The 56607-nt window shown below is 61.9% G+C and carries 48 protein-coding genes and 2 pseudogenes (1 of these 50 only partly in view); 17 read left to right on the top strand and 33 right to left on the bottom strand.

Annotation, left to right across the window (positions count from 1 at the left end):
• The 7 genes from NJC38_RS23170 to NJC38_RS23140 form a co-directional block, all read right to left on the bottom strand.
• Nucleotides 1–1089, bottom strand: partial view of a VWA domain-containing protein gene (locus NJC38_RS23170; protein ID WP_253117270.1) — the 5' portion only. Its footprint begins 627 nt before the window's first position; the window shows 1089 of its 1716 coding nt (coding positions 1–1089); the start codon lies at nucleotides 1087–1089; its stop codon lies off the left edge, out of view.
• Nucleotides 1086–2150 carry a VWA domain-containing protein gene (locus NJC38_RS23165; protein WP_253117269.1) on the bottom strand — a complete coding sequence of 355 codons (1065 nt, stop codon included), beginning with the start codon at nucleotides 2148–2150 and terminating at the stop codon, nucleotides 1086–1088. The genes NJC38_RS23170 and NJC38_RS23165 overlap by 4 nt, the downstream gene beginning before the upstream one ends.
• Nucleotides 2143–2637, bottom strand: coding sequence for a DUF4381 domain-containing protein (locus NJC38_RS23160; protein WP_253117268.1), 495 nt, complete (start codon nucleotides 2635–2637; stop codon nucleotides 2143–2145). Before NJC38_RS23160 ends, NJC38_RS23165 begins: the two co-directional genes overlap by 8 nt.
• Nucleotides 2634–3578, bottom strand: coding sequence for a DUF58 domain-containing protein (locus NJC38_RS23155; protein ID WP_045493425.1), 945 nt, complete (start codon nucleotides 3576–3578; stop codon nucleotides 2634–2636). The genes NJC38_RS23160 and NJC38_RS23155 overlap by 4 nt, the downstream gene beginning before the upstream one ends.
• Nucleotides 3579–3582: 4 nt before the next feature.
• Nucleotides 3583–4542, bottom strand: coding sequence for a MoxR family ATPase (locus NJC38_RS23150; RefSeq protein WP_045493422.1), 960 nt, complete (start codon nucleotides 4540–4542; stop codon nucleotides 3583–3585).
• A gap of 197 nt (nucleotides 4543–4739) precedes the next feature.
• Nucleotides 4740–5498, bottom strand: coding sequence for an amidohydrolase family protein (locus NJC38_RS23145; RefSeq protein ID WP_253117267.1), 759 nt, complete (start codon nucleotides 5496–5498; stop codon nucleotides 4740–4742).
• Nucleotides 5499–5540: 42 nt separating this feature from the next.
• Complete coding sequence (locus tag NJC38_RS23140) at nucleotides 5541–5903, bottom strand: hypothetical protein (RefSeq protein ID WP_253117266.1); 363 nt, start codon at nucleotides 5901–5903, stop codon at nucleotides 5541–5543.
• Nucleotides 5904–6263: 360 nt separating this feature from the next.
• On the opposite strand from NJC38_RS23140, the gene NJC38_RS23135 reads away from it, so the two are divergent.
• From NJC38_RS23135 to NJC38_RS23125, 3 genes are all read left to right on the top strand, one after another.
• On the top strand, nucleotides 6264–11120 hold the full coding sequence (locus NJC38_RS23135; RefSeq protein ID WP_253117265.1) for an NAD-glutamate dehydrogenase: 4857 nt from the start codon (nucleotides 6264–6266) through the stop codon (nucleotides 11118–11120).
• 188 nt (nucleotides 11121–11308) lie between these two features.
• Complete coding sequence (locus NJC38_RS23130) at nucleotides 11309–11668, top strand: type II toxin-antitoxin system RelE/ParE family toxin (RefSeq protein WP_253117264.1); 360 nt, start codon at nucleotides 11309–11311, stop codon at nucleotides 11666–11668.
• Nucleotides 11668–11988 carry a helix-turn-helix transcriptional regulator gene (locus NJC38_RS23125; protein WP_366856385.1) on the top strand — a complete coding sequence of 107 codons (321 nt, stop codon included), beginning with the start codon at nucleotides 11668–11670 and terminating at the stop codon, nucleotides 11986–11988. Before NJC38_RS23130 ends, NJC38_RS23125 begins: the two co-directional genes overlap by 1 nt.
• Nucleotides 11989–12279: 291 nt before the next feature.
• On the opposite strand, the gene acnB is transcribed toward NJC38_RS23125, so the two are convergent.
• Nucleotides 12280–14889, bottom strand: coding sequence for a bifunctional aconitate hydratase 2/2-methylisocitrate dehydratase (gene acnB / locus NJC38_RS23120; RefSeq protein ID WP_253117262.1), 2610 nt, complete (start codon nucleotides 14887–14889; stop codon nucleotides 12280–12282).
• A 401-nt stretch (nucleotides 14890–15290) separates the two neighbouring features.
• On the opposite strand from acnB, the gene NJC38_RS23115 reads away from it, so the two are divergent.
• Nucleotides 15291–15761 carry a DUF1289 domain-containing protein gene (locus NJC38_RS23115; RefSeq protein ID WP_253117261.1) on the top strand — a complete coding sequence of 157 codons (471 nt, stop codon included), beginning with the start codon at nucleotides 15291–15293 and terminating at the stop codon, nucleotides 15759–15761.
• A 14-nt stretch (nucleotides 15762–15775) separates the two neighbouring features.
• Here the strand turns inward: NJC38_RS23115 and NJC38_RS23110 are convergent, their stop codons facing one another.
• Complete coding sequence (locus NJC38_RS23110) at nucleotides 15776–16639, bottom strand: universal stress protein (protein ID WP_253117260.1); 864 nt, start codon at nucleotides 16637–16639, stop codon at nucleotides 15776–15778.
• Nucleotides 16640–16779: 140 nt separating this feature from the next.
• Here NJC38_RS23110 and miaE point away from each other — a divergent pair, with 140 nt between their 5' ends.
• The 4 genes and pseudogenes from miaE to NJC38_RS23090 all read left to right on the top strand — a co-directional run.
• On the top strand, nucleotides 16780–17391 hold the full coding sequence (gene miaE, locus NJC38_RS23105) for a tRNA isopentenyl-2-thiomethyl-A-37 hydroxylase MiaE (protein ID WP_045493401.1): 612 nt from the start codon (nucleotides 16780–16782) through the stop codon (nucleotides 17389–17391).
• 152 nt (nucleotides 17392–17543) lie between these two features.
• On the top strand, nucleotides 17544–18032 hold the full coding sequence (locus NJC38_RS23100; protein ID WP_253117259.1) for a MarR family transcriptional regulator: 489 nt from the start codon (nucleotides 17544–17546) through the stop codon (nucleotides 18030–18032).
• A gap of 72 nt (nucleotides 18033–18104) precedes the next feature.
• Nucleotides 18105–19310: an HlyD family efflux transporter periplasmic adaptor subunit gene (locus tag NJC38_RS23095; protein WP_253117258.1), complete on the top strand. Its 1206-nt coding sequence runs from the start codon at nucleotides 18105–18107 to the stop codon at nucleotides 19308–19310.
• 51 nt (nucleotides 19311–19361) lie between these two features.
• A pseudogene (locus NJC38_RS23090) lies at nucleotides 19362–20912 on the top strand (DHA2 family efflux MFS transporter permease subunit); the annotation flags it as partial.
• A 579-nt stretch (nucleotides 20913–21491) separates the two neighbouring features.
• Here NJC38_RS23090 and NJC38_RS23085 read toward each other — a convergent pair.
• The gene (locus tag NJC38_RS23085; RefSeq protein WP_045493389.1) at nucleotides 21492–22115 is read right to left on the bottom strand and encodes a TetR/AcrR family transcriptional regulator; all 624 of its coding nucleotides are present in this window, start codon (nucleotides 22113–22115) and stop codon (nucleotides 21492–21494) included.
• Nucleotides 22116–22248: 133 nt separating this feature from the next.
• On the opposite strand from NJC38_RS23085, the gene NJC38_RS23080 reads away from it, so the two are divergent.
• Complete coding sequence (locus tag NJC38_RS23080; protein WP_253117256.1) at nucleotides 22249–23361, top strand: MBL fold metallo-hydrolase; 1113 nt, start codon at nucleotides 22249–22251, stop codon at nucleotides 23359–23361.
• Between the two features lie 24 nt (nucleotides 23362–23385).
• Here NJC38_RS23080 and NJC38_RS23075 read toward each other — a convergent pair whose 3' ends face one another.
• From NJC38_RS23075 to NJC38_RS23065, 3 genes are all read right to left on the bottom strand, one after another.
• The gene (locus tag NJC38_RS23075; protein WP_045493384.1) at nucleotides 23386–24360 is read right to left on the bottom strand and encodes a biotin-dependent carboxyltransferase family protein; all 975 of its coding nucleotides are present in this window, start codon (nucleotides 24358–24360) and stop codon (nucleotides 23386–23388) included.
• The gene (locus tag NJC38_RS23070; protein ID WP_253117255.1) at nucleotides 24357–25229 is read right to left on the bottom strand and encodes an allophanate hydrolase subunit 1; all 873 of its coding nucleotides are present in this window, start codon (nucleotides 25227–25229) and stop codon (nucleotides 24357–24359) included. Before NJC38_RS23070 ends, NJC38_RS23075 begins: the two co-directional genes overlap by 4 nt.
• Nucleotides 25230–25298: 69 nt before the next feature.
• On the bottom strand, nucleotides 25299–26057 hold the full coding sequence (locus tag NJC38_RS23065) for a 5-oxoprolinase subunit PxpA (protein ID WP_045493378.1): 759 nt from the start codon (nucleotides 26055–26057) through the stop codon (nucleotides 25299–25301).
• A gap of 125 nt (nucleotides 26058–26182) precedes the next feature.
• On the opposite strand from NJC38_RS23065, the gene NJC38_RS23060 reads away from it, so the two are divergent.
• Nucleotides 26183–27100 carry a LysR family transcriptional regulator gene (locus NJC38_RS23060; RefSeq protein ID WP_253117254.1) on the top strand — a complete coding sequence of 306 codons (918 nt, stop codon included), beginning with the start codon at nucleotides 26183–26185 and terminating at the stop codon, nucleotides 27098–27100.
• Nucleotides 27101–27284: 184 nt separating this feature from the next.
• On the opposite strand, the gene NJC38_RS23055 is transcribed toward NJC38_RS23060, so the two are convergent.
• A complete protein-coding gene (locus tag NJC38_RS23055; protein ID WP_253117253.1) occupies nucleotides 27285–28154 on the bottom strand; it encodes a CAP domain-containing protein in 870 nt (289 codons plus the stop codon).
• A gap of 110 nt (nucleotides 28155–28264) precedes the next feature.
• Here NJC38_RS23055 and NJC38_RS23050 point away from each other — a divergent pair, with 110 nt between their 5' ends.
• Nucleotides 28265–29218: a LysR family transcriptional regulator gene (locus NJC38_RS23050; RefSeq protein WP_253117252.1), complete on the top strand. Its 954-nt coding sequence runs from the start codon at nucleotides 28265–28267 to the stop codon at nucleotides 29216–29218.
• A gap of 11 nt (nucleotides 29219–29229) precedes the next feature.
• Here NJC38_RS23050 and NJC38_RS23045 read toward each other — a convergent pair whose 3' ends face one another.
• The 13 genes from NJC38_RS23045 to NJC38_RS29070 form a co-directional block, all read right to left on the bottom strand.
• Nucleotides 29230–29412: a hypothetical protein gene (locus NJC38_RS23045; protein WP_253117251.1), complete on the bottom strand. Its 183-nt coding sequence runs from the start codon at nucleotides 29410–29412 to the stop codon at nucleotides 29230–29232.
• Between the two features lie 190 nt (nucleotides 29413–29602).
• Complete coding sequence (locus tag NJC38_RS23040; RefSeq protein ID WP_253117250.1) at nucleotides 29603–31018, bottom strand: lipid II flippase MurJ; 1416 nt, start codon at nucleotides 31016–31018, stop codon at nucleotides 29603–29605.
• A gap of 9 nt (nucleotides 31019–31027) precedes the next feature.
• On the bottom strand, nucleotides 31028–31849 hold the full coding sequence (locus NJC38_RS23035; protein WP_253117249.1) for an acyltransferase: 822 nt from the start codon (nucleotides 31847–31849) through the stop codon (nucleotides 31028–31030).
• Entirely contained in the window at nucleotides 31846–33261 is a 1416-nt protein-coding gene (locus NJC38_RS23030; protein ID WP_045493360.1) for an O-antigen ligase family protein, read from the bottom strand. Before NJC38_RS23030 ends, NJC38_RS23035 begins: the two co-directional genes overlap by 4 nt.
• The gene (locus NJC38_RS23025; RefSeq protein ID WP_253117248.1) at nucleotides 33261–34361 is read right to left on the bottom strand and encodes a glycosyltransferase family 1 protein; all 1101 of its coding nucleotides are present in this window, start codon (nucleotides 34359–34361) and stop codon (nucleotides 33261–33263) included. Before NJC38_RS23025 ends, NJC38_RS23030 begins: the two co-directional genes overlap by 1 nt.
• Entirely contained in the window at nucleotides 34352–35569 is a 1218-nt protein-coding gene (locus NJC38_RS23020; protein WP_253117247.1) for a glycosyltransferase family 4 protein, read from the bottom strand. The genes NJC38_RS23025 and NJC38_RS23020 overlap by 10 nt, the downstream gene beginning before the upstream one ends.
• A gap of 2 nt (nucleotides 35570–35571) precedes the next feature.
• A complete protein-coding gene (locus NJC38_RS23015) occupies nucleotides 35572–36888 on the bottom strand; it encodes a cellulase family glycosylhydrolase (protein WP_253117246.1) in 1317 nt (438 codons plus the stop codon).
• Between the two features lie 3 nt (nucleotides 36889–36891).
• The gene (locus tag NJC38_RS23010; RefSeq protein ID WP_045493354.1) at nucleotides 36892–38070 is read right to left on the bottom strand and encodes a glycosyltransferase; all 1179 of its coding nucleotides are present in this window, start codon (nucleotides 38068–38070) and stop codon (nucleotides 36892–36894) included.
• Complete coding sequence (locus NJC38_RS23005) at nucleotides 38070–40061, bottom strand: LPS biosynthesis protein (protein WP_045493352.1); 1992 nt, start codon at nucleotides 40059–40061, stop codon at nucleotides 38070–38072. The genes NJC38_RS23010 and NJC38_RS23005 overlap by 1 nt, the downstream gene beginning before the upstream one ends.
• A gap of 17 nt (nucleotides 40062–40078) precedes the next feature.
• Entirely contained in the window at nucleotides 40079–40855 is a 777-nt protein-coding gene (locus NJC38_RS23000; RefSeq protein ID WP_045495106.1) for a polysaccharide biosynthesis/export family protein, read from the bottom strand.
• Between the two features lie 191 nt (nucleotides 40856–41046).
• Nucleotides 41047–42504 carry a mannose-1-phosphate guanylyltransferase/mannose-6-phosphate isomerase gene (locus NJC38_RS22995; RefSeq protein ID WP_253117245.1) on the bottom strand — a complete coding sequence of 486 codons (1458 nt, stop codon included), beginning with the start codon at nucleotides 42502–42504 and terminating at the stop codon, nucleotides 41047–41049.
• Complete coding sequence (locus tag NJC38_RS22990; RefSeq protein ID WP_253117244.1) at nucleotides 42504–43940, bottom strand: undecaprenyl-phosphate glucose phosphotransferase; 1437 nt, start codon at nucleotides 43938–43940, stop codon at nucleotides 42504–42506. The genes NJC38_RS22995 and NJC38_RS22990 overlap by 1 nt, the downstream gene beginning before the upstream one ends.
• Before the next feature lie 68 nt (nucleotides 43941–44008).
• Nucleotides 44009–44143: a hypothetical protein gene (locus NJC38_RS29070; protein WP_290447359.1), complete on the bottom strand. Its 135-nt coding sequence runs from the start codon at nucleotides 44141–44143 to the stop codon at nucleotides 44009–44011.
• A 279-nt stretch (nucleotides 44144–44422) separates the two neighbouring features.
• On the opposite strand from NJC38_RS29070, the gene yegS reads away from it, so the two are divergent.
• A complete protein-coding gene (gene yegS / locus NJC38_RS22985; protein WP_253117243.1) occupies nucleotides 44423–45355 on the top strand; it encodes a lipid kinase YegS in 933 nt (310 codons plus the stop codon).
• On the opposite strand, the gene NJC38_RS22980 is transcribed toward yegS, so the two are convergent.
• The 3 genes from NJC38_RS22980 to NJC38_RS22970 all read right to left on the bottom strand — a co-directional run bounded on the left by NJC38_RS22980 (nucleotide 45339) and on the right by NJC38_RS22970 (nucleotide 47517).
• Nucleotides 45339–45998 carry a response regulator transcription factor gene (locus tag NJC38_RS22980; protein WP_253117242.1) on the bottom strand — a complete coding sequence of 220 codons (660 nt, stop codon included), beginning with the start codon at nucleotides 45996–45998 and terminating at the stop codon, nucleotides 45339–45341. The genes yegS and NJC38_RS22980 overlap by 17 nt on opposite strands.
• 2 nt (nucleotides 45999–46000) lie before the next feature.
• On the bottom strand, nucleotides 46001–46900 hold the full coding sequence (locus tag NJC38_RS22975) for a histidine kinase (protein WP_253117241.1): 900 nt from the start codon (nucleotides 46898–46900) through the stop codon (nucleotides 46001–46003).
• A gap of 200 nt (nucleotides 46901–47100) precedes the next feature.
• The gene (locus tag NJC38_RS22970; protein WP_045493335.1) at nucleotides 47101–47517 is read right to left on the bottom strand and encodes a hypothetical protein; all 417 of its coding nucleotides are present in this window, start codon (nucleotides 47515–47517) and stop codon (nucleotides 47101–47103) included.
• Nucleotides 47518–48134: 617 nt separating this feature from the next.
• Between NJC38_RS22970 and NJC38_RS22965 the strand changes: the two genes are divergently transcribed.
• Nucleotides 48135–49064, top strand: coding sequence for a chemotaxis protein CheV (locus tag NJC38_RS22965; protein WP_045493332.1), 930 nt, complete (start codon nucleotides 48135–48137; stop codon nucleotides 49062–49064).
• Between the two features lie 42 nt (nucleotides 49065–49106).
• A complete protein-coding gene (locus NJC38_RS22960) occupies nucleotides 49107–49916 on the top strand; it encodes an MOSC domain-containing protein (RefSeq protein WP_045493329.1) in 810 nt (269 codons plus the stop codon).
• 493 nt (nucleotides 49917–50409) lie between these two features.
• On the opposite strand, the gene NJC38_RS22955 is transcribed toward NJC38_RS22960, so the two are convergent.
• Nucleotides 50410–52338, bottom strand: coding sequence for a transglycosylase SLT domain-containing protein (locus NJC38_RS22955; protein ID WP_253117240.1), 1929 nt, complete (start codon nucleotides 52336–52338; stop codon nucleotides 50410–50412).
• Between the two features lie 192 nt (nucleotides 52339–52530).
• On the opposite strand from NJC38_RS22955, the gene NJC38_RS22950 reads away from it, so the two are divergent.
• Complete coding sequence (locus NJC38_RS22950) at nucleotides 52531–54453, top strand: ATP-binding cassette domain-containing protein (protein ID WP_253117239.1); 1923 nt, start codon at nucleotides 52531–52533, stop codon at nucleotides 54451–54453.
• 62 nt (nucleotides 54454–54515) lie between these two features.
• Here the strand turns inward: NJC38_RS22950 and NJC38_RS22945 are convergent, their stop codons facing one another.
• Nucleotides 54516–54956, bottom strand: coding sequence for a universal stress protein (locus tag NJC38_RS22945; RefSeq protein WP_045493321.1), 441 nt, complete (start codon nucleotides 54954–54956; stop codon nucleotides 54516–54518).
• A gap of 125 nt (nucleotides 54957–55081) precedes the next feature.
• On the opposite strand from NJC38_RS22945, the gene NJC38_RS22940 reads away from it, so the two are divergent.
• Nucleotides 55082–55525, top strand: coding sequence for a hypothetical protein (locus tag NJC38_RS22940; protein WP_253117238.1), 444 nt, complete (start codon nucleotides 55082–55084; stop codon nucleotides 55523–55525).
• Between the two features lie 370 nt (nucleotides 55526–55895).
• Here the strand turns inward: NJC38_RS22940 and NJC38_RS22935 are convergent.
• Nucleotides 55896–55988, bottom strand: a pseudogene (locus tag NJC38_RS22935) (IS200/IS605 family transposase); the annotation flags it as partial.
• A gap of 14 nt (nucleotides 55989–56002) precedes the next feature.
• Here NJC38_RS22935 and NJC38_RS22930 point away from each other — a divergent pair.
• On the top strand, nucleotides 56003–56607 hold a 605-nt coding region (locus NJC38_RS22930), incomplete at its 3' end, for a transposase (RefSeq protein ID WP_253117237.1).

Here is a 56607-nt window from a genome sequence, read left to right as displayed (position 1 = left end):
TTGCATCAGCCGCTGGCCCTGTTGATCGGCGCGCAACCACAGGTCCTGGAATTCAAACGCCATGGCGTTGTGCGGCAGCACACACAGCAGGGCCAGCACGAACAGCCAGCCCCGGCGTGCCGCACAGGCGGCCAGCAGTAGCAGTGGCAGGAGCAGCCAATAGCCTTGGTCAGCGCGGCTGTCCAGGCGCAGAACGCGGCCATCGCGATTGATTTGCTGCGGGCTGTCGAGCAGACCCAGGCTGCGCAGATCGTCAAGGCCAGGACGCGCCTGACGGTAGTTGCCCCCGACCTGTGCTGCGAAATCAGCGAGCCCCTGACTGTCGAGCCGGGCGACCATGATCGCGCCGTGTTCATCGCGTAACAGACCGCCATTCTCCTGGGTCACCGGTACGCCATCATTGCTGCCCAGGCCAAGGATGCTCAGCGACGGGCTCTGGTTGCCCAGCCGCTGGCGGATGCCCTGACGTTCCTGTTCATTGAGCGCAGAGGTCATCAGCAGCACCCGGCCCTGGCCCAGGTCGGCTTGGCGCAGCAGCTCCAGAGCCTTGCCCAGCGCCAGGTCGGCGCGCTGCCCGGCGGCCGGCATGATCGACGGCTTGATGGCGTCGATCAGGTTGTAGCTGGTGGCCAGGTCGTCAGACAGTGGCACCAGCGTGTGGGCGCTGCCGGCGTACACGACGACCGCGGTCTGGGTATCGCTGCGCGCCTGCAACAGGTCGCGCAGTTTGCGCCGGGCCTGCTCCAGACGGCTGGGCGGGGTGTCGGTGGCGAGCATCTGCGGGGTGAGCTCAAGCACCACCACCAATGGATCAACCGGCTTCTGACCATGTTGTTCGATGCGTTGCCAACTGGGACCGATCAGGGCCAGTACGGCAAGCAGCCAGGCCAGACCCAGCACCACCCAGGGTTGTTTGCTGCCCCGGCCGTTACCGCCGTTGAGCAGTGCTGCGTGAAACGCGGGCGGTATCAGCAGTTGCCAGCGCCCGGCGCGTTTCTGGCGGTGCCAGAGCTTGTACAGCAACCAGACCAGCAAGGGGATGACCAGCAGCCACAGCGGGCGCAGCCAGTAAGGCCAGAATGCGCTCATTTGCGGGCTCCGGTCTTTTTAAGGCGCTGGCGCAGGGCGTTCAGTCGCTCGACTGCGGCCTGGCGCAGGCGCTCCAGTGCGTTGTCAGGCCAGAGCTCGACAATCACCCATAGCACACTGAGCAGCAGCGCCAGCGCCAGTGGCCAGGCATAGAGCGGCAGGGCCGGGCGGGCCTGGGTCGGTTGCTGGGCGACCGGCTCCAGAGCATCGAGGATGCTGCGGATGTTCTCCAGTTGGTCGCCGTCGCGGGCACGGAAATACTCGCCGCCGCTGAGCTCGGCGATACGCTTGAGTGTCGGCTCGTCGAGGTCCAGGCTCGGGTTGAGGCCCAAAAGGCTCTGGATGCCGGTGCTGTCCGGGTCCGCACCGATGCCGATCGGGTAGATCTTCACCCCCTCATCGGCCGCCAGTCGGGCAGCGGTCACCGGGTCGATCTGCCCGCCATTGTTGGCGCCATCAGTGACCAGAATCAGTACCCGGCTTTCGGCCGGCCGTTGGCGCAGGCGTTTCAAGGCCAGGCCAATGGCATCACCGATGGCGGTGTTCTTGCCGGCAATGCCGATCCGCGCTTCGTCCAGCCAGACCCGCACGGTTCGCCGGTCGAAGGTCAGGGGGGCCTGCACATAAGCCTGGCTGCCAAACAGGATCAGGCCGACCCGGTCGCCTTCACGGTGTTCAAGAAAGTCGCCGAGCATCTGCTGCACCAGGGCCAGACGGCTGAGCTCTTCACCCTGCCATTGCATGTCGGGGTAGTCCATGGAGCCAGAGACATCCACCGCGACCAGCAGGTCCCGGCCGCTGGCGGCAATCGGCAAGGGCTCGCCGAGCCATTGCGGGCGGGCACTGGCCAGCAACAGCAACAGCCAGATCACCAGCAACGGGCCGCGTTGCCGCCAGGCGGGCAGGTTGGCTCTGGCGCGGCGGCCTTTGAGGCCTTCGAGTTCACTGATGAAGCTGACCTTGAGCGCCGCCTCGCCGTTGTCGGCCACCGGCAGCAGCCAGCGCATCAGCCAGGGCAGCGGCAGCAGGGCGAAGATCCACGGCCAGGCGAACTCAAACATGTTTGCGGATCCAGGTTTCGACCGACTGGGTCAGGCCGTTGATCGCTTTGTCGTCCAGTTTGCATTCGGGTTTGTAGGCGCCTTCGACCAACACCATCCAGCGCGTCAGGCCAGCGGCCGGGCAGCGGTTGTCGAGAAACGCCAGCCATTTACGGCCATTGAGGGTGTGGCTCTGGCTGTACGGATAGTGGTTGCGGCACAGGCGTTTGAGCAAACCGTTGATTTGCTGCAGCCAGGCACCGGCCGGCGCACCGTCATAGGGCTTGGCCAGGCTGGCCAGCTCTGCAAGTGCCGCCACCCGTACCGGGTCCAGCGGTTGCTCGGCGCGTGGCAACGGGTTACGCGCCCGCAGCAGCCGGTAGGCTCGCCATAATCCCCAGCCGGCCAGCGGCAACAGGGCGATCAGCAGCCACCAGCCCGGCGCGGGCGGCCACAGCCCCGGCGGCGCGGGCGCGATCAATGGCTGTAGCTGGTCCAGTGGGTTCATGGCTGCTTCACCGGACGCTGGGCCTTGAGGAACTCACGCAGCTGCTCGACCAGTTCGATCTGGGTACTCAAGGGCATCAGCAACACCCGCAGCTTTTGCGCCAGACGTTCCCAACGTGCGCAGCGGGCTTCGCCCAGCGCCCGGTAGTTTTTGCGCAGTTCGACATTCAAGGTATCGAGCTCGAGCTCGGCGCCTCGTTCGGCAAAGCGCAGCAGGCCGGCGGCGGGCAGGGCACGGTCCAGCGGATCGGAGAGCGGCAGCAGGAGCAGGTCGCAATGTCGTGACAACAGGCTCAGCTGCTGCTCGGCCGCATCGCTGAGCGCGCGCTCGTCACACAGCACGATCACCAGGCTGCCGGGGCGTAGCACTTCGCGGGCGCGGCGCAATGCGGTGCCGAACGCGTCGCGATCGGCGGCGATTTCGGTGTGCAGCGACTGGTTGACCCGCACCAGACGATTGAGCAGTTGCAGCAGGCTCTGCTTGCTGCGTCGCGGTTTGATTTCGTAGTGTTCCCGGTCACCGAACACCAGGCCACCGACCCGGTCGTTGTGTTCCAGGGCGGCCCAGCCGATCAAGGCGGCCGCTTGAGCCGCCAGCACCGATTTGAAGGTCAGCCCTGAGCCGAAGAACAACCGGCGGCTTTGCTCGACCATGATGAAAATCGGCCGTTCACGCTCTTCGTGAAACAGCTTGGTATGTGGTTCCTGGGTGCGGGCGGTGACTCGCCAGTCGATGTTGCGCACATCGTCGCCGGCCTGGTAGACCCGCACCTGATCGAAGTCCACGCCGCGCCCGCGCAGCTTCGAGTGGTGCAGGCCGATCAGCGGGCTGCGCCGGTTTGGCGTGGAGAACAGCTGCACCTCACGAACGCGATGGCGCATCTCGATCAGTTCGCGCAGGCTGACCCGGATGCCCGGTTGAGAAATCAGGTCTGCTGGCATGGCGTCAGGCGACGGCGACGACGTCGAGGATGCGCTGGGTCACCCGGTCCTGATCGATACCGGCCGCTTCGGCTTCGAACGACAGGATGATGCGGTGACGCAACACGTCAAACAGCACCGCCTGGATGTCTTCGGGGCTGACAAAGTCGCGCCCGGCCAGCCACGCGTGCGCCCGTGCGCAGCGGTCCAGGGCAATCGAGCCGCGCGGGCTGGCGCCGTAGCCGATCCACTCGGCCAGTTCCGGGTCGAACTTGGCGGGCGTGCGGGTGGCCATTACCAATTGCACCAGGTACTCCTCCACGGCATCGGCCATGTACAAGCCGAGGATTTCCTTGCGTGCGGCAAAGATCGCTTGCTGGCTGACCCGCCGCTCCGGCTTGGTTTCACCGTTCAAGGCCTCGCCGCGTGCCTGCTGGAGAATCTTGCGTTCTACGGCGGCGTCCGGGAAGCCGATCTTGACGTGCATCAGAAAACGGTCGAGCTGGGCCTCAGGCAGCGGGTAAGTGCCTTCCTGCTCGATAGGGTTCTGGGTGGCCATGACCAGAAACAGCGGCGACAGGTCGTAGGTGCTGCGCCCGACACTGACTTGACGCTCAGCCATGGCTTCGAGCAGGGCTGACTGGACCTTGGCCGGGGCGCGGTTGATTTCGTCGGCCAACACCAGGTTATGGAAGATCGGCCCCTGCTGGAACACGAAGCTGCCGGTTTCAGGGCGGTAGATTTCGGTGCCGGTGATGTCCGCCGGCAGCAGGTCAGGGGTGAACTGGATACGATGAAACTGGGCTTCGACCCCTTCGGCCAGTTCTTTGATGGCCTTGGTCTTGGCCAGCCCCGGCGCACCCTCGACCAGCATGTGGCCATCGGCGAGCAGAGCGATCAGCAGCCGGTCGACCAGCTTTTCCTGACCGAGGATCTGGGTTGAAAGAAAGCTGCGCAGCGCAATCAGCGCTTCACGATGTTCCATCGATGATGGTTCCTGGCAAGGTGGTACCGCTGTGCAATGGCGGCCCCGAGTGTCGCGAGTCAGGCCATGCAAGTAGTCCGGTGAACCGGATACCGGGAGTCGGCCTGCAAAACAGAACCCTGGGCTGGGGGCGCTACTTTAATCTATCCGGACCCCTGACGACTAATGGCGGCGGGTATTTTTCGGCGGCTACCGCCTCAACTGGTTTGCAGTCGATAGAAACTGGCCGCGTTGTTCCATAGCACGCGCTGGGCTGCCGAGTCGCCGAGGGTTTCGAAGAGCATTTCAAGGTCGCGCAGCAGGGCGTCCGGTGTTGCGTTGATCAACGGCAGGCCGGTGCCGAGCATCAGCGTGTTGGGGTTGGCTGCGTGGATGTCCTTGAGCATCCCGACGGAGGTGGCATTGAAGCCGCTCATGCCGCAGATCTTGACGTGCGCGCCCTGTTCGGCAAGGCGCAGCAGGGTCGGCAGACCGTTGCGGCTCAGTACCCGGTGGTCCAGGCACAGCGCTGGCAGCTGCGACAGGCAGTCTTCAAGGTCGGCCAGTTCGCGGGCGTCCACCGCCAGCTCGACATGCCAGCCCACATGGCGATGTACCCGCCGCCCCATCGCCAGGATCTGCTCCTGCAACAGCGGCTCGCCGGTTTTAAGCGCCAGGCGCAGGCCGCGTACCCCGAAGCCGTTCAAGGTGTCGAGTTCGGCGTCGGCGACCGTGGCTGGCAGGCGGGTGACCCCGACGTAGCCAGGACCCAGCCAGCGCAGCGCGTCAAGCAGGTGGCCCTGGTGAAAGCCTTGGGCGGTGCTGGAAATTACCGCACCACCGGTAAAACCCAGTGGCGCGACGCTGGCCTGGTAGTCGGCGACGGTGAAGGGGCCAGGCACCGGCCGGTTACAGACCTTGAGCGAATAGCGCGGGTTGAAGATATGGCAATGAGCGTCGAAACGTGGCGTGGTCATGGCGGCCTCCTGGGCGATGGCGCATGACTTTACCCGCTCGGCTCAGCTGATCTGGCTGACATATGTACCGACATTGTTGCTCAGAATAATGCGCAGGGTCTGGTCGATTTCGGCCAGGTCACTGACCTGACTGTCGTAGTGGATTTCAAAGTGCGCATCGCCTTCAAGGCGCGCCGCATCGGCTGGTTCAAGCTCGATCAGCAGTCGGCCGGTTTCAAGGGTGACCTTCAGGCTGCTGACTTCCAGGCTTTTTTCGTCGCCCAGGCTGATCTCGACCTGATCTTCATCCGGGAAGCGGCCCAGCGAAAACAGATCGCCATTATCGCCATGGCAGCAGAGCATGGCCATGTCGTCGTATTCATCGTCGCAAGGATTGGCGATGAGGCAGAGGGTGTTGATCAGCATGTGAGATTCCTAGTCCGGGCGATTGGCGGGGCGCAATTGTGCCAGCACCTGATGAACTTTGCTGGTGCGGCGGGTTGGCGCCGGTCGGGTGGTTATCGTACCTGTTGGTCGATGACCGAATATGTCGCAGCCCTGTAAGCCGTCGCCGCGCTGCTGTCGTTAAGCTGGAAAAAGGCGATGAACGGTTGTGTGCTGGCGTGTTGCTGGTTCGTGGCTTTTTCTGACGTACTTCTAGAAATGGGCAACCGATTGTGTCGTTGCCCGAGGTTCTGTCTATTTCGCTCTACACTCGATCCTGTCGCCGACCGGATCACGACAAGCTGCTCAGCCCTCTAAAAAAGCCAAAGCGGAGTATCATCGATGGCGTTCTTCACCGCAGCCAGCAAGGCCGACTTCCAGCATCAACTGCAAGCGGCCCTGGCGCAGCACATCAGCGATCAGGCCTTGCCACAAGTGGCCCTGTTCGCCGAGCAATTTTTCGGCATCATTTCTCTGGATGAACTGACTCAGCGCCGCCTGTCCGATCTGGCCGGTTGTACGCTGTCGGCCTGGCGACTGCTGGAACGCTTCGAACACGATACTCCGCAAGTACGCGTCTACAACCCTGACTACGAGCGCCATGGCTGGCAGTCGACCCATACCGTGGTCGAAGTGCTGCACCACGACCTGCCGTTCCTGGTCGACTCGGTACGCACCGAGCTCAATCGCCGCAGCTACAGCATCCACACCTTGCAGACCACCGTTCTGAGCGTACGCCGTGGCCCTCAGGGCGAACTGCTCGAGCTGCTGCCCAAGGGCTCCAGTGGCGAGGGCGTGCTGCAAGAGTCGCTGATGTACCTGGAAATCGACCGCTGCTCCAATGCCAGCGAGTTGAGCGCCCTGGCCCGTGAGCTGGAACAGGTGCTGGGCGAGGTGCGGGTGGCGGTTGAAGACTTCGAGCCGATGAAGGCCCGGGTCAATCAAGTGCTGGCCGCCATCGACGCCAGCCAATATGCCATCGACCCCGAGGAGAAAGCCGAGGTCAAGGTGTTCCTGCAGTGGCTGGTGGACAACCACTTCACCTTCCTGGGCTATGAAGAGTTCACGGTGCGCAGTGAAGCCGATGGCGGTCATATCGAATATGACCCCTCGTCCCTGCTGGGCCTGACCCGTTTGCTGCGTGCCGGGCTCAGTGACGAAGACCTGCATATCGAAGACTATGCGGTGAAATACCTGCAGGAACCGACCCTGCTGTCGTTCGCCAAGGCCGCGCTGCCCAGCCGGGTGCACCGTCCGGCTTACCCGGACTACGTGTCGATCCGTCTGATCGATGCCTCGGGCAGCGTGGTCAAGGAATGCCGCTTCATGGGCCTGTACACCTCGTCGGTGTATGGCGAGAACGTGCATCGCATTCCTTACATTCGCCGTAAGGTCGCGGAAGTCGAGCGTCGCTCCGGCTTCGACGCCAAGGCGCACCTGGGCAAGGAGCTGGCCCAGGTCATCGAAGTGTTGCCGCGTGACGACCTGTTCCAGACCCCGGTGGACGAACTGTTCGGCACCGTGATGTCGATCGTCCAGATCCAGGAGCGCAACAAGATTCGGGTGTTCCTGCGCAAGGACCCGTACGGGCGTTTCTGCTACTGCCTGGCCTACGTGCCGCGTGATGTGTATTCCACAGAGGTGCGGCAGAAGATCCAGCAGGTGCTCATGGAGCGCCTGAAGGCCAGCGATTGCGAGTTCTGGACGTTCTTCTCCGAGTCGGTCCTGGCCCGCGTGCAACTGATCCTGCGGGTTGACCCGAAAGTCACGCTGGATATCGACCCGGTCCAACTGGAAAACGAAGTCATCCAGGCCTGTCGCTCGTGGAAAGACGACTATGCCAGCCTGGTCATCGAGAGCTTCGGCGAGGCCCACGGCACCAACGTTCTGGAAGACTTCCCGAAAGGCTTCCCCGCCGGCTATCGCGAGCGCTTTGCCGCGCACTCGGCAGTGGTCGACATGCAGCATGTGCTGAGCCTGTCGCAAGACAATCCGCTGGTGATGAGTTTCTATCAGCCACTGGCCGGGCGTCGTCAGCAATTGCATTGCAAGCTGTACCACGCCGATACCCCGCTGGCGCTGTCCGATGTCTTGCCGATCCTGGAGAACCTCGGCCTGCGTGTGCTGGGCGAGTTCCCTTATCGTTTGCAGCATGTCGATGGCCGTGAATTCTGGATTCATGACTTCGCGTTCACTTACGCTGAAGGTCTGGACCTGGATATCCAGCAGCTTAACGACGTGTTGCAGGATGCCTTCGTGCATATCGTGCGCGGCGACGCCGAGAACGATGCGTTCAACCGCCTGGTGCTGACGGCCGGCCTGCCATGGCGCGATGTGGCGCTGCTGCGGGCCTATGCCCGCTACCTGAAACAGATCCGCCTGGGCTTCGACCTGGGTTATATCGCCAGCACCCTGAACAACCACACCGATATCGCCCGTGAACTGACCCGGTTGTTCAAGACCCGCTTCTACCTGGCGCGCAAGCTAGGCTCGGACGATCTGGACGACAAGCAACTGCGCCTGGAGCAGGCGATTCTCACCGCGCTCGATGATGTTCAGGTTCTCAACGAAGACCGGATCCTGCGTCGTTACCTGGACCTGATCAAGGCCACGCTGCGTACCAACTTCTACCAGACCGACGCCAATGGTCAGAACAAGGGCTACTTCAGCTTCAAGTTCAACCCGCGCCTGATCCCCGAGCTGCCCAAGCCGGTGCCGAAGTTTGAGATCTTCGTTTACTCGCCGCGTGTCGAAGGCGTGCATCTGCGCTTCGGCAACGTGGCGCGTGGCGGCCTGCGCTGGTCGGACCGCGAAGAAGACTTCCGCACTGAAGTGCTGGGCCTGGTAAAAGCCCAGCAGGTGAAGAACTCGGTGATCGTGCCGGTCGGAGCCAAGGGCGGCTTCGTACCACGTCGGCTGCCGACTTCCGGGGGGCGTGATGAAGTCCAGGCCGAGGCGATTGCCTGCTACCGGATCTTCATTTCCGGCCTGCTGGACATCACCGACAACCTCAAGGAAGGCGTGCTGGTGCCGCCGACCAATGTGGTGCGTCACGATGATGACGATCCGTACCTGGTGGTGGCGGCCGACAAGGGCACCGCGACGTTCTCCGACATTGCCAACGGCATCGCCATCGACTACGGCTTCTGGCTCGGTGACGCTTTCGCGTCGGGTGGTTCGGCAGGTTACGACCACAAGAAAATGGGCATCACCGCCAAGGGTGCCTGGGTGGGTGTCCAGCGCCACTTCCGTGAGCGTGACATCAACGTCCAGCAAGACAGCATCACCGTGATCGGCATCGGTGACATGGCTGGCGACGTGTTCGGCAACGGCTTGCTGATGTCTGACAAACTCAAGCTGGTCGCGGCCTTCAACCACCTGCATATCTTCATCGACCCCAATCCGGAGCCGGCCAGCAGTTTCGCCGAGCGTCAGCGGTTGTTCGACCTGCCGCGTTCGGCGTGGACCGATTACGATGCCAGCCTGATCTCTGCCGGTGGCGGCATCTTCCCGCGCAGCGCCAAGAGCATTGCGATCTCCGAGCAGATGAAAGAACGCTTCGATATCAAGGCTGACAAGCTGACGCCGACCGAGCTGATGCACGCCTTGCTCAAGGCGCCGGTCGACCTGCTGTGGAACGGCGGTATCGGCACCTACGTCAAATCCAGTGAAGAAAGCCACGCCGATGTTGGCGACAAGGCCAACGATGCGCTGCGGGTCAATGGTGATGAGCTGCGCTGCAAGGTGGTGGGTGAGGGCGGCAACCTGGGCATGACCCAGCTCGGCCGGGTCGAGTTCGGCCTGCATGGCGGCGCCACCAACACCGACTTCATCGATAACGCCGGTGGTGTGGACTGTTCCGACCACGAAGTGAACATCAAGATCCTGATCAACGAAGTGGTCCAGGCCGGTGACATGACCCAAAAGCAGCGCAACCAGCTGCTCGAAAGCATGACCGACGAAGTGGGCCATCTGGTGTTGGGCAACAACTACAAGCAGACCCAGGCACTGTCGCTGGCGGCGCGCCGGGCTTACGACCGGATTGCCGAATACAAGCGCCTGATGAACGACCTCGAAGCGCGCGGCAAGCTGGACCGGGTCATTGAGTTCCTGCCATCCGAAGAGCAGATCGCCGAACGGGTTGCCAGTGGTCATGGCCTGACCCGTGCCGAGCTGTCGGTGCTGATCTCCTACAGCAAGATCGACCTCAAGGAAGCGCTGCTTGAGTCCCGTGTGCCGGATGATGACTACCTGGCCCGGGACATGGAAACCGCGTTCCCGTCGTCGCTGGGTGCTGATTACTCGGCAGCGATGCGCGGCCACCGGCTCAAGCGCGAGATCGTCAGCACCCAGATCGCCAACGATCTGGTCAACCACATGGGCATCACCTTCGTACAGCGTCTGAAGGAGTCCACCGGCATGAGCGCGGCGGCGGTCGCCGGTGCCTATGTCATCGTGCGTGACATCTTCCACCTGCCGCACTGGTTCCGGCAGATCGAGGCGCTGGACTACAAGGTTCCGGCCGAGATCCAGCTGACCCTGATGGACGAACTGATGCGTCTGGGGCGTCGTGCCACGCGCTGGTTCCTGCGCAGCCGTCGCAATGAACTGGATGCCGGTCGTGACGTTGCGCACTTCGGTCCGCACATCGCGGCGCTGGGCCTGAAGCTCGACGAGCTGCTCGAAGGTCGCACCCGTTCGGTCTGGCAGGAACGCTACGAGGCTTACGTCGAGTCAGGCGTACCTGAGCTGCTGGCACGGATGGTGGCAGGTACTACCCACCTGTATACCCTGCTGCCGATCATCGAAGCCTCTGACGTGACCGGGCACAACGCCGCTGACGTCGCCAAGACCTTCTTCGCCGTGGGCAGCGCCCTGGAAATCACCTGGTACTTGCAGCAAATCAGCAACCTGCCAGTGGAAAACAACTGGCAGGCACTGGCTCGCGAAGCGTTCCGTGATGATATCGACTGGCAGCAACGGGCGATCACCATCTCGGTTCTGCAGATGCAGGAGGCGCCGGAGGATATCGAAGAACGCCTGGCGTTATGGCTGGAACAGCACGCGGCAATGGTCGAGCGCTGGCGCGCCATGCTGGTCGAACTGCGTGCCGCCAGCGGCACCGACTACGCCATGTACGCAGTTGCCAACCGCGAGCTGCTGGACCTGGCCCTGAGCGGGCAGGGCAGTACGGTTTGATGAGCTGATGCAATAAAGAAAACCCCGCACTCGAGAGAGGCGGGGTTTTTTGTTGGGCGATCTCGGGCGTTTCGCTTCGCCGTTCGAGCCCGCCCGGACCGCAATACATATCTACCACCCGACGCCAGCCCGGTCTTGCGACGATAAGCCGATCAGTTGCTTTTTATACCTGAACGGATATAGTTTTGATGCACGAGCGCAAGCGGCTTTACTGGGAAGGTGCCTCTCGAAAAGACTTCAAATCATTTCCCGTAAGGGTTCAGAAAGATATGGGGGTGGCGTTATTTATTGTGCAACTGGGGGGTATGCCCGACTCGGTCAAGCCTTGGAAAGGGCTGGGGCCTGGCGTGTATGAGTTGCTAGAAGATCACTTTGGCGATGCTTATCGTGCTGTGTACAGCGTAAAGATTGGCGATGCGGTCCATGTGCTGCACGCCTTCCAGAAGAAATCCCGTTCCGGCATTTCTACACCGGGGATGGACGTGGAATTGATTGAAAAACGCCTCAAGACTGTTCTGACCCGCTACAAGGCAGGAGGAAAACAATGATGACCCACCCTGAAGAGTCGCCTCAAGGCGTTGACAACGTATTGCTCGACCTCGGCTTCGATGATGCAGAGGAGCTGAGCGCCAAAGCCGCACTGGCGCTGCGCCTGAACCAGTTGATCGCCGAGCGGGAGCTTAGCCAGACAGAGGCCGCAACCATCACCGGCATGACCCAACCCAAAATTTCACTGGTTCGTCGTTATAAGCTGCAGAATATTTCGCTGGAGCGCCTCATGCAGGCGCTGGTCGCGATGGGACAGCATGTCGAGATAATCGTACAGCCCGCCCGGTCGCGGGTGGCGGGGATCACCGTTGCGGCGTGATTGCGCGAGGTCGACTTGGCCGTGAAGTATTCGCCGCTATAAAGGGAGCCTCTAAAAACGTCGGCGAGGACGCCAGCGCAAGGCAAAAACAGGCGAGCAAGCGGAGTTGACTGGTTGTCAATGAGCATTTGACCGGGCTGGCGTTCCAGCCTGTTTTTAACGCAGCGATGGCAACGCAGGTAGTTTGAAGAGTTTCCCTAAAGCGGCACAGGGATCGCCCGCTAAAACAACACCACCCAAAAAAGAAACCCCGCACAAGGCGGGGTTTCTTTTTAACGCAGGTTTACACCATCAAGCCTGAACAACCGGGATGTTGGCGCTTGCCGCCGCTTCACGGAACTCGGCGATCTGGTCGAAGCTCAGGTAGCGGTAAACGTCGGCAGACATGCTGTCGATGTCTTTCGCGTAGGTCATGTACTCCTCGACGGTCGGCAGCTTGCCGAGAATCGAAGCGACCGCAGCCAGTTCGGCCGAGGACAGGTACACGTTGGTCGCATCGCCCAGACGGTTCGGGAAGTTACGGGTCGAGGTGGAAACCACGGTCGAGCCGGTCTGTACCCGTGCCTGGTTACCCATGCACAGCGAGCAGCCTGGCATTTCCATGCGTGCACCGGCCTTGCCGTAGATGCCGTAGTAGCCTTCTTCGGTCAGTTGGTGAGCGTCCATCTTGGTCGGCGGCGACAGCCACAGACGGGTAGGAATGCCACCCTTGACCTTCTCGAGCAGCTTGCCGGCAGCGCGGAAGTGGCCGATGTTGGTCATGCACGAACCGATGAACACTTCGTCGATCTTCTCGCCCTGAACCGAAGACAGCAGGCGAGCATCGTCCGGGTCGTTCGGCGCGCAGAGCACAGGCTCTTTGACGTCGGCCAGGTCGATTTCGATGATCTCGGCGTACTCGGCGTCCGGGTCAGCCGCCAGCAGCACAGGATTGGCAATCCACGCTTCCATCGCCTGGGCACGGCGCTCCAGGGTACGTGGGTCACCGTAGCCTTCGCTGATCATCCAGCGAAGCAGGGTGACGTTGGATTGCAGGTATTCGGCGATCGGCTTCTCAGGCAGCTTGATCGAGCAACCGGCAGCCGAACGTTCGGCCGAGGCGTCGGACAGTTCGAATGCCTGCTCGACAGTCAGCTCGTCCAGGCCTTCGATTTCGAGGATGCGGCCGGAGAAGATGTTCTTCTTGCCTTTCTTCTCGACGGTCAACAGGCCCTTCTGGATCGCGTAGTAAGGGATGGCGTGTACCAGGTCACGCAGGGTGATGCCCGGTTGCAGTTTGCCCTTGAAGCGGACCAGAACCGACTCAGGCATGTCCAGCGGCATGACGCCGGTGGCAGCGGCGAAGGCGACCAGGCCAGAACCGGCCGGGAACGAGATGCCGATCGGGAAGCGGGTGTGCGAGTCACCGCCGGTGCCGACGGTGTCCGGCAGCAGCATGCGGTTCAGCCAGCTGTGGATGATGCCGTCGCCAGGACGCAGGGACACGCCGCCACGGGTGCGGATGAAATCCGGCAGGGTGTGGTGGGTGGTGACGTCGATCGGCTTCGGATAAGCCGCGGTGTGGCAGAACGACTGCATGACCAGGTCGGCGGAGAAGCCCAGGCACGCCAGGTCTTTGAGCTCGTCGCGGGTCATCGGGCCAGTGGTGTCCTGGGAACCGACGGTGGTCATCTTCGGTTCGCAGTAGGTGCCAGGACGTACGCCTTTGCCTTCTGGCAGACCGCAGGCCTTGCCGACCATTTTCTGCGCCAGGGTGAAGCCCTTGCCAGTGTCGACCGGCGCTTCCGGCAGCTTGAACAGGTCGGTTGGACCCAGGCCCAGTTCGGCGCGGGCTTTTTCGGTCAGGCCACGGCCAACGATCAGCGGAATACGACCACCGGCGCGGACTTCGTCCAGCAGCACAGGGGTTTTCAGTTCGAAGGTGGTCACCAGCTCGTCGCTGCCGTGACGGCGCACTTCACCTTTGTATGGGTAAACGTCGATGACGTCGCCCATGGCCAGGTCGGTGCAATCGAATTCGATTGGCAGAGCGCCGGCGTCTTCCATGGTGTTGTAGAAGATCGGAGCGATCTTGGTGCCGAAGCAGAAACCGCCAGCGCGCTTGTTCGGCACGTAAGGGATGTCGTCACCGAAGAACCACAGCACCGAGTTGGTTGCCGATTTACGCGACGAACCGGTACCGACCACGTCACCGACGTAGGCGACAGGGAAGCCTTTGGCTTTGACTTCTTCGATCTGCTTGAGTGGGCCGATGGCGCCTTGTTGCTCAGGCTCGATGCCGTCACGGGCCATTTTCAGCATGGCCAGGGCGTGCAACGGGATGTCAGGGCGTGACCAGGCGTCCGGGGCAGGGGACAGGTCGTCGGTGTTGGTTTCGCCCGGGACCTTGAACACCGCCAGGCTGTACTTCTCGGCGATGGCAGGCTTGTTGGTGAACCACTCACCGGCTGCCCAGGACTCCAGAACGGCCTTGGCGTGGGCGTTGCCAGCCTTGGCTTTCTCGGATACGTCGTGGAAGGCGTCGAACATCAGCAGGGTGAACTTGAGCTGCTCGGCAGCCACTGCGCCCAGTTCGGCATCATCCAGCAGGTCGACCAGGGTGGCGATGTTGTAGCCGCCCTGCATGGTGCCCAGCAGTTCGGTGGCACGCTTGCGGTCGATCAGCGGGGAACTGGCTTCGCCCTTGACGATGGCAGACAGGAAACCGGCTTTGACGTAGGCCGCTTCGTCAACGCCTGGTGGAACGCGGTTGGTGAGCAGGTCAACGAGGACTTCTTCTTCGCCAGCCGGGGGATTCTTCAGCAGCTCGACCAGGCCTGCGGTTTGTTCGGCGTTAAGCGGCTGAGGCACGATGCCCTGGGCGGCACGCTCTTCGATGTGTTTACGGTAGGCTTCAAGCACAGTATTACCCTCATCAGTGGTCCCATCTTGGGGTGTCCGGGACGCTCATCCAGAAATCATCCGCACCCTGCGCGCCGATGCTTTTTGAGCATTTTGGCCAAGGGTAACGGCAATTCCTTACGAAGCTGTTTTCAAAGTTTTACGCCTGCAGACCGGCTGGGTGGGGCGGTCGGGCGGCCATTCGTGATGAGGGAATGGCCAGACGACACCGGGCTGCGGGAAAACTTGACTGTGCTCGTGACGCTTTGAAAACAGCTTCCGACGGACATTGCGCCTTTAAAAGGCACGGTGATTCTACGGCAAAACTTCGCACAGTGTAAGTTAGGCCCTACATCTTGAGGGGTGACCCCTGTTAGACAAAGGGCTAACATGGCCGCTCGTTCCACCAGTCGTTGCCCGTCATGCCCGATCAGATCATCAAGACGCCCTGCGTCGGCCTTTGCTCCACCGTGTTCGGTGACCGGGTATGCCGGGGCTGCAAGCGCTTTCATCACGAGATCGTCAACTGGAACAGCTACGGCGAAGCCGAGAAGCGCGCCGTATGGCTGCGTCTTGAGCAGTTGCTGGTCCAGGTCATGACCGCCAAGCTCGAAGTCTTCGATGCTGACAAGCTGCGCTGGCAACTGACCCAGCGCAAGATCCGCTTTGTTGCCCATCAGTCCGAATATTGCTGGGCTTATCAACTGATCGCCCGCGGTGCACGGGTCATCACCAATGTCGAGGCCTACGGTTTCGTGCTGTTGCCGGAGTTCCGCTGCTGGACCCTGCCTGACCTGCGCGATGCCATCGACCGCGAGTTCTTTCTGTTGTCCGATGCTCATTACGAGCGCTACATCGCCCCGTCTTTTCTGCGCGACGCGCTCGGCGCCTGATTATTCTGATGCCCTCAGGTCTGGGCCAGCAATGCCTCCAGATGCTCGACGATGGCTTCGGTCTTGAGCACCAGCACGTCACTTTCCAGCGCATCGAGCACCACCTCGGCGGTGTTGCCGATCAACGCGCCGGCAATGCCGGTCCGGGCTACGGTGCCGATCACCGTCACGGCGGCGCCGAGCCGGTGCGCCAGATGCGGAATCTGCACATCGGCAGGGCCTTCGGTAATGTGCAGCCGTTCGTCGGCAATGTCGAAGCGCTGCTCAAAGTCGACGCATTGTTCCCGGTAGCGCGCTTGCAGGCTGCCGTCGCCCTGATTGGCCGGGTCGGCTGCTGACAAGGACGGCGCCGGGTATGAGCTGATGACGTGCAGCTCGCCTCTGGCCAGGCTGGCGATGGCGTAACCGTGGTCGACAATCGACTCGTGCAGGGCTTTGTGTGGCTCGTCTGCGTTGCCGACATCCACGGCCGCCAGCACCACCGCGCCGCTCCAGGGGCGTTCGCTTTTGACCATCAGCACCGGGCTTGGGCAATAACGCAGCAGTTTCCAGTCATCGGGGGTGAGCAGGGCCTTTTTCAGCGGGTTGTCGGGCCAGTGGCGTTTGATCACCAGCCCGCAGCCTTCAGCCTGCTGCGCCTTGATGATGGTCTTGTAGGTCGACCCTTGCCAGTCCTGCTGGGCGCTGGCGGTGAACCCTTCGGCGTGCAGGCTGCGCATCAGCTCGTTGAGCTGCTGGGTATGCGGGTGCTTGCTGTCGCAGATCAGCACGTGCAGATGAGCCTGGGTGACCCCGGAAATCTGGCGGGCACGGTTGAGTGCCAGATTATCGGGACGCTCGGGGTCGATCACCACCAGAATGCTACGGATCGATTGCATGAGGTTTTGCTCCTCAATCACGACGGTTCAGACACAACCACTGCCATGACTATAGTCCGCCTGTACCTGGCTGCGGGCTGGCGTGCATGAAACAGGCGCTCGTATAATGCCCGGCTTTGTCCCGTCGCCCTCGTGAGCCTATGTACCCGATCCCTGAAATCGAAGCGTTCCTGTTGTGTCGTACCCCTGATGCCTGGGTACAGGCGGCCACGCGCAATCTGGATATCCTGCTGATCGATCACGCCAACAACGAGAAAAAGGCGGCCGGCGCTGCGTTTCAGTTCATGTTCCAGTACAACGACAAGTTTGACCTGCAGGCCAAGATGTCGCGGCTGGCCCGAGAAGAGCTGCGTCACTTCGAACAGGTCATCAGCCTGATCCGCAAACGCGGCATCCCCATGGCTAACGTCAGTTCGGCGCGCTATGCCGGCGCGTTGCGCAAGCTGGTGCGTAACCACAACCCCTATCGCCTGACCGATGCGCTGATTGTCGGCGGCATCGTCGAGGCGCGCTCCTGCGAGCGTTTTGCGGCGCTGGTGCCGCATCTGGATGAGGAACTCGGCAAGTTCTACGCCAGCCTGCTCAAATCCGAGGCGCGGCATTTTCAGGACTATCTGAAGCTGGCCTACCTGTACGGCGACAAGGACGATGTCGATGCCAAGATCGAAGAGGTCCGCCTGGCCGAAAAAGACCTGATTGAAAGCCCGGACGAAGATTTCCGTTTTCACAGCGGCGTGCCCGTCGCGGCCTGACTCGTCAGGCGGCCCCCCCTCACAGAACGACCGGCTGACCACCGGTCGTTTTTTTTCGGGCGTTGATAAGCAAGCTAACGAATAGTTTGACATTAGCTGCTCAGGCAGTAATATTTTGAAATAACTGCCTAGGCAGCTTTTAGGGTGATCCTTTGAAACATTTCTCGGCGGACAACTTCGATTCCAGTCTTATCGGCTTGCTGGTCGGGCGTACCAACGCCCTCAAAGACCGGATGCTCGACAAGTACCTGCTGCCCCATGACGTGACATTCGCGCAGTACAAGGTGTTGATCATCATTGCCCAGTTCAGCTCTGACACACCGGTCGAGTTATGTCGGCACCTGTCGCTGGACAGCGGCTCAATGACCCGCATGCTCGACCGTCTGGAGCACAAGGGTCTGGTGGTGCGCAGTCGCTGCGCCAGCGACCGGCGTCAGGTACGGCTGGTGCTCAGTGACAAGGGCCAGCATTTGGCCGACCTGCTGCCGAGTATCGCCGCCGACGCGATGAATGACACCTTTGCGGCACTGGACAAGGACGAAGTCGACACCCTGCAGCGCATCCTCACCAAGCTGCTGGTGGCCGCTGATGACCACATCACCCTGACGCGCCTGAGCTTCAAGTCCGCCCCCGGACCATGACCTGCCGCGCAACGCTCATGGTTTGCGCCAGAGCCCCCGGCCTTTAACTGTTTTGCTGACAAGGTAACCATCATGGCGACTTCCGCTGCTGAATCTTCATCCGCTGCCACCACCAAGGATCAGGCTTCCGGCAAGCGTAAAGTGTTGCTACTGGGGCTGGCGGCCCTGGTGGTCGCCGGTGGCCTGGGTGTCTGGGCCTGGCATGAACTCTATGGTCGTTGGCAGGAAAGCACCGACGATGCCTACGTCAACGGCAATGTGGTGTCCATCACTCCGCAGACCACCGGCACGGTGATCAGTATCGGCGCCGATGACGGTGACCTGGTACGTGAAGGGCAGGTGCTGCTCAGCTTCGACCCCAGCGATGCCGAGGTCGGCCTGCAGAGCGCCGAGGCCAATCTGGCCCGGGTGGTACGTCAGGTGCGGGGTTTGTACAGCAATGTCGATGGCATGAAGGCACAGCTGGCAGCCCAGCGTGCAGCGGTGCAGAAGGCCCAGGACAATTACAACCGGCGGCGCAGCCTGGCGAGCAGCGGGGCGATTTCTCAGGAAGAGCTGTCGCATGCCAAGGATGATCTGATCAGCGCGCAAAGCGCCCTGAACAACGTGCAGCAACAACTGGCCAGCAGCGTGGCGCTGGTCGACGATACGCACGTTTCTTCGCACCCAGACGTCAAGGCTGCCGCGGCGCAGTTGCGCCAGGCCTGGCTGGCCAATGCTCGTACCACGCTGGTGGCGCCTGTTACCGGTTATGTGGCCAAACGCAATGTGCAATTGGGCCAGCGTATCCAGCCCGGCACCGCAACGATGGCGGTAATTCCCCTCGACCAGCTATGGATTGATGCCAACTTCAAGGAAACCCAACTGGGCAAGATGCGTATCGGCCAGCCGGTGGAGATTCACGCCGACCTGTACGGCAGCGACGTGACCTATAGCGGCACCATCGACAGCCTGGGCGCCGGTACCGGGAGTGCCTTCGCCTTGCTGCCGGCGCAGAACGCCACCGGCAACTGGATCAAGATCGTCCAGCGGGTGCCGGTGCGCATTCATATCAATCCTCAGGAACTGGCCGAACACCCGCTGCGCATTGGGCTGTCGACCACCGTTGAGGTCAACCTGCATGACCAGAACGGCCCGGTGCTGGCCCAGCAGCCGCCCAAGCAGCCGAGCTTCAGCACCCAGGTGTATGACCGGCAACTGGCCGATGCCGATGCGCGAATCGCCCAACTGATCCACGACAACAGCGCTGCGGCCAGCAAAGCCACCGTGCAGCGCTGATCGAAAGATCCCCATGCCCCGGCCAGCCGGCCGGGGCACCGTTCATGTGTCAAGGGATTCGCGATGAGTCAGAACGCTCCCGCTTCATTCACCCCGCCGAGCCTGTTGCTCAGTACCATCGGTCTGTCGCTGGCGACCTTCATGCAGGTGCTCGACACCACCATCGCCAACGTCGCGCTGCCGACCATTTCCGGCAACCTGGGGGTCAGCTCCGAACAAGGCACCTGGGTGATCACCTCGTTTGCGGTGAGCAACGCCATCGCCTTGCCGCTGACCGGCTGGCTGAGCCGCCGGTTTGGCGAGGTCAAGCTGTTCATCTGGGCAACGTTGCTGTTCGTGCTGGCCTCGTTCTTGTGCGGTATCTCGCAGTCGATGCCCGAGCTGGTGGGCTTTCGGGTATTGCAGGGGGTGGTGGCCGGCCCGCTGTACCCGATGAGCCAGACCCTGCTGATTGCGATCTATCCGCCGGCCAGGCGCGGCATGGCCCTGGCGCTGTTGGCGATGGTCACGGTGGTGGCGCCGATTGCCGGACCCATTCTGGGCGGCTGGATCACCGACAGCTACAGCTGGCCGTGGATCTTTTTTATCAACATTCCTATCGGTTTGTTCGCAGCCTTTGTGGTCAAGACCCAGATGGCCAGGCGGCCGGTCAACACCAGCCGCCAGCCGATGGATTATGTCGGCCTGATTACCTTGATCATTGGCGTGGGCGCTTTGCAAGTGGTGCTCGACAAGGGCAACGACCTGGACTGGTTCGAGTCGGGCTTTATCGTCATTGGTTCATTGATCTCGCTGGTCGCCCTGGCGGTGTTCGTGATCTGGGAAATGACCGACCGCCACCCCATCGTCAACCTGCGGCTGTTTGCTTACCGCAACTTTCGCATCGGCACCCTGGTACTGGTGTGCGGCTATTCCGGGTTTTTCGGCATCAACCTGATCTTGCCGCAGTGGTTGCAGACCCAGATGGGGTATACCGCCACCTGGGCCGGCCTGGCCGTGGCGCCGATCGGCATCCTGCCGGTGTTGCTGTCACCGTTGGTGGGCAAATACGCGCATCGCTTCGACCTGCGTCTGCTGGCCGGGCTGGCGTTCCTTGCCATGGGGCTGTCGTGCTTCATGCGTGCCGGGTTCACCCACGAAGTGGATTTCCAGCACATCGCGCTGGTGCAGATGTTCATGGGTATTGGCGTGGCGTTGTTCTTCATGCCTACCTTAAGCATCCTGCTCTCGGACCTGCCGCCGCAGCAGATCGCCGATGGCTCGGGGCTGGCGACCTTCCTGCGCACCCTGGGCGGCAGCTTCGCCGCGTCGCTGACCACCTGGATCTGGATCCGCCGCGCTGATCAGCATCATGCGTACCTGAGCGAAAATATCAGCAACTACGACCCGGTCACCCGCCAGACCCTCGACAGCCTCGGCGGCGCCGGGCCACAGGCCTACGCGCAGATCGAGCAGACCCTGAGCAGCCAGGCCTACATGATGTCCACGGTGGACTACTTCTACCTGCTGGCGTGGATTTTCATGGGCTTGATCCTGCTGGTCTGGTTCGCCAGACCGCCGTTCACTGCCAAGGCCGCGCCACCGGGCGGCGGCGGGCACTAATCTTTCGACTTGCATCGTCGCGGCGTTAGTCGCGATGCATTCCTGAAGGTTGATGGTGCTTGATCGGCCGCCGTGTTTCGTCCTGGCGGACGACCCCCTTTGTTTCGGCAAAGGGGGGAAACCATTGCGACAGGTTTGGCCCCGCCTTGGGGCGGGTACCCTCATTCCAGCACCGCTTCGGGGGCCGCCACGAAGGGCCGTCCATGGCCCATCGTGGCTAACGGGCCATCCATGGCCCTTATTCCCCCTACGCGGCGCTTGCATTCGGCCTGCACCAAACGTCGCGATCGTCTGCGCCTGCAAGACCGCATTTCAAGAGCAGCAGTGTCCGGCCTTAATTTGCCGTTGCCGTTGCTTTTGATCTTCGAGCCGAGCTGGCACAGACGACGCAAATCGCGACTTGGGTGCAGGCCGAATCGATGCCGGACGGAGGGGAGTTCGCCCGCAGGGCGGACCCAAGCCAGGAGCAATGCCTTTGGTTACTTTGGGCGAAACCTGCAGCCCAGCCCCCGCGAGAAAAGATTTTCCATCGCTCTAAATGCCAATTCGCGGCTAAAGCGGATCGCCGCCCGGCCGCTCCTACAAAACCTGGCCCCGCAGCTCATACCAGCCCAGAAACATATCCAGCGCCGACTCCACCACCTCGTGTTGTTTGTCGGCACTGAGCAGCGGCGCATTGAGGGTGATCTGCGGCCAGAAAGCGAACGACTTGAGCAGGGCATGGATCTGGGTAGCCGCGAACTCCGGCTCCAGCGGCTTCAGCCGCCCGTCCTGCTGGGCGGCACGAATCCACACAGTGAACGCCTCTTCACGCTCGTTGAGGCGATTGACCCAGGTCTGGGCGCGATCCGGTGAATGAATGGTGGCGCCAAACGCCACCCGCGCCAGATCCAGAAAGTGCGGGTCATTGAGGGTCGCCATCTTGCCCTTTAAAAGATCGCGCAACTGCTCGCGCAGGCCGCGCTCGCTGCTGTAGCTGGCGTCCGGTGCCGGTGCTGCGCAACTCCACAGGCGCCGGAGAATTTCGGCGAACAGTTCTTCCTTGCTCGGGAAGTGGTTGTAGACCGTACGCTTGGACACCTCCGCTCGCGCCGCGATCCGGTCCATACTCGTGACCTCGAAGCCCCGGTCGCGAAACTCGGCGATCGCCGCCAGGGTAATGGCTTCGCGTTTCTGGTCGGTGAGGCGTACGGGGGCGGTCATAGGTCGGCTTCAAACGTGCGTTTAGAGAAAATTACACTCGGCAGTTTACTTGTCTGCATCATTCCTGCAAGCTTAAAACTACACCGTGTAGTGTAATTGTCACGTGAAACCTGCTTCCAGGAGCCCGCGCATCATGGCCAAGACCCACCGAAACCCGGACGTCTCCAGCTTGCCCATTCTGTCTCGCGAACAGGGACGCTACCGCAACCATGCGCCGATGAAACCGCTCAGCCTGCTACGTACGCTGCGGGTGTTCTGGGATCAGGCGTTCAACAAACCGGCCGGCACCCGGCCTGCCGGGCAGATTCCGCTCCAGCCGCTGTCGCGCCAGCAACTGCTGGCGGCACCGGACAACAGTGTCTATCGGCTGGGTCACTCCACGGTGTTGCTGAAACTGCGCAACCAGTTCTGGCTCACCGACCCGGTGTTTGCCGACCGCGCCTCGCCCGTGCAATGGGCCGGCCCGGAACGCTTTCACCAGCCGCCGATCAGCCTGCAGGATCTGCCGCCGCTCAAGGCTGTGATCCTTTCGCACAACCATTACGACCACCTCGACCGCATGAGCATCAGGGCTTTGCAGGAAAAGACTGAGTATTTCCTGGCACCGTTAGGTGTGGGCGATACCCTGGTGGAGTGGGGGGTGCCGGCCAGCAAGGTTCGGCAACTGGACTGGTGGCAGTCCACGCAAGTGGCCGGCATCGAGTTCGTCGCCACGCCGTCGCAGCACTTTTCCGGGCGCAGTCTGTGGGATGGCAACCGCAGCCTGTGGTGTTCCTGGAGCATTCTCAACGGCGAGCAACGCATCTTCTTCAGTGGCGACAGTGGTTACTTCGACGGTTTCAAACGCATCGGCGAGCAGTATGGGCCGTTCGATCTGACCCTGATGGAAACCGGCGCCTACAACGTCGAGTGGCCGATGGTGCACATGCAGCCCGAAGAAACCTTGCAGGCGCACAAGGACTTGCGCGGGCGCTGGCTGCTGCCGATCCATAACGGCACCTTTGATTTGTCGATGCACACCTGGCACGAGCCTTTCGACCGGATTCTGGCGCTGGCCTGGGAGAACAACGTCAACATCACCACCCCCATGATGGGCCAGCCGTTTTACCTGCAATACCCCAGTCGTGGTGATACCTGGTGGCTGGAAGTCGATGAGGCCGCGCAGCCCCAGGCACAAATGCCTGAGGCTTCGGCACGCAGTCAGGACTGTCGCGGACGATGCGTGGGACGTCGGCAGAGTGCCTGACACCCGTGCAGTCGTTGCCGGGGCTCAGGATGGGAAGAGTTGCTCCAGACAGGCCAGGCGTTTTTTCCACGAGCGCCGCGCCTCCAATGCCTGCTCCAGAGTCACCTCGACAAAGCGCGCCTTCTGGTTCGGTTGCATCTGGCCCACCAGGTCCAGGTCGGCGCTGATGACCGTGCCGATCATCGCGTAGCCGCCACCGGACACCGCATCGCGGTGCAGGATGATCGGTTCCAGCCCGGCCGGCACCTGGATCGACCCGATGGGGTAGCAGCTGTCGACAATGTTCGACGGATCGGAACCGGCGCCAAACGGTTGTTCGCGAGGCTCGAAGCTCAGTGCACTGCTGCCTTTGAAGCGATAACCGATACGGTCGGCTTCGGAGCCGACGGTCCAGGAGTCGGCAAAGAAATCTCTGGCGGCGGTTTTGCTCAGCCGGTGGTAATACAGGCCCGGTACCACGCGCAGCACCACTTCACCGCCCAAGGTCTGGCGCAGCGCCATGGGCAAGCTGGCGCCAGGTCGGCCCTTGCCGTGCTCCGCACCCAGTGGCAGGCGGTCGCCAGCCATCAGGCAACGCCCGGCGAAACCGCCCAGTGCGCCCAGGGTATAGGTGGCGCGGCTGCCCAGCACCACCGGCACATCGATGCCACCTGAAACCGCCAGGTAAGCCCGTGCGCCGGCGGTGGGAAAGTCGAAACGCAGCACCTGACCGGCCTTGACCGCAAAAGCGGTATCGGGATGCATGGGCTGGCCATCAAGACGCGGCATCATCTGCGCGCCACACACCGCCACCAATGCATCGCGCTCGAATTGCAGTTCCGGCCCGACCAGGGTGCACTCCAGCCCGGCGCTATTGGCCGGGTTGCCGACCAGCCGGTTGGCAGCGCTCAGGGCGTACTGGTCCAATGCGCCGGAGGGCGGGATACCCAAATGGTAGTAACCCTCGCGGCCGAGGTCTTGCACGGACGTGGCCAGGCCGGGTTTGAGGACCTTGATCATGCCTGCACCTCCAGCAGCGTCTGTGGATAGCCGGTCGGGTCGGCGAGAAAGGCGTCCAGTGAAAACTCCACCGGGCGAATACGCAGATCGAAATGCCCGGCCTCGACATCGGCCACCGCCTGATCGTAGGTCTGCCGGTCAATGGGTTTGAACTGCACGATGTCACCGGGGCGGAAGAACACCATGTGCTCTTGCAAGTACGGCAATTGCTGCTGTGGATCGTAGATCGGCGCCGGGGTCACGCCAAACATCTGGTAACCGCCCGCCCCGCGTACCGAATAAATGCAGGCGAAGCAGCCGCCGTGACCCAGGGTCAGTTTCGGGGTGTCGGTGCGGGGGCGCAGGTACTTGGGCACCTGGAGCTGGCGTTGGCGTTCAACCATCTGGAACATGAACGGCAGACCGGCGACGAAGCCGACCATCGAGACGAACCAGGGCGCGCCGCTGTGGGCCGTGATAAACGCCTCGGTATCGGCCAGGTTGTTGATGCGTGCCGCGTACTCAAGGTCGGTGGCATCCGGGTCCTGGTGGCGGTCACGAAAGCGCATCAGCGTTTCATGGGTCCACGGGTCGTTGTACAGCACCGGAATTTCGATGATTCGCGTGTGCAGACTGCGCTCGGCCACGGCACCGGCTTCGGCACCTTTGACGGCGTCGAGCAGGGTGTGTGGGGCAATCCGGTCCGGGTCGAAGCGGATCTGAAACGAGGCGTTGGCCAGACAGACGTCGAGTACGCCGTCCAGCTCCAGGCGTTCCACCGCACGGGTAATCGCCATGCCCTTGAAAAACGCTTCGAGCGACATGCTCTCGCTGACTTCCGCAAACAGGTGCTCGTCGGCACCAAAGCTATAGCGGATCGGTTGGTCCATGCATGTTCCTCCTGGAATGATTGAGCGCAAAGTCGCTTGGCAGATCTGGATATCTGCCAGCGTACCGGTTCAGCGCGGTGATCTTACCTGTATGCCTGCCTCATCGAGCATCTGCCGGATGGCTTCAGCCAGGTCCAGCGCGCCGGGCGTGTCGCTGTGCAGGCAGACCGAATCGAACGAAACCGCCAGGTCTTGACCTTCGACGGTGCGCACCAGACCTTGCTGGCAGGCGCGCAGCACCCGTGCGGCAACCACCGCCGGATCAAACGCACGCACGTTGCGGGTGAATACGATCGAGCCGCTCAGATCATATTCACGGTCGGCATAGAATTCGCGCACCACTGGCTGGCCGAGTTCTTGCGCGACCCGATGAATCACCGAGCCGGGCAGGCAATACAGCAGCAATTGCGGTTCGAGGCGCTGCAGGTTTTCGACCAGCAGCCGTGCGGCCTCCTCGTCGCGGGCCAGGTGCATGAACAGCGCGCCATGCGGCTTTATGTGCTGCAGGCCGACGCCCTGAGCGCGGGCGATTTCCCGCAGTGCGCCCAACTGATAGAGCATGTCGTCGACCAGTTCCTGAGCCGGGGCATTGATGTGGCGGCGGCCGAAACCCACCAGGTCTCTGAAGCCCGGATGGGCGCCGATGCCCACGCCGAGGCTTTTCGCCCGCTCGACCGTACGGCGCATGGTGCCGGGGTCGCCAGCGTGAAAACCGGTGGCGATATTGGCGGAACTGATCAGTGCCATGAGTTCGTTATCGACCCCATCGCCAATGGTCCACGGGCCGAAGCTCTCACCCATGTCCGAATTGAAGTCCACTGACTGCATACAAATTGCTCCCTGTCCTTGTGAGTGCATGGCTGGCACGTTAGATTTTGCAGCGCCCCCTTGGGAAGATTTATTAATAGAGGGGGTGTCATCTGAAAAACAGATAGCTAATGCCGGGAGGCTGAATGTCTCTGACCTTGCGCCAGGTACGTTACTTCGTCGCTACCGCAGAAATCGGGCAGATTTCCCAGGCCGCCATACACCTGAATATTTCCCAGTCGGCGGTCACCACGGCGATCAAGGAACTGGAAAGCATGCTCGGCACCTTGCTGTTCCAGCGCTCGGCCCAGGGCATGAGCCTGACCGACGCCGGCCGGCACTTTCTCAATCATGCCTATGTGATTCTGCGCAGTGTCGATGATGCGTTGAGCAGCCCGATGCCCAATGCCTGTGCCAAGGGGGTGTTGAATCTGGCTGCCAGTTACACGGTGATCGGTTATTTTCTGCCCCACCACCTGCAACGTCTGGAACAGCTGCACCCGGCCGTACAGATCAAAGTGCATGAGCGCGAGCGTCAAGCCATCGAACAAGGGCTGCTGGACGGCTGTTTCGACATGGCTGTGGTGCTGACCGCCAACCTTACGCACCCCGATATCGTTTCCGAAACCCTGTTCAACTCCGAGCGTCGGCTGTGGGTGCCGAGCCGTCATCGGTTGTGCGAGCAGCCGCTGGTGAGCCTGGCCGATATCGCCCGCGAGCCGTTTATCTTGCTGACCGTCGATGAGGCTGAAGAGAGTGCCATGCGTTATTGGCGCCAGGCCCGGCAACAACCCGATGTGCGGGTGCGGACCAGCTCAGTGGAGGCGGTGCGCAGCATGGTCGCCAATGGCAGCGGGGTGGCGATTCTCTCGGACCTGGTGCACCGCCCATGGTCGCTGGAGGGCAAGCGCATCGAGACCCGGACGGTCAGCGACGGGGTGCCGCCGATGAGTGTCGGCCTGGCCTGGCACCGCGAACGGGAACTGAGCCCGGTCATGCAGGTGGTGCGCACGTATTTCAACGAGGCGTTTCTGGCTCCGCAGAGTATGGCGGTGCGGCGCTAACAGGCTGTTGAAAAACTACCTGCTGGCTGGGCGCCGACGGCGCTACGCGCGCCATTGCTGCGTTAAAAACAGGCTGGAACGCCAGCCCGGTCAAATGCTCATTTACAACCCGTAAACTGCGCTTGCTCGCCTGTTTTTGCCTTGCACTGGCTGCCTCGCCTACGTTTTTCAACGGCCTTCCAGATTATTCGCTGGCGTTACCCGAAGGCGTGCCGAACAGCGCGGTCCAGTAGATGCCGGCATCGCTTTTCGGATCGGCGGCGTACGCTGCGCCCAGTTCCCGGTACGCCGGGGTCATCAGGGTTGCGCAATGGCCGGGGCTGGCCAGCCAGCCGTCGACCACCTTGCGCGCATTATCCTGGCCTGCGGCGATGTTTTCTCCCACTTGCTGGGCCTGATAGCCCGCCAGCTCGACCCGGTCGCCCGGGGTATCGCCATTACGGCCTTTGTGATCGAAAAAGTTATTGTTGGCCATGGCGCGGCTATGGCCTTCGGCGGCGCCGGCCAGGCTGGCATTCCAGGCCAGCGGCTGGGCCGCATCGAAGGCCTGGGTACCGCACTGGCGGGGCTGGCTGCGAGCGGTGTTGACGAAGCTCAACAAGGCTTGTCCTTCACTCTGCCAGTCGCGCAACCGTGCGGTCAGCAGTGGCCGAGCCAGAACAATGCGCCAGTCGCGACCTTCACGGCTCACGCCTATATCGACAAACTGCGGATCAAGTACCACTTGGCAGAAACTTTCGCGCACCGCCTGCATGGCGGCATCGGCATCCCGCGGGCCGGACAGGGTGATGGCCTGCACGGTGACCATCGGGTAAGAGGCGCGGGTCATGGCTTGCTGCAGATCGCTGGTGTTGCTCACCGGCATGATCAGACGCGGGTCGGCCGCCAGCGGCGGTAGCTCGGCCGAGGCCTGATTGCCACAAGGCTGAACCTGGCTGCGGTAGCTGTTGATCGCCTCCAGCAGGCGGGTTTCTTCGCCGGCGTTGGCCATGGCGCTGAACGACAGGCTCAAAGACAACGCCGCAAGCGGCACTACAGTGGATATCAAGCGCATGACGTTCTCCATTCAGCACACTGCACATGATGCGCGATTTGCGTGGCGGGAGCGACCCGTCTGGCTTGTGCTTCGCGTTATCATCACCGCCTCTGACAACGGATGATGCCATGCTGCTCCCGGATCTTAATCTTTTGATCGCACTTGATGCCTTGCTCGAGGAAGGCAGCGTGGTCGGTGCGGCGCGGCGCATGCACCTGAGCCCGGCGGCGATGAGCCGTACCCTGACGCGCATTCGCGAGGCGCTGGGCGATCCGGTGCTGGTGCGCGCCGGCCGTGGGCTGGTGCCCACGCCCAGGGCGCTGGCCTTGCAAGCCCAGGTCCGCGAACTGGTCGAACAGGCTGCGCAAGTGTTTCAGGCCCGCGACGAGGTCGACATGAGCACTCTGGAGCGCTGCTTCAACGTGCGCTCGAACGACGTATTTTTCGGTTCGTTCGGTGCCCGCCTGATGGATGCCCTGCGTGAAGACGCGCCAGGCTGCACCTTGCGCTTTGTGCCCGAGGGGGCCGATGACGACGATGCCTTGAGGGAAGGGCGTATCGATCTGTATATCGCCTCACGGCGTAACTTCGGTCCCGAAATCAAGGTTCAGAACCTGTTCACTTCGAGGTTTTGCGGCCTGGCGCGCGAAGAGCATCCGATTTTTACAGGTTCCATTACCCCGCAAAGCCTGGCTGCCTACGACCATGTCAGCGTGTCACGCCGCGGCCGTGCCCGTGGCCCGATCGATACTGCCCTGGCGGCGTTGGGCCTGCAACGTCGGGTGGCATTGATCACCCCGCATTTTCACTCGGCGATCTTTGGTATTGCTGACTCCGACCTGTTGTTGCCGTTGCCGGAGCCGGTGATCTGGGGCCTGCAAACCATGGGCTTGCGCATGCGCGCCTTCGAACTGCCGCTGGAGCTGGAACAAGTGGTGGTCATCCAGGCCTGGCATCCACGGTTCGATAAAGACCCGGCCCATCGTTGGCTGCGCCAGACGTTGAAGCGGATCTGTTCGGGGTATCAGGGCAAGCCGGTAGCCGCTGCGGGAAATATAGAAGCGACTGGTTCTGCGGGGTAATGCCGATCAGTTTAGGGAACAGGCTCCCCGTTGCCGTTGCCGTTGCCGTTGCCGTTGCCGTTGCCGTTGCCGTTGCCGTTGCCGTTGCCGTTGATCTTTGAGCCGAGATGGCACAGACGCCGCCGAACGCGACGATTGGCGCTGGCCGAATGGAGGCGCCGCAGAATTGGGTGCGAGGCATGGATGCCGAGCAAGCGCCGCTGTGCCAGGACGGCACATCGGCGCGTACCGGTTCTGCGGTGTCGGAATGAGGGAATCCCGTCCCGAAGGGCGGGACCAAGACCGGAGCAAGCGGGCGAAACCTGCAGTTCAAGCAACACGATGAAGGATTTTCCATCGCCCGAAGGCGCGCCGCGTGCAAACCTGATTGCTCTGCAACCGGTTTTAACCAAGATCCGCCCGCCAGGGTTTAAGCCACAGTGCCATACCCGTCAGCAACAAAAATCCATACAAAGTACTGAGCCCCAGTTGCAGCTGCACTGACTGCAAGGGATGTAACACCAGCGCCGCAACGCCCATCGCCAGCGCTGCCAGCGGCCAGTGGCTGCGCCATGGCGCGACCTGGCCAAGCCCTTGGCGGCGTAACAGCAAGATTCCGGTCAGCAGTGCGCCGCCCAAGGCAGCCAAAGCAATTCCCTCAACGCCCAACCACCACGGCAACAGCCCCAGCAGCAGCGCGTTGCACAGGCTGCCGGCCAACTCGCAACCGAGCGGCAGACGGGTATCGCCGCCTGCGTAGGCATAGCGCGCCAGCAAGGCATTCCAGGCGTTGAACAACAGCGGCGTGGCAAACCAGGCCAGTAGTTCCGGTAATGGCGCCGCGTGGGTCTGTTGCGGCAGCAACAACACCACCAGCGCGCCGGCTGCGCCGATCAACCCGGCCACGGCCGGCAAGGTCAGCAAGGTGGCGCTGGCCAGCCCGCGGCGCAGCAGCGCCAGGCGTTGTTGACCGGCGCTGCCACTCATCAACCCCAGCAGCACCTGGTTCAGGCTCATCAGCGCAATCAACGGCAGGTTGATCAACTTGCGCGCCAGGTTGATCCAGGTCACCGCACCTTCGCCCAGCAGCGAGGCGACCATTCGCTCCAGTAACGCCAGGCCCTGACTGGCCAGGTTGCTGCCCAGCAGCGGCCCCATCCGTTGCAGTAACTCGCGCAGTGCGCCGGGCTCTGCGTCGCCGCGCCACGGTCGCCAGCCCAGGCGATACAGGCTGGGCAGCAACACCCCGGGCATCAGCAGACTGCCCAGCAGGCAGGCGCCCGCCACGCCATCGGGCGTTGCCGCCTGGCCCATGATCGCCAGATACACCACCGGCGGCAGGTTGAACAACAGCGAACCCAGCCCGGCCAGGACAAACCTTGCGCTGGCCTGCAACGGCACGCACAGCAATCCATGCAGGACAAAACCCGGTGCGCACCAGGCCAGCCAGTGCAGGCTGCCGGCTGCCTGGTCATAGGCTCCGGTGTCCAGGCCCGGCCCGATCAAACGCACCCACAACCCGGCACCCAGACTCAGCAAACCACTCAGTAGCAACGCGGCCAACAGCAGGTGGGTAGTCAGCGCTGCCAGCCAACGGCGTTGCCGCTGGTCGTCACGCTGTTGATAGAGCGGCAGGGCGGCGGCGCTGAGCAAGCCGCCGGCCAGTGACATGCGCAGGGCTTCGGGCAGGAACATCGACACCAGAAATGCATCGCTCTGGCTGCCAGCCCCCCAAGCCGCCACCAGCAGCCACTCGCGGGCAAAACCTGCCGCCAGGCCGGTCAGGGTGGCCAGGGTCAGCCACAGGGTCGAACCGAGCATTGCGGTGGGTCAGTGGAACAAGGTGAACAGGCCTTTGCCGCCCACCTTGTAATTGAGGTTGCGGGCGCGCTCGCCTTTGATTTCGGCATTCGGCCCGCTGACGATGGCGTAGGGCGGGATCGGTTTGGAGACCACGCTGGCCCCGCCCACCACCGCACCTTCCCCGATGTCAGCGCCGAACGACAGCAGTGCGCGGCTGCAGATCCAGGCGTAGTCGCCAATCCATACCGGCCCGCCGACCGCCCAGAACTCCGGCTCTTTCAGGTCATGACCGCCGGCGATGATCAGCACATGAGAGGCGATGGTGACGTGGTCACCGATGATCAGCCCGCCGCGGGCATCCAACTGACAGTGCCAGCCCACGGTGCTGTCATCGCCGATGCGCAAGCTGTCCACGCCGAGAATTTCGGTGTTGCGCCACACGGTGGAGCCCTTGCCGATCTTGGCGCCACCCAGGCGCAACCAGGCCAGGCGCAGATGATGGCTGGGCAGCTTGCAGATGAGCATGTTGTAGAGCTGCTCCCAGACCCGCAGCATGCGGTCGCGCAGGGTCGGCCAGTTGATACCGTACAGCGGAATCAATGCACCGTGCATCTCACTGGCCAGCAGGCGATAGAACCGCCGTGCCAACGGATGCTCGATGCGCGGCTCGATATTCAGGTAGCAGATGAACGACAGCGTGGTGTCTTTGACCTGGGTCTCGAAACACACCTCGTTGGCCAGCATCCATTCATAAGCCGCTTGCAGATCATCAAGGCTGACGCCCATTTTCTCGGCGTATTCGGGCAGGGCCTGTCGCAGATTGTGCGAGTGCATCAGGCGATGTTTCATGGGCGCTCTCCCTGTTCGGGTCTGGCAACGTGGGATTTGAATGAGGCGATGGCCTGTTGGTGCAGGCGCCGGTTCTCGTGCAGGCTGATGCCGACGAACAGCCAGAACAACGCACTCAGGACCGGGGTGAAGCTGAAATAGTGGTCGAACAGGCCGCTGAACAGCGCCGCCAGCACGCCGCAGGTGGTGCCCAGCGCAATGCAGTTGTCAGCGGTCAGCACGATAGGGCCCTTGGCCGGCCGCACCTGCTTCCACCAGCTTGTGGTGATGGCAATGAACAGCAGCATGCCCGGCAGGCCGAGTTTGTAGACGAAGTTCAGCCACAGGTTGGAAATCCCGAATTCGGTGTAGTTGAGTACCGGCGGGTCGACCTTGAAGCCGATGCCGAACGGAAACATGGCCACCGCATCAGGGAAGTGGCTGTATTCCAGGAAGCGGATCGCGGTACTGACGTCATCGTCGGAGAACAGGCTCATGATCCGGTCCTGCAGCGGTGGATAGAGCAGCAGCAACGCAGTGCCGGCAAACACCCCGCCGAGCAGGATGCGCCCCAGGTGCGGGATGCGTCGGCGGGCCATCCACAGCATCACCGCGACCAGGCTGATCAACGCCCCCCGCGAGCCGGTCAGCAGCAGCCCGATCACGCCGAGCACGGCAACGGCGAGGGCGATGCTGCGCGGTCCGCCGCTGCGGCTCAGGCCGTAGCAGAACGCCAGCGGCAACAGCATTGCCAGAGCGCCGCCGGCCACGTTCGGGTGCATCCAGGGTGAGCCCATCCGGTCAGCCAGCGCCAACAGGCTGCTATTGAGTACATCCACGCCGCTGTAGCCCAGTACGCCGAGGATCGGGATCATCGCGGTGGCACTGCGCTCGGCAAGAAACACCGGAATCGACATCAGCAACATCGCCAGGGTGCCGAGCATCAGGCACATGATCAGTTGCTCCAGAGTCTGGCGCTCGAGCAGCAGGCGCGGCACCAGAAACAGGATCGACAGATTGAACAGCCAGCGCACCCAGTTGATCGGCCCATTGCCCTCGGCCACCACTGAAACCTGACCGACCAGAAACGGAAAGGCGCTGAACAGCATCAGCATCAGCAGCAGCCGCTCAGTGCGCTGCATGGGCGGGCGCTTGGGCTGGTCGAAGAACATCGCCTGCAACAGGTAGCTGGCCCAGGTCAGCATGATCATCGCTTCGGAAACCGTGGTCCGCACGCCGATCTGGATGGTGGAGTAGGGGATGAAGGTGCCCAGCACGCAAAACAGCAGCAGGCCCAGGGTCGGGCGGCGGATCACCGTGACGACCGAGGCCAGCCCGGCCAGCACCAGCAGCACCATCGGCACCGGTGCCAGCCAGATCAACAGACCGATGAATAGCGCCAGGATCAGCCCGACGGGCAGGGCAATGGGCATTAGCGCAACTCCTCCAGGGCCGCGTGAACCCGCTGCCTGAATGCCTCGCGGCCATAGCGCGCAGCCCAGTCCTTGAGCGGCTGCGAGTCTTCGCTGGCGGCACTGGCGAGCACGCCCATCAGCCGAATCAGTGCGTCAGAGTCAGCGGGCGCAAAGCGCGGGCTGTCGGGCGGGGTGATTTCATCCAGCGAACTGCCGCTGGCCACCGCCACCGGCGTGCCGACCCTCAGCGCCTCGATCACCGGCAGGCCGAAACCTTCAGCCCGCGATGGGTGCCACAGGCGTTCGGCCTGCTGATACACGGCATGCAACTTGTCGTCACCAATTCCGCGCAGCACATGCAGGCCGGCCAGGCCGCGCTGATTGGGATGCAGGGCGTCATCACCGCCGACCAGCACCAGCTCGGGGATGTTCGGGTAGCGCCGCCGGGCGGTCTGCCAGGCTTCGACAAACCAGGCCATGTTCTTGCGCGGCTCGCGGGTGCCGACGCATAGCCAATAGCGCTCGGGTAACTGCAAGGCGCTGATATCTGCCGGCTCCCCGGCAAAGCCCTCGACCAGGTGCGGCAATACCCGCAGCTTGCCTGCCACCCATGGGAACAATCGCAGGGTCTCGTTGGCGGTGTACTGCGACGGCACCCAGACCTGATCGGCAACCTTTAATGAGTGGATGATCGAAAGCCGGTCGGTGAACCGGTAGACCCGTGCCTTCAGTTGTGAGCCGTGGTGGTTGTTCTCGGTTAACTGGAACAGGTCATGCAATTGCAGCACGTACTTCAAGCCTGGCGGCTTGCGGCCCAGCGGCAGGCCCATGTTGATATTGGCAACATACAGCTGCACCTCGGCGTCGCGCAGTGCGCCAGGCAGAAACAACCCTTCGAACTTGAACCGCTCAGGCAGGCGGTGCACCGAGTCGATTGGCGCTGACCAGCGCGGGGCATGCAGGCGCCGGCGCACCGGGTGGTCGCTTGGCGCCACGCCGAACAGTTGCAGGCTGGAGCCGGGATGGCTGCGCAGCGCATCTTCCAGAGCAAAATTCTGGCGGCCGATGCCGCTGACGGGATAACCCGCGGCGGCGCGATAATCGAGTCCTATACGCATGGGCGCACTCCTGGCGTCGGGGGCGTAAGCCGGGTGTAAATCCCTTCGAGCTGGGCTGCTGAAACCGACCAGTCGTGCCGCGAGCGCACATAGTCGCGGCCGGCCTCGCCGATCTGTGCCAGGCGCAGCGGCGTGTCGAGGTAGTCGGCGATAAGTTGCGCCAGCATTTGGGGGTCTTCACTGCCCAGATAATGTTCCTGGTGCCTGACCGCCAGGCCCGAGACACCTTGGGCAGTGGTCACCACCGGCAGGCCGGCGGCCATGGCCTCGAGAATTTTCAGCTTCGAGCCGCCGCCCTGGCGCAGCGGCGCGAAGAACAGCGTCGAGCGGCTTTGCAGGGCGCGCAGGTCAGGAACGTAGCCCAGCCATTCAAGGCGCGGGTCAGGCCATTGTTCGCGCCATGCAGCGGGCAGGGCGAAGCCTGCGATGGTCAGCCGCACGTCGGGCTTGAGCGCCCATACGCGGGGCATGATGGTGTCCAGCGCCCAATGCACGGCATCGACGTTCGGCGCATATTCATAGTTGCCGATAAACAGCAGGTTGCTGCCCTCGCGGTCGGGATGCACGCTGGCGTAGTAGCCGCAATCGACACTGTTGACCACGATCGACACCGGTTTGCCACTGAGCCTGGACAGCGCCTTGGCGTCGGCTTCGGTCACCGAGATCAGCTCGCTGGCCTGCCGGAACACCCGGGTTTCCCAGCGCCGGTAACGCCAGCGGTCGTACCAGGTGAAGGGCGCCAGCCAGCCGGGCAGTTTGTCGTAGCTGGCTGCACCGAGCGCCGATTCGACATTGTGTTCGGTGAGAATGAACGGCTTGCCGTTGCGCTTGAGCGCGGCTTCGAACGGCTGGAAGGCGTAGGTGTGTTGAATCTGGATCACGTCCCAGTGTTCCTCCAGCAGGGTTTCGAACGCCTGCTCCAGTTGCGGCGCGTAGCCGTTGACGCTGGCCAGCATCGGCACCGGCGCCAGGCCGACGGCCAGCAGCGTGCGCAGGCTGCGCAGCGGTCGACGCGGCAGCACGATCAGGCGTTCCAGCCAAGGTTCCATGGCCTGTCGGCAGTCTTGCTCCAGGGCGGTCTTGGATTGCACCAGCAAGGTAATCCGGTGACCGCGCGCAGCCAGGTTGCGCAGCAGGTGATATTCCCGGGTCTTGCCGCCACTGGTGGTCGGCCACGGCAGATAGGGCAGGGTCCAGAGGATGCGCATGGTCAGGGCTTCCACTCCAGAATCTGCAGGGACGGCTTGAGCGTCAGGGTAATGCCCTGGCGGTTGGCCAGTGAGGTGCGGGTGCCGTCCAGCGGGTCGTGCAGCACCGCATCGAAAATCCTCGGGAAGCTCAGCGAGGCGGCCGAAGCGCTCCACGTCATCAGTAACTGGCTGCCGTCCGGGCGGCTCCATGACACGGCGTACAGGTCGCGGGGCACGCTGCTGACCGCCGGCGGGTCGGCGGGCAACAAGCGCGGGCCGGTGATTTTCAGGAAGTTCTGCAACGCCAGGTACACAGGTTTCGGATTGCCTTGCAGGTCCACCAGTCCATAGCCTTGGTCACGGGCGGTGGCGCGTTCGTCCAGGTCGCTGAGGTTGAACAGGAAAATGCGCTGGTAGTCCATCGTGCTCATCAGTGCCAGGCGCCGCAGGGTGTAGTCGGCCTGGCCACGCAAACCGATGATCGCCTGCATTTCCACCGGTCCTGCGTAGCTCGACCAGCCCCATTCGGTGGCCCACACCTGTTGCACGCCATTGCTGTGCAGCAACTGGTTCATGGCGTTGCCGCGCACCAGAAAATCCCGGTCGGCTGGCGAGTCGCCTTCAGGGTATTCGGAGTAGGGGTGATAGGCCGCGACCACGTTCTGCTGACCCAGCCCGCCATCGACCAGGGTCTGCAACATGTAGCCGGGGGTGCTGTGCATCTGGCTGTAATAGGCCATGCCGGCGGTGGCCACCGGCTTGCCGGGCACGGCCTTGCGAATCGCCTCGGTGCTGACGGCCAGCAGACGGGCATAGGCCACCGGGTCTTCCTTGGGGCGCCAGACAATATTGGGCTCGTTCCATACTTGCCAGGTGTTCACCTGTGGATAGCGCTGGGCGAGGCTGGCCATGCGGGTGGCGAACAGGCCGAAGTCGGTTGGCGGAAACTGGTCGCGGCCTTCGGCATTGGCCGGTGCGCTGCTGGCAAACGGCGCCGAGCCGACCAGATACGCCAGCACGTTGTAACCGCGCTCGTGCATCGCGCTCATTGCGGCGTCCACGGTGCTCAGTTCCAGTTGATCCTTGCGCGGCTCGATCAGCGGCCAGTGCAGGGTCAGGCGCACCCAGTTCAGGCCCAGTGCGTCGAGGCGGTTCATCTGTTGCTGGTAGATGTCCGGGCTGAAGTACGGGAACTGCACATTGACACCGAGAAAATCCTGCCACTCCACCGGCCGCGAGGCCTTGAGGATCGTTTCGGCCTTGAGTGCCGCAGACGGCGCCAGGCTTGCGGCCAGCAATGCGCAGTACAGCCATTTTTTGCATGTGCCATTCAGCATGGTTCACCTCTGCCCGCAGGCCTGGCGGAACATGTCGCGGAAACGTTCGGCGGTGTGCTGCCACTGCCGGGCCTGGCCCAGTTGCGCAGCGCTGGCAGCCCACTGCGCAGCCAACTGAGGGTCGCTGCAAACTTGCGCCAGGGCCTTGCTTAACGCCTGCACATCACCTTGCGGGTAGATCGTGCCGTTGCCGTGCGACACCTCTTCGGCAAACGAGCGGGCGTCGGAGGTGATCACCCCGCGGCCGCATGCCACTGCCCACGACAGTGCGCCGCTGGTGCCGCGCAATTCGCCCAGCAGCCTGAGCTTGCTGGATTCGCGGTACGGCAGCACCATCAGATGATGGGCCTGGATCAGCGGGGCAATCTGGTCGCCAGGCAGGTCAAGTTGCCAGTCGATCAGGTCGCTCAAGCCCAACTGACGAATGCGCAGGCGCAGCTCCTCGAGGTAGCTGCCCTTGCTGGCGAAAGCCATTTCCGGCTCGCTGCCACCGGCCAGGGTCAGACGCACTTTGGCGCGCAAGGCCGGCTGGCTGACAAAAAGGCTGGCCAGCGCGTCGAGCAAGTCTTCGATGCCTTTGCCGCGATAGATAAAACCGAAGTACAACAGCCGCAGCGGCTGGAGCGGCGGCAGCGGCTGTGGCTCGATGGCCAGATTGCCGTGGTTGATCACCACCATTTGTTGCTCGTGCAAGCCCATGCGCTGGCGCAGGCTCTGGCTGCCGGCGCGGGTCAGCGTCACCAGACGGGTCATGCTGCGCGCCAGCTGGCGTTCCTCGCGCAGGCACAACGGGTCAGCCAGCAGGGTGGCTGCCTGAGGGACGGGCGAGGGCAGGTGTTCGGCCAGTGACAGCGGCCAGGGCAGCTTTTCCAGGCGCCACACCAGCCGTTCCGGGTCATGCACTGTGGCGGTCAACGGCAGTTGGGCGAAACGCTCGCGCAGCGCCTGCAAGGCGCGGAACTCGGCCAGCCGTCCGCCGCCGATTTCGGCATGCACCAGGTCAATGCCTTGCCAATTGCTGTCGGCGATGCGTTGGCGGGCTTGGCGCGGATCGTTGCCCACGCCTTGCAACGGCGTGACCACCTCCACGTCCAGCGCCTGCAGGGCGTTGCGCAAATGGCCGGCATAGTCGGCGATGCCGTTCTGCTCGGGCGGCAATGGGGCGATCAGGGCCACGCGCATCAGCCACGACTCCCGATGCGTTTGAAAAACTTCAGTACTTTCTCCGGGACTTCGAAGCGGCGGCGGTTGAGGATGATGCCGTCGACCCGCTTGAAGGCGGTGTTCAGGGTGGTCAGCGCGTCTTCGAGCATCGGCACGGTGGTCTGTTCTGCGCGCACGATCAGCACAATCAGGTCGGCTTCACGCAGCAGTACGAAGGTCTTGTCGTTGCCATACAGGCCCGAGGCATTGATCAGCACGATCTCGCCGGGGCTGGCCGGCCCTGGTCCTTCGGTGCGCACGGTATGGCCATGTTCGGCCAGCATGGCGGCAAGCCGCTCGATGACGAACCTCACCCCTTCGCCCTTGTGTTCAGAGGTAAAGCCGATCGCCAGGCCGCGCTCCTTGACCTGGCCCAGCGGCAGGATGCCGTAGACCCGGTGCAGGTGCGAGGTGAACGCCGCGCTGCGTTCCTGGGCGCGCTCCAGGTCTGGCAGGCTGGTCCACACCGGCACGCCAAAGCGGCTCTCGATTTTTTCGCCATCGTGGATGCGCTGGTCGAGCAGGTAGAAGAAGTACAGCGCCAGCAGACCCACCAGCAAGCTCAGCGGCAAGGCCAGCACCAGCATCAGCAGGCTCTTGGGGAAGACCCGGCTGGGGTTGAAGGTGGCTTCTTCGATCAACGCGATGTTGCTGATCTGGCTGTTATCCAGCTCGCGGTCGATGCGCGCTTTTTCCAGGCTGTCGCTGTACAACGCGTAGCTTTTTTCGGCGGCATCCAGCTCGTTCTGCAGGCGTGACAGCTCCGGCTCCAGGCTCAAGGCCAGCAGCCGGTCCTTTTCCAGTTGTGCCAGTTGTGCGTCTTGCTGGGCCAGTTGCGTCTGCAGCCTTGCGTAGCTGGTCTGCTGGTCGGCGTAGACGTTCTGCATGCGGTTGTAGATCGGGTTGGGAGTGATGCTTTCCGAACGCTGGATGGTCGCGTCCTGCTCTTTGAGCAGTTGCTTGAGATTGTCGATTTCCTCGTTGATAGCCCTGACCGGCGGCGCCGTGTCGCGGAACGAACGACGCAGTTCCTGGCGCTCGACTTCCTTGGCGTTGATCCGGTTCTGCAGGTCCTGGCGGTTGGGGTTGAGTGACAGCTCGCGGCCGGCCGAGACGGTCTTGGGCTGGCTGGCCAGTTGTTTGCTCAGGGTGTCGAGGCCGGCCTTGGTCGAGGCGATGGCGCGGATGGTGTTGTTACGCTCGGTGCGCAGATCGTTCAGACCCTGAGAGGTGTCGGCCAGACGCTGGGCGATGCTCACCGCACTGAGCTGGTTCAGGTAGGCCTGGATCTGTTGCTTGTAGGCGATGATGTTGGCGCCGGTTTCCTTGACCTCGGTGTCGAAGAAGGCATACAGGCTGACCCGGCCCAGGGTCTTGGTGCGTTGTACCTGATACTCCTCGATCCAGTGGCGCAGCACGTCCTGGGCCACCGCCGGGTCATCCCAGGTGAAGGTCAGCTCCATCACCGAAGAGCCCGGATCGTGGCGAACCTTGAAGCCTTTTTCGAGGGACTCGGCGAGTCGCTCGATCTGGGAGCGCCGCTCGACCAGACCGATCAGTTCCAGAAACTTGTGGCCGGTATCGACCACGGCATACACCGAGTCCTTGAGCAGGTTCTTCACCGAGGTCATGAAGCCCGCGTCCTGCCGGGCTTCGGACATTTTCGCCAGGTATTGCTCGGCCACCGTGCGGGTGATGGGTCGACCGGTCAGCATGCGCTCTTCATCGAGTAGTGGGTCGCGCATGGCGCTGGGCACCACGATGGCCTGGCGGTTGGACAATTCGATCGGCACCGTGCTGCTGTCGCGGCCCGGCTTGACCAGCAGCAGGGCAGTGGACTCATAACGGTTGGGCAGAATGAAAGCGCCCAGCACGACGATGATGAAGCTCACCAGGACGGTGGTCTGGACCTCTCGCCGGAAAATAAAGAACAGGCGCAGCAGGTCGCGAAAGGAACGGATACTGATCATGTCTGATTCCCTGACGATTAATTTTGACTACGCAACTCGTAGTTCAGGCCCAGACCGATCGATTTGGCGAAAGGGATCAACTGGTTGAAGTACAGGTTGACACCGTCGACCTTGTTGCCGACCGAGGACTTGGGAACGAACACCACATCACCGCGTTGCAGCCACACAGGCCCTCGCGGGGCTTCGGCGGAGGCCCAGAGGAACTTGCTGTAATCGAACAGGTAAGTCTTGTACAGGCCGTTATCCTCCAGGCGCAGCAGCGCCACCTGACGGGCATCGGCGTCGGGTGCCACGCCGCCGGCGCCAACAATCGCTTGGTCCAGAGTGGTGGCCACGGTCACCGGCAGTGACGCCGAGTTGCGCACCGCACCACCGACGAACACGGTGTTGCCCGGCGCTTGGGAAATATTGATGGTCAGCGCCGTCTCGCGGTACACGCTCTCCAGACGGCTCTGCAATTGTCGGGTCAGTTCCGGCACGGTCAGGCCGGCGGCCTGCACAGTACCGATATAGGGGTACGAGAAGGTGCCATCGGTGAGCACCTGAAACAGGGTCAGCTCGTAAATCGAGTTGGCGGTGAACGCCGAGATGGTCGGTGGTTCACCGGTGTTGCGGACGATCCGCAGGGTGTCACCAGAGCGAATCTTCTGGGCCGGCAGCGGCTTGCCGGCCAGTTCGCGGCCGGCATTCTGCGCAGCCTCGATCACGGCCTGGTCCTCCGGCAGGCCAACCCTGGCCGGAGTATTACAGGCACTCAGTGCCAGTACGCTGGTTGCCACCAGCAAGCTCTGCAAGAGCCGTGAACGTTTCTGATGCATGAATACAGCTCCCTGACGGGGAAAAACAGTCATGTCGACATCGGGGCTGTTGCTGTCTCAGTATCGCCTTGGTGAAACCTCAACAATCCCTGTCTGCCGATTCCAGGATGCAACGCTGTCCGGTTGCCCACGCCGGGTGGTGCGGGCAATTCTGCATTTCGCCAGGGTCAGGCCTTGTTGGCCTGGGCCGGCACTCGTCCATAAATGTCGGTAAAGCGCACGATATCGTCCTCGCCCAGGTACTCACCGCTTTGTACTTCGATCATCACCAGGTCAATGACACCGGGGTTGACCAGCCGGTGGGTGTGGCCGGGTTTGATGAAGGTCGACTCGTTGGTGTCGAGCATGAATTCGCGTTCGCCATTGGTGACGGTAGCCATGCCGCTGACCACGATCCAGTGTTCACTGCGGTGATGATGCATCTGGAGTGACAGCGAAGCCTGCGGGTGAACCACGATGCGCTTGATCTTGAAGCGTTTGCCTTCCTCCAGCACGGTGTAGGTGCCCCATGGCCGGGTCACTGTGCGGTGCAGGCGGTAGGCCTCGTGGTTCTGACGCTTGAGTTGCTGGGCGATCAGTTTCACATCCTGGGTGCGGTTGCCATCGGCGACCAGTAGCGCATCGGGGGTGTCGATGATGATCAGGTTTTCCAGCCCCACCGCACCGACCAGCCGCTTGGGCGAGTCGATGTAGCAGTTATGCACGTCGTGCAGAACAGTCTCGCCATTGAACTGGTTGCCATTGGCGTCGGCCGGGGTCAGCTCGCGCAGCGCCTGCCACGACCCGATATCGCTCCAGCCCAGTTGGCAGGGCACTACCGCGACCTTGGCCGAACGCTCCATCAGCGCATAGTCAATGGATATATCCGGCACCTGAGCGAACAGCTCAGCGTCCAGTTCGAGCTGCAATTCATTGCTGCCTTGCTTGCTGGTGCTCTTGTCCAGGCACGCTTGCACCGCTTCCAGTACGTCGGGGGCATGGGCTTGCAGCTCTGCCAGGAGCACATCGACACGCAGGCAGAACATCCCGGCGTTCCACAGATGCAGACCGCCATCGACCCAGGCCTTGGCAGTAGCGGCATCAGGTTTTTCAACGAAGCGCGCGACCTGATAACCGGCGCCGTTGAGCGCCTGGCCCTTTTCGATGTAGCCAAAGCCGGTTTCCGGCTTGTCGGGCAGAATACCGAAGGTCACCAGCCAGCCTTGCTCGGCCAGCTCACGGGCGCGGGCCACCGCCGCCTCGAACGCTGGCACGTCAGCGATCAGGTGATCGGCCGGCAGAATCAGCAACTGGCTTTGGGCCCCGTAAAGTGCCGATACATGCAAGGCCGCGGCGGCAATCGCCGGGGCCGTGTTGCGCCCGGCAGGTTCCAGGATGAAGTCCAGTTTTGCCCGCTGTTTGTTCAACGGGCGGTAGTCGTCCACCGTGCGGAAGTACACCTCACGGTTGGTGACGGTCAGCAGGCGCTCGACACCCGGCAGGTGGGTGGCGCGGTTGAACGTTTTCTGGAGCAGGCTTTCGCCATCGGGAAGGCGCATGAACGGCTTGGGCATGGCTTCGCGAGAGACCGGCCAGAGTCGGGTGCCGGAACCACCGGCGACGATGCAGGGGATGAGGGTGCTCATCAATAGACCTCTCGGTTGAGTAGCACTGCCGGAACAGTGCGCAGAAGGATGTAGAGATCGAACCAGACGGACCAGTTTTCGATGTACTCAAGATCAAGTTCGACGCGCTTCTCGATTTTCTCGACGGTATCTGTCTCACCCCGGTAGCCCTTGATCTGCGCCAGGCCGGTAATGCCAGGTTTGACCCGGTGGCGCGAGGTGTACTCCTTCACCGCTTGCTCGAAGAGAATGCCGGCCGCCTTGGTGGCTGTGGCATGGGGGCGCGGGCCCACCATTGACATGCTGCCGGCCACCACATTGAACAGCTGTGGCAGCTCATCCAGGCTGGTCTTGCGGATGAAGCGCCCGACCCGCGTAACCCTGGCGTCGTTGCGGGTGGTCTGTTTTTCCGCTGAGGCATCAGCCTGGTGCTGATGCATGGAGCGAAACTTGAATACCTCGATGAGGCGGTTGTTGTAGCCGTAGCGCTTCTGGCGGAACAGCACCGGCCCTTTGGAGTCGAGTTTGATCGCGACAGCGATAAGCAGCATCAGTGGCGACAGGGCCAGGATGGCCAGCGACGACAGAACGATATCCTCGGCACGCTTGATGAACGGCGACCAGCCACTGAGCGGCACATCGGAGGCGTTGAACATCGGCAGGCTGGCCACTTCCGTGATGCGGTTGTGGGTGTGCCGGAAGGCAATCATGTCTGGCACCAGCAACACATTGACCGGCAGGCGACGCAGTTCGCGAATGATGTGGTCCATGCGGTTTTCTGCAGTCCATGGCAGCGCCACCAGCACCTGAGTGACCTTGTCTTCGCGGATCAGCCGCTCCAGGTCGCCGGTGTTGCCCAGCAAAGGCAGGTTGGCGACCGTCTTGGGCATGCGCCCGATGCGATCGTCGATAAAACCGATGACCCCGGAACGGATGTCCTGATGTTCGACCAGATACTCGGCCAGCCGCAGGCCGTTCTCCGTCGCGCCGAGAATCACCGCCGTCTGCAGGAATACGCCCTTTTTCATTTGTTGACGGAACAGCACCAGCAGCATCAGCCGCACGATGCTCAGCAATCCCAGAGTCGCCAGATACCAGAGCAACAGCCGATCCTGATCGACCGCTTCGAACACATCCATCATGTGGTGCATGATCAGCAGCAGACCGAATGCGGCGGTCCAGGCGAACACGATCATGCGCAGGCGCACCGAGTTGCTGAACAGCGCTTCGGAATACACCCCCAAGGCCTGGAATACCACCACGCTGAGGATGCCGAACACCAGCAGCATACCCAGTTGCCCTTTGGCGGCATCTGCGGGTGCTGCGGGGTCGAGGGCCAGAATCACCAGCCCTGGCAGAATGCAGGCCAGACCATGAGCCAGACGGATACCAAACAGGAAGTATTCGACCAGGCTGGTACGGGTCAGGGAAAGGCTGTCAACGGGCTGTAAACGCATAGCGCTCACTCACTGCTATTAATCCTTTGGTTGGGTATCGATCCATGGCTGATCAGTAGCGGTGTGGGTCAACAAGTGGAGGTGGGTCTGGCGTCTGTCAAGGATGTGGCGGTCTGGCTGCAGGAGGAGGTCATGCGGGCATTGGCCTGGGCACGGTTGGTCGGCGGATTGCCGTTGTGTTGCGGGATGAGTCCTTGATTCATAGCGCAAACCTCCTTGAGCAGCTTTTTTGACAGTAAAGCTCATGCAACAGAAAACGTGGAGTTTCTCGTCCGGGTTTTGCCGGCGCTAGAGCGTGTCAAGGCGCCTGATGGCAATATGGCTCAATAAACACGGGGCAACGAGGCCATGGCGCCGGGATAAAAAAATCTTCGAAGCCGCGAGCGCTTTCACTTCGTCCGGGGTCATAAGCAGACCTGTCATGCACCGAACCGAGAGTCGCGGGATAGACAGCAACCTTTGATCAAACACAGGGGAGTGTCATGGCACAACGCAGAGCGATTCTGATTCTTCATGGCAAGCAGTCGCTCAACGAGCAGGTCCGCGATGCGGTTGCCCGCAAGCGCGAGCAGGGGTGGGAGCTTGATGTGCGTCTGACCTGGGAAGCCGGCGATGCCCAGCGGCTGGTTGCCGAAGCCCTGGCCGCCGGTCATCGGCAGGTGATCGCCGGAGGCGGCGACGGCACCCTGCGCGATATCGCCGAAGCGCTGGCGCTCAGTCATACGGCTGATCAGCCTGTGAGCCTGGTGATTCTGCCGCTGGGCACTGCCAACGATTTTGCCCGCGCCGCTGGCGTACCGCTTGAGGTCGATGCAGCGCTTGATCTGCTGGACGTGCCGGCGCGCGCCGTCGATCTGGGCGAGGTCGATGGGCGACTGTTCCTGAACATGGCCACCGGCGGTTTTGGCAGCCAGGTGACGGCCAATACCTCTGAAGACCTGAAAAAGGTGCTCGGCGGCGCTGCATACCTGTTTACCGGCCTGACCCGTTTCAGTGAACTGCATGCGGCCTATGGCGAACTGAGCGGTCCAGACTTTCACTGGGCCGGAGACTTGTTGGCATTGGGCATCGGTAACGGTCGGCAGGCCGGCGGCGGTCATGTGCTGTGCCCCAATGCGCTGGCCGACGATGGCTTGCTGGACATCAGTATCCTGCCGGCCCCACAGGAACTGGTCGGCACCCTGAAAGGTTTGCTGGCCGGCGGCCTGGGGATCGAGAACATGTTCGTCCGGGCCCGCCTGCCCTGGATCGAACTCAAGTCAGCCCACGGGCTGGATATCAACCTCGATGGCGAACCCCTCAACTGCCAGCACCTGCGTTTCGAGGCGCGTCCTGCTGCCCTGATGGTGCACTTGCCTGCCGGTTCGGCGCTGTTGGGCGGCAGTGAGACGCCGTGGCTCAGTCGTCCAGACTGATGATTCGTTCGCGTACGCAGTACAGCACCAGGCCTGCGATGTCGTAGATCTGCAAGCGCTTCATGATTTGCGCGCGGTGGGTCTCGACGGTTTTGACCGACAGGCCCAGGCCCGAGGCAATTTCCCGGGTGGATTTGCCGCGCACGATCAGGCGCAGGATTTCCAGTTGCCGGGCCGTCAGGTTGAGGCTGTCCTGAGTGTTCAGAGGCAGGCTCGGGGTCCCGAGCAACGCCTGATTGATGACGGTGTGGGCAATCGCCGGGCTGAGATAGCGCTCGCCCGCTGCCAGCGCCAGGAGCGCGTGCTGCAGCTCGGTCGCGGTGGTGTCCTTGAGCAGGTAGCCGTGGGCGCCGGTCTGCAAGGCGCGCATGATCAGTGCCGGTTCAGTGTGCATCGAGATGATCAGCACTTTGCTGTGCGGCCGTGCCCGCAATAGCTGTTGCAGGGCATCCAGGCCACTGGTCTGCTTCATCGAGATATCCAGCAGGACGATATCCGGGTTCAGGGTCAGGACCAGTTCGGGCAGGTGTTCACCGTCAGCGGCTTCGCCGATCACGCTGAAGCCGGGAATGTCGGCAACCATGGCGCGGATGCCGGCACGGATCAGGGAGTGGTCGTCGATCAGTAAGAGTGTGCAGGTCATGATCAGGTCTTGTGCGGGTGGGCCCGTTGCGGGTTGCGTGGGGCCCACGGGAAAACGGCTTCAATACGAGTGCCGACGCCTGGTTCGCTGTGCAGCGACCAGGCGCCGCCGAGCAGGCACGCCCGTTCGCTCATGCCGGCGATACCGCGCTGGTTTTCCTGGGCGGGGCTCAAGGCTGGCTCGAAACCCTGGCCATCGTCCTGAATGAACAGCGACAAGCCGTGGGGCAGACGTTGCAGGCGCACCACCAGGTTGTGCGCCTGAGCATGGCGCAGCATGTTGGTCACCGCCTCCTGGGTGATCCGGAAGGCGGCAACGGCGATCTCTTCTGCAATGCCATTGAGCGGTTGCGGGCAGTCGAAGGTCCAGCGCACCTCGCTGTCGGCCAGGGTGCGTACCAGATGCGAGCGCAGGCTCGCTTCCAGCCCCAGGCTTGAGAGCTGGCGCGGATTGAGGATGCTCGACAGGTCGCGGATCTTGTCCAGCGTCTCTTGCAGTGTGTGGTTGAGCAATCGTCCCTGTTCGTGACAATCGTCCGGCAGGCGCCGTTGCAACCAGTCGAGCTGCAGGCGGGCGGCAGTGAGCATCTGGCCGATATCGTCGTGCAGTTCGCGGCTGATTCGTTGGCGCTCGGTCTTTTGCACCTGCAACATGTGTTCGGCCAGTTCAACGGGGGTCAGGCAAACGTCCTGGCGTGCGCCCAGCCGTGGCAGCAAGAGCAGGATGAAGGTCACCAGATTGAACAGCAACAACGCGCCGGGCAGTGTCTGCGTACGCCAATAAACCAGCGTGTTGGCGAGGATGGCGAGTGTTCCGAGTGCGGCTGTCAGTATCAGGGCATAACGGTTGCCCGTAGGGCGCAAGCGAGAGATCAAGTTGCGCAGGGGTATTAAGGCGATCATTGAAAAGTCTTGGCTGGTGGTCCACGGCGACAGCGACCCAATGGGTGCGCTACAGACAAGCAAACTGTTATCGCAATGCAATACTTAACCGTATTGATGAACGAAGATATGCCTGATATCGAAACCATCGGCAATGCGTTTGTGCTGATTGATAGCGTAAGGCTTGCTTGTTACGTGTAGATATTATTGTCTGCCCCGCATCAACAACCGGCCCTGGGTGCTGCGCGGGTCTGGTCGGCTAGACGGTTGAGCAGTTCGTGTTGTTCGCTGTCGTCCATGCCCAGCTCGCCGGTCTGCGGGTCAATCAGTTCCAGTTGCCAGGCCAGCAGGCCCAGGCAGTCTCTGAGGGTGCGCAGGGCTTCGTGCTGCAGCATGTCATCACCCAGGCCCTCGAGTTGTTGCTGCAACTGGCCAGCAAAGCTGGCGGTACTGTGCAGTGCTGCGCCGACGGCTTTTTCGGTGAGTGAGCGCAAGGTGCTTTGCAGGCCCTTGATAGCGTCCTTGTCGTTGGCGATCATCTCCAGATGCGCCAGGCAGTCTTCGGAGCGGTCCAGCAACCTCAGGCATTCATCCAGCACCTGGTCATGTCGCTGCTGCCATTGATTACTGTTCAGCATTCTGGGTCTCCGTACTTCATCGATCGCGTAGACAGAGCGCTCGCGGGGAATGCCGGACAGTTAATGTCCATTTCAGCTGAAAGTCTGTAGGGGGATTCTGAATATTGTTCGATGATGGCTATATGATGTCTATCGGCACGCATTAGCCAGCCAGTGCCGAAAACCTCAGCCGTCGACTTGATCCCTGATGCGCAGGCTTGCTTCATTGCCCCTTGGCGGCCGCGCATGGGGCAGGGCTTGAGCCTGCACGCACAACAACAGCCTGACTCCATTCATGTATTGAGAATGGTGTCACAATAATATCTATTGAATAAGGCGAATATCAGGTTTGCCCTGAGTTGGACTCAGGGTTACCCCTAGCATCAAATTCTTTGATACTTGAAAAAAGATCTGGCCCGTAACGACATATATATCGTCAAGGCAGTTGGCAAGGTAAAGCCAGTAAAGCATGATGCTAATATGATATCAATGGTCGCCGACGGTTGTCTGGTCGGGTGTCGGGTTGAGTCAGTGGGTTGCCATTTCGCGATAAAGCCCGGCTGCGCAGGCTAAGGTCTGAGCGGCTTCGGCCGATACACCGGGCAGACGTATCGTCATTAACGCTTCAGGAGTTCTACATGGCTGGCATTCTCGACACAGTGGATCAGCGTACCCAGTTGGTGGGCGAGAACCGCCTGGAAATCCTCATGTTCCGGCTGGCGGGCCGCCAGTTGTTTGCGATCAACGTCTTCAAGGTTCAGGAAGTGCTGCAGCTGCCCAAGCTGACGCTCATGCCACAACGCCATTCGTTCGTCTGTGGCGTGGTCAACCTGCGCGGCCAGACCCTGCCGGTTATTGACCTGTCGCAAGCGATCGGCATGCGGCCGCTGGTGCCGGGCCCGAACAGCACGATTATCGTCACTGAATACAACCGCTCGGTGCAGGCGTTCCTGGTGGGCGGCGTGGACCGCATCATCAACATGAATTGGGATGCCATCATGCCGCCGCCGGCCAGCGCCGGTCGCCAGCACTACCTGACCGCGATCAGCAAGGTCGACGACCAACTGGTCGAAGTCATCGATGTCGAGAAGGTGCTGGCCGAGATCGTGCCCTACAACGCCCGGGTGTCGACCGAAAAGCTTGAGGATCCGATTCTGGAACGCGCCAAGGGTCTGGAAATTCTGTTGGTGGATGACTCCAAGGTCGCACTCAACCAGTTGCGCGATACCTTGTCGCAGCTCGGCATCAAGCTGCATACCGCCAGCAATGGTCTCAAGGGGCTGAACATGCTCAAAGCCTGGGCCGACACCGGCCAGGACATGAACGAGAAGCTGCTGATGGTGTTTACCGACGCAGAGATGCCGGAAATGGACGGATACCGGCTGACCACCGAGATTCGCAACGACCCACGGCTCAAGGGTTTGTATGTGGTGTTGCACACTTCGCTGTCGGGCAGCTTCAACGAATCGATGGTCAAGAAAGTCGGTTGCGATAACTTCCTGTCCAAGTTCCAGCCGGACAAGCTGGTCGACGTCGTTCGTGAACGGTTGGTGATGGTGTACGGCTGAGGCCAGTGTAATCTGTGGCCTGAACTCCACCAGGATCAGGCCATGTTGCAACTGAGTGCGCTTTACCGCTATCCCTTGAAGTCGTGCAAACCCGAGGTGCTCGACAGCGCCGCTTTCGATGCCTTGGGGCTGGTTGGCGACCGGCGCTGGATGCTGGTCGATGCCGCTACCGGGCGTTTTCTCACCCAGCGTGCATTGCCGCACATGTCGCAGTTGTCGGTGCTGTGGAATGCCTCTGGCGGCGTGACATTCTCAGCGCCAGGCTTCACGGCGCTTGATGTGGCGTTGCCTGAAGACCGGGCCGATAACCTGCGCGGTGTCACCGTATGGCGTGATAGTTTGCAGGTGCCGGACGCCGGTGACGAGGCGGCCGAGTGGGCCAGTGCCTTCATTGGCAAACCGGTGCGGGTGGTGCATGTCCCTCAGGCCCGTGCACGCTGGCTGCCCGATGGTTACGGGACGATCGACGACAAAGTCGGGTTCGCTGATGGTTTTCCGCTGTTGCTGATTGGTCAGGGGTCTCTGGACGATCTCTCTGCGCGTATCGGCCGGCCGCAGGAAATGCTGCGCTTTCGGCCCAATCTGGTGATCAGCGGCGCTGAGCCTTATGCCGAAGACAGCTGGAAGCGCATCCGCATCGGTGAACTGGAGTTGCGGGTACTCAAGGCCTGCTCGCGCTGTGTCCTGACCACCATCGACCCCGCCACCGGCCAGCGCAGTCCCGACCGCGAACCGCTCAATACCCTCAAGAGCTACCGTCTGATCGAAAACGAAATCCTGTTCGGGCAAAACCTGGTCAGCGATGGCGAAGGACGGCTGGAGGTGGGGATGCGAGTGGAAGTTCTGGAGTAGGAGCGGGGCCGTTGTGGCGACTGCCGCTCTCATCGAACAAATTACAACCAATTGATTTTTAATGGTTATCTTGTAGGAGCGGCCGGGCGGTGATCCGCTTTGGCCGCGAAAGGCTTCGCAGCTAAAGCCAATACTGTTCAGTTAAGTACTGCATGCCTTTGTAGGAGCGACCTTGGTCGCGAAGAGGGCGGCACATTCGCAGCAGATGTAGTGTTTTTACTGGCCTCTTCGCGAGCAGAGCTCGCTCCCACTGTGGGCATACAGTGCTTAAGTGACCAGTATTGCAGCTAAAGCCAATACTGTTCTGTTAGACCGGTGGTAGCCAGCTTGCTGGCGAAGACGGCGGCACATTCGCAGTAGATGCTGTGACTTTACCGGCCCTTTCGCGACCAAGGTCGCTCCCACAAAGGCATGCGGCGCTTATTTGAACAGTATTGCAGCTAAAGCGGCTCCTGCGAGGTGCCGTGTTTGCAGCACGACAGCCCGGCCGGTCCTACAAATCGTCAAAGAACCGCTCGTGCCAGTCCACCAGCGGCTGCGGGTTGTTCAGCTTCTGGCCGTAGATCACCGAATACGACAACACGTTCTGCACATACTGGCGCGTCTCGTCGAACGGGATGCTTTCCACCCAGACATCGAATGCCAGATGGTTGGCACCCTTGAGCCACTGACGCACCCGTCCTGGACCTGCGTTGTAGGCCGCCGACGCCAATACCCGGTTGCCGTTGAATTGCCCGTGCACCTGGCTCAGAAACGCCGCGCCCAACTGAATATTGGTATCGGGGTTAAACACCTGTTGCGGTGATGCCAGCGGAATATTGAAGCGTTTTGCGGTCTCTTTGGCCGTGGCCGGCATCAACTGCATCAGGCCACTGGCGCCCACGCCGGAACGGGCGTCGTCCATGAACGCACTTTCCTGGCGGGTGATGGCAAATACCCAGCTCGAATGCAGGCCCCGCACTTTGGCTTCGCGCACCAGCGTGTCGCGGTAAGCCATCGGGAAGCGGATATCCAGATCATCCCAATATTTGGCCTGGCTGATGGTGCGGATTGCCGGGAAGTACCATTTCAGGTCATAGGCCAGTTTGGCCTGGGCAACCATTTCGTCGCGGTTGAAATGCCGGCTGACGTGATACCACTCGCGCCGGCCATCGACGATCTCGCCGCGATTGTGAAATTCCAGCGCACGGCGAATGCCGGGGGTGTTGCGCACCTTGTTGATCGTGGCCTGGCTAAGAACCAGCGGTTTGTTGTTCAGCTGGTACGGGCTCTGGGTGCGGTCGGCGGCCAGAAAACCATAGAAGTCCCGCTCTTGCGCGACTTGTTTGTACAAGGCCGGAATTTGCGGGTTGCCCGGTTGCGCCAGCTCCAGCGCACGCGCTTCCCAGTAGCGCCAGCGGTTGGTGTCGGCCAGGTCGGCCGGCAGGCGGCGTGCCAGGTCATAGGCTTCTTGCCAGCGCCCCAGACGCAACAGCAGGCGCATGCGCCATTCGCTGACGGTGTCATCGTGCAGGTCAGGGTCGTAGCGGCTCATGATCTCCAGTGCCCGGTCGTCATAACGACGTGCCAGGGTCAGGCCGATCTCTTTGGCGATCTCGACCTTTTCTTCTTTGGAGAAGTGCATTGTGGTGGCGTAGCTATCGAGCATCGCCAGGGTTTTCGGCGGATCCTGGCGGGCCAGGCGCCGCAGGCCGAGACCGACTACGTCCGACATGGCTTCGTCCACCGGCCTGAACTGCGCCGGGTTGTCGAGCATGTCCGGTTTCTGCGCCACGGCCAGCAACAGCTTGCCCTGCGGTGCCAGCGAATTGAGGCTGTTGACCAGTGTGGTTGCCAGGCTGTAGTTGCGTGCCTGGGCGGCCAGCTTGGCGCGCTGCCAACGCTTCTGCTCGGTCAATTGTCCGGCAGCGGCCCACTGGGCGAACAGCGTATCGCACGAGCCTGGCAGGCTCTTGCTGGTCATCCACAGTTTTTCTGCGCTGGCGTAGGCTTCGGCGCGCTGACCGTTGTTGATCTGGTACTGGCCATACAGGCAGTCCAGCTCGGTGAAATTCATCTTTTCATCGTAATACTTGACGAAGGTCTGCCAGTCACCGCGCTCGGCCAGCCAGCGCAGCCAGCGCAATTTCATCCAGTTGGCCTGGGGCAGGTCGCCGTGCTCGGCGAGAAACTTTTCTATTTCGGCGTTGCTGGCGCTCTTCAGACGGGCGGTCAGTTCGTCGTATTCCAGATACGGTTGCAACGGGTAGTCGGCCAGCGCTGCGGCAGAGCGCATGTAGGGGCCGGTGTCGCCTTTGGCCAGGGCTCTCTTGGCCTCGTCATAGAGTTTGCGCTGTTGGGTGATATCCGCTGCCTGGACCTGCATGGCAGCGGTTGCGGAAAGAAGCAGACAGGATACTAGGCTGAACAAACGACCGCGCATGGGACTTCCGGGCTGTTGAGTCGTGAAAAGTGCCGTTACTTTAGCCTTTTGCCTGCTTGGGTTGAAAGTGGCGCGACTGCCTGTGACGTGTCCGGAAATAATTACCGGGGGTGCAAGCGAGTCATTTCGTCCTGCTGCCGACAGCGGGGCTCTATCTCGGGTAGAATGCGCGCCCGGTTTTTGGAGAAGCTCATGACCCTGCTCAAATTCAGCGAAGTGTCCCTTGCATTCGGCGCCATGCCGTTGCTGGACAAGGTCTCCTGGCAGATCGCCCGCGGTGAGCGGGTGTGCATCATCGGCCGTAACGGCACAGGCAAATCCAGCATGCTCAAGCTGGTCAAGGGCGTCCAGAAGCCCGACGACGGCAGTATCTGGCGTGCGCCTGGCCTGAAGATTGGCGAGTTGCCCCAGGAGTTGCCGGCGGCTGATGACCGCACCGTGTTCGATGTGGTCGCCGAAGGCCTGGACGGGGTTGGCTCGCTGCTGGCCGAATATCACCATCTGGCCCAGAACTGCGTCACCGAAGACGACCTGAACAAACTCATGCATGTTCAGCAGGAGCTGGAAGCCCGTGATGGCTGGCGCCTGCAGCAGGTGGTCGACAGCACCCTGAGCCGCCTGCAGTTGCCGGCTGACAAGACCCTGGCCGAGTTGTCCGGTGGCTGGCGTCGTCGGGTGCTGCTGGCTCAGGCGCTGGTCTGCGAGCCTGACCTGCTGTTGCTCGACGAACCGACCAACCACCTGGATATCGGTGCGATTGCCTGGCTCGAAGAGGCACTCAAGGACTTCCAGGGCGCGGTCTTGTTCATCACCCACGACCGGGCCTTCCTGCAGAGCCTGGCGACCCGCATTCTCGAGCTTGATCGCGGCGGGCTGATCGACTGGAACGGCGACTACGCAAGTTTTCTGGTGCACAAGGAAGCCATGCTGGCCGCCGAAGAAACCGCCAATGCGCTGTTCGACAAGCGTCTGGCTCAGGAAGAAGTCTGGATTCGCCAGGGGATCAAGGCGCGGCGCACCCGTAACGAGGGCCGTGTGCGTGCGCTCAAGGCGTTGCGTGTCGAGCGCAGTGAGCGTCGTGAACGGACCGGCAAGGCCAATATTCTGATCGAGTCGGCGGAGAAATCCGGCAAGCAGGTCATCGTGCTGGAAAATGTCAGCTTCGCCCATCCGGGCGGTCCTGAGCTGGTCAAGGACTTCTCTATGGTCCTGCAGCGCGAGGACCGGATTGGCCTGCTGGGTGCCAACGGTACCGGCAAGACCACCCTGCTCAAACTGATGCTGGGCGATCTGCAGGCGACCGGCGGTGATGTGCAGACAGGGACCAAGCTTGAGGTCGCTTACTTTGACCAGCTGCGCCATCAGCTGGATCTGGAAAAGACCGTCATCGACAACATTTCCGAAGGTCGCGACTTTATCGAGATCGACGGCCAGAATCGCCACGTACTGAGTTACCTGGGCGATTTCCTGTTCAGCCCGCAGCGTGCGCGCACGCCGGTCAAGGCGCTGTCCGGTGGTGAGCGGGCGCGGCTGTTGCTGGCCAAGCTGTTCAGCAAGCCGGCCAACCTGCTGGTGCTTGACGAGCCTACCAACGACCTGGACGTTGAAACCCTGGAGTTGCTCGAAGAAGTTCTGTCGAACTACAAAGGTACCGTGTTGATGGTCAGCCACGACCGGGCCTTCCTGGACAACGTGGTCACCAGTACCCTGGTTTTCGAGGGCGGTGGCAAGGTCCGTGAGTACGTTGGTGGCTACCAGGACTGGTTGCGTCAGGGCGGCTCGCCACGTCTGTTGGGGGTGACTGACAGCAAGTCGGGCAAATCGGAACTCAATAGTGCCGTGGTCGCACCCAAGCCGGCCGCAAGCGCTGCACCGGTGCAGGCCGCGCCAGTGGCGAAGAAAAAGCTCGGCTACAAGGAGCAGCGCGAACTGGAGGCCTTGCCTGGCCGGATCGACGAAACTGAAACCCGCTTGGCGGCGTTGAACGAGCAAATCACCCAGCCGGCGTTCTATCAGCGGCCGTCTACCGAGCTCACGGCGGTACTGGCCCAGGTCGAGACGGTCCAGGCTGAGCTGGATGCGCTGTTGGAGCGCTGGGCTGAACTGGACGACTGACAGACGGGCAGGGCGCGCCACAGGGCGCGCACCTGCCAGGCTGCGTCAGGCGCGTTGCAATATCAGTCCTGCTTGTTCAAACGTACTGCAAGCACATCACAAGGCGCACCGTGCAGCACGTCATTGGCGGTAGAACCCAGCAACAGGGCCAGGCCGTGGCGGCCGTGGCTGCCAACGACGATCAGGTCGCAGCCGTGCTCTTTGGCCAGTTTGTGGATTTCCTGGCGTGGCTGGCCGTAGGTCAGGTGGCTTTTGCCGACCAGAACCTCCGGGTATTTCTGTTTGATAAGGTCCAGCTTCGCCTGGGCCTGGTCAAATTGCTGCTGCTGCAACTGGGACAGGTCCATCGGCACGTCGCCACCAAAGGCCATGGCCATGGGTTCGACGATATGCACGAAAGATAACGTGGCACCGCTGGCCTGGGCCAGCAGGCGAGCGCGCTTGATGACCGGGTCGCATTCGTCGGTCAGGTCTATGGCGACCAAAATGTGTTGATACGGCATGAGAGTAACCTCCGGAACAATGCGTTGAAGCCAGTATGGCCTTTTCGCGCCCGTCTGGGCAGGCCTTCTAGCGGCCGTTTTATTAATGATTGTTATCTGGTCTGGATAGCGCGGGGGCAAGAAATATGACGGGCTGGATCATTCTGTCAATCATTTGTGTGATGCTCAGCCCGCTGGTGTGGATGCTGCCATCACGCAGACAGAGCACAAGAATGGCGCTGCGCCTTGAAGCACGGCGCCTGGGGCTGGGTATGCAACTGGCACGGGAAGAGTGGCCGCACTGGTTGCTGCGCGAGCCGCCTGGTTCCTGCGCGCAGTATCACTGCCCGCGCCGGTCGGCAGAACCTGGCCAATGGCAATACTGGCAAACCGAACCGGGGAAGTGGGTCAATCGCTGGCGTGAGCCTTGCGCGGACGAGCGGGTCATGGCCCATTTGCAAGGGTTGCCGGGCGATGTCTACAAGGTCGAGGTGGATGCCCGGATGCTCTCCCTGTACTGGGGGGAGCGTGGCGATGCTCAAGTGTTGCAGCATATTAATGAGGCGATGAAGGCGCTCGCCCGGCTCTGATCGTCGCCCATAAAAAAGCCCGATAGTCATATCGGGCCGGGGGTGGCCAGGCAGGCCGGTAATTCTGTGGGCTGACGGTGCAATGCCGTGGTTGCAGTGCCTCGAACGGTCATCGCTTCAGCGCTGGCTGAACTCTAGCCGCTTTGCTCTGTTTTGTCGCTTTCTTTCCTTACTATTTATTGCGGTGAACCATGACGGTGCACGGGCAAGGGATGAACTTTGACCATCGGGGCGCGACAAGCCCCGCCGTTCAGGGCGGGGAAGGATAGCGCGGACGGCGTAGCCGTCCCTGGTTGCCGTGGGGTGTCTGCTGCTGTTCGATGGATGCACAGCCACAGGATGATGCGACGTAATACGGCGACACAGATGCCATTCTACGGCGGTATTTCGTTACAAAGACCCCATGGGCATGCACCTTGAAAACACCGTGCCGTCCGCGCCTAATGTCGCCTTCATTGCTCATGGCTCAAGAGCAGCATGCAACGACTTCAAGCCTTCAAGTACGAACTCATGCCAGACGGCCGGCAGGAGCGGCAAATGCGCCGCTTTGCGGGCTCCTGTCGCTTCGTCTTCAACAAGGCGCTGGCGTTGCAGAAGGAGCGCCACGAGCAAGGCGAGAAGAAGCTCGGCTATGCGGGCCTGTGCAAGTTGCTGACCGAGTGGCGCCATAGCCCGCAAACCGCATGGCTGGCCGATGCGCCTGTTCACCCGTTGCAACAGAGCCTCAAGGATCTGGAGCGGGCCTACACCAACTTCTTCGCCAAGCGAGCCGACTTTCCCCGGTTCAAGAAGAAGGGGCAGCGCGACAGTTTCCGCTATCCCGACCCGAAACAGATCAAGCTCGACCAGACCAACAGCCGCCTGTTTCTGCCCAAGCTGGGCTGGCTGCGCTACCGCAACAGCCGCGAGACGCTGGGTACTGTGAAGAACATCACCGTGAGCCAGTCGTGTGGCAAGTGGTTCGTGAGTATCCAGACCGAACGCGAGATCGATGAGCAGCCCACGGCACAGGGTGCGGCAGTCGGCATCGACATGGGCATTGCCCGCTTCGCCACGCTTTCGGATGGTTCGTTCTACGCACC

This window comes from Pseudomonas sp. 21LCFQ010 (assembly GCF_024129905.1).
GTDB lineage: Bacteria > Pseudomonadota > Gammaproteobacteria > Pseudomonadales > Pseudomonadaceae > Aquipseudomonas.
The sequence above is the reverse complement of the archived record's forward strand: the minus strand, read 5'-3'. Positions and strand labels throughout refer to the sequence as shown.

What these genes read in the sequence shown, in the direction of transcription:
- NJC38_RS23165 (WP_253117269.1), bottom strand. Translation starts at nt 2,150, where the DNA reads ATGTTTGAGTTCGCCTGGCCGTGGATCTTCGCCCTGCTGCCGCTGCCC.
- NJC38_RS23160 (WP_253117268.1), bottom strand. Translation starts at nt 2,637, where the DNA reads ATGAACCCACTGGACCAGCTACAGCCATTGATCGCGCCCGCGCCGCCG.
- NJC38_RS23155 (WP_045493425.1), bottom strand. Translation starts at nt 3,578, where the DNA reads ATGCCAGCAGACCTGATTTCTCAACCGGGCATCCGGGTCAGCCTGCGC.
- NJC38_RS23150 (WP_045493422.1), bottom strand. Translation starts at nt 4,542, where the DNA reads ATGGAACATCGTGAAGCGCTGATTGCGCTGCGCAGCTTTCTTTCAACC.
- NJC38_RS23145 (WP_253117267.1), bottom strand. Translation starts at nt 5,498, where the DNA reads ATGACCACGCCACGTTTCGACGCTCATTGCCATATCTTCAACCCGCGC.
- NJC38_RS23140 (WP_253117266.1), bottom strand. Translation starts at nt 5,903, where the DNA reads ATGCTGATCAACACCCTCTGCCTCATCGCCAATCCTTGCGACGATGAA.
- NJC38_RS23135 (WP_253117265.1), top strand. Translation starts at nt 6,264, where the DNA reads ATGGCGTTCTTCACCGCAGCCAGCAAGGCCGACTTCCAGCATCAACTG.
- NJC38_RS23130 (WP_253117264.1), top strand. Translation starts at nt 11,309, where the DNA reads ATGCACGAGCGCAAGCGGCTTTACTGGGAAGGTGCCTCTCGAAAAGAC.
- NJC38_RS23125 (WP_366856385.1), top strand. Translation starts at nt 11,668, where the DNA reads ATGACCCACCCTGAAGAGTCGCCTCAAGGCGTTGACAACGTATTGCTC.
- NJC38_RS23115 (WP_253117261.1), top strand. Translation starts at nt 15,291, where the DNA reads ATGCCCGATCAGATCATCAAGACGCCCTGCGTCGGCCTTTGCTCCACC.
- NJC38_RS23110 (WP_253117260.1), bottom strand. Translation starts at nt 16,639, where the DNA reads ATGCAATCGATCCGTAGCATTCTGGTGGTGATCGACCCCGAGCGTCCC.
- miaE (WP_045493401.1), top strand. Translation starts at nt 16,780, where the DNA reads ATGTACCCGATCCCTGAAATCGAAGCGTTCCTGTTGTGTCGTACCCCT.
- NJC38_RS23095 (WP_253117258.1), top strand. Translation starts at nt 18,105, where the DNA reads ATGGCGACTTCCGCTGCTGAATCTTCATCCGCTGCCACCACCAAGGAT.
- NJC38_RS23085 (WP_045493389.1), bottom strand. Translation starts at nt 22,115, where the DNA reads ATGACCGCCCCCGTACGCCTCACCGACCAGAAACGCGAAGCCATTACC.
- NJC38_RS23080 (WP_253117256.1), top strand. Translation starts at nt 22,249, where the DNA reads ATGGCCAAGACCCACCGAAACCCGGACGTCTCCAGCTTGCCCATTCTG.
- NJC38_RS23075 (WP_045493384.1), bottom strand. Translation starts at nt 24,360, where the DNA reads ATGATCAAGGTCCTCAAACCCGGCCTGGCCACGTCCGTGCAAGACCTC.
- NJC38_RS23070 (WP_253117255.1), bottom strand. Translation starts at nt 25,229, where the DNA reads ATGGACCAACCGATCCGCTATAGCTTTGGTGCCGACGAGCACCTGTTT.
- NJC38_RS23065 (WP_045493378.1), bottom strand. Translation starts at nt 26,057, where the DNA reads ATGCAGTCAGTGGACTTCAATTCGGACATGGGTGAGAGCTTCGGCCCG.
- NJC38_RS23060 (WP_253117254.1), top strand. Translation starts at nt 26,183, where the DNA reads ATGTCTCTGACCTTGCGCCAGGTACGTTACTTCGTCGCTACCGCAGAA.
- NJC38_RS23055 (WP_253117253.1), bottom strand. Translation starts at nt 28,154, where the DNA reads ATGCGCTTGATATCCACTGTAGTGCCGCTTGCGGCGTTGTCTTTGAGC.
- NJC38_RS23050 (WP_253117252.1), top strand. Translation starts at nt 28,265, where the DNA reads ATGCTGCTCCCGGATCTTAATCTTTTGATCGCACTTGATGCCTTGCTC.
- NJC38_RS23040 (WP_253117250.1), bottom strand. Translation starts at nt 31,018, where the DNA reads ATGCTCGGTTCGACCCTGTGGCTGACCCTGGCCACCCTGACCGGCCTG.
- NJC38_RS23035 (WP_253117249.1), bottom strand. Translation starts at nt 31,849, where the DNA reads ATGAAACATCGCCTGATGCACTCGCACAATCTGCGACAGGCCCTGCCC.
- NJC38_RS23030 (WP_045493360.1), bottom strand. Translation starts at nt 33,261, where the DNA reads ATGCCCATTGCCCTGCCCGTCGGGCTGATCCTGGCGCTATTCATCGGT.
- NJC38_RS23025 (WP_253117248.1), bottom strand. Translation starts at nt 34,361, where the DNA reads ATGCGTATAGGACTCGATTATCGCGCCGCCGCGGGTTATCCCGTCAGC.
- NJC38_RS23020 (WP_253117247.1), bottom strand. Translation starts at nt 35,569, where the DNA reads ATGCGCATCCTCTGGACCCTGCCCTATCTGCCGTGGCCGACCACCAGT.
- NJC38_RS23015 (WP_253117246.1), bottom strand. Translation starts at nt 36,888, where the DNA reads ATGCTGAATGGCACATGCAAAAAATGGCTGTACTGCGCATTGCTGGCC.
- NJC38_RS23010 (WP_045493354.1), bottom strand. Translation starts at nt 38,070, where the DNA reads ATGCGCGTGGCCCTGATCGCCCCATTGCCGCCCGAGCAGAACGGCATC.
- NJC38_RS23005 (WP_045493352.1), bottom strand. Translation starts at nt 40,061, where the DNA reads ATGATCAGTATCCGTTCCTTTCGCGACCTGCTGCGCCTGTTCTTTATT.
- NJC38_RS22995 (WP_253117245.1), bottom strand. Translation starts at nt 42,504, where the DNA reads ATGAGCACCCTCATCCCCTGCATCGTCGCCGGTGGTTCCGGCACCCGA.
- NJC38_RS22990 (WP_253117244.1), bottom strand. Translation starts at nt 43,940, where the DNA reads ATGCGTTTACAGCCCGTTGACAGCCTTTCCCTGACCCGTACCAGCCTG.
- NJC38_RS29070 (WP_290447359.1), bottom strand. Translation starts at nt 44,143, where the DNA reads ATGAATCAAGGACTCATCCCGCAACACAACGGCAATCCGCCGACCAAC.
- yegS (WP_253117243.1), top strand. Translation starts at nt 44,423, where the DNA reads ATGGCACAACGCAGAGCGATTCTGATTCTTCATGGCAAGCAGTCGCTC.
- NJC38_RS22980 (WP_253117242.1), bottom strand. Translation starts at nt 45,998, where the DNA reads ATGACCTGCACACTCTTACTGATCGACGACCACTCCCTGATCCGTGCC.
- NJC38_RS22975 (WP_253117241.1), bottom strand. Translation starts at nt 46,900, where the DNA reads ATGATCGCCTTAATACCCCTGCGCAACTTGATCTCTCGCTTGCGCCCT.
- NJC38_RS22970 (WP_045493335.1), bottom strand. Translation starts at nt 47,517, where the DNA reads ATGCTGAACAGTAATCAATGGCAGCAGCGACATGACCAGGTGCTGGAT.
- NJC38_RS22965 (WP_045493332.1), top strand. Translation starts at nt 48,135, where the DNA reads ATGGCTGGCATTCTCGACACAGTGGATCAGCGTACCCAGTTGGTGGGC.
- NJC38_RS22960 (WP_045493329.1), top strand. Translation starts at nt 49,107, where the DNA reads ATGTTGCAACTGAGTGCGCTTTACCGCTATCCCTTGAAGTCGTGCAAA.
- NJC38_RS22955 (WP_253117240.1), bottom strand. Translation starts at nt 52,338, where the DNA reads ATGCGCGGTCGTTTGTTCAGCCTAGTATCCTGTCTGCTTCTTTCCGCA.
- NJC38_RS22950 (WP_253117239.1), top strand. Translation starts at nt 52,531, where the DNA reads ATGACCCTGCTCAAATTCAGCGAAGTGTCCCTTGCATTCGGCGCCATG.
- NJC38_RS22945 (WP_045493321.1), bottom strand. Translation starts at nt 54,956, where the DNA reads ATGCCGTATCAACACATTTTGGTCGCCATAGACCTGACCGACGAATGC.
- NJC38_RS22940 (WP_253117238.1), top strand. Translation starts at nt 55,082, where the DNA reads ATGACGGGCTGGATCATTCTGTCAATCATTTGTGTGATGCTCAGCCCG.